This is a genomic window from Candidatus Nitrosopumilus sp. (assembly GCF_028278985.1).
Taxonomy (GTDB): domain Archaea; phylum Thermoproteota; class Nitrososphaeria; order Nitrososphaerales; family Nitrosopumilaceae; genus Nitrosopumilus.
Genome location: NZ_JANQTA010000023.1, coordinates 1 through 47,747, shown reverse-complemented (window position 1 = coordinate 47,747; position 47,747 = coordinate 1). Strand labels below are relative to the sequence as shown.

General features: G+C 34.4%; 69 protein-coding genes and 1 pseudogene. 30 read left to right on the top strand and 40 right to left on the bottom strand.

Annotated elements, in window-relative coordinates; all coding sequences use genetic code 11:
• From Q0941_RS08465 to Q0941_RS08430, 8 genes are all read right to left on the bottom strand, one after another.
• The coding region (locus Q0941_RS08465; protein ID WP_299292974.1) for a hypothetical protein at positions 1 to 322 on the bottom strand (322 nt) is incomplete at its 3' end.
• Position 323: 1 nt separating this feature from the next.
• On the bottom strand, positions 324 to 995 hold the full coding sequence (locus tag Q0941_RS08460) for a hypothetical protein (protein WP_299292972.1): 672 nt from the start codon (positions 993 to 995) through the stop codon (positions 324 to 326).
• Positions 996 to 1,117: 122 nt separating this feature from the next.
• Positions 1,118 to 1,570 carry a winged helix-turn-helix transcriptional regulator gene (locus Q0941_RS08455; protein ID WP_299292970.1) on the bottom strand — a complete coding sequence of 151 codons (453 nt, stop codon included), beginning with the start codon at positions 1,568 to 1,570 and terminating at the stop codon, positions 1,118 to 1,120.
• 150 nt (positions 1,571 to 1,720) lie between these two features.
• On the bottom strand, positions 1,721 to 1,939 hold the full coding sequence (locus Q0941_RS08450) for a hypothetical protein (RefSeq protein WP_299292968.1): 219 nt from the start codon (positions 1,937 to 1,939) through the stop codon (positions 1,721 to 1,723).
• Between the two features lie 46 nt (positions 1,940 to 1,985).
• A complete protein-coding gene (locus Q0941_RS08445; RefSeq protein WP_299292966.1) occupies positions 1,986 to 2,147 on the bottom strand; it encodes a DUF1059 domain-containing protein in 162 nt (53 codons plus the stop codon).
• Positions 2,148 to 2,220: 73 nt separating this feature from the next.
• Positions 2,221 to 2,700, bottom strand: a complete 480-nt coding sequence (locus Q0941_RS08440) for a PleD family two-component system response regulator (protein WP_299292964.1) — start codon at positions 2,698 to 2,700, stop codon at positions 2,221 to 2,223.
• A 24-nt stretch (positions 2,701 to 2,724) separates the two neighbouring features.
• Positions 2,725 to 2,952 carry a hypothetical protein gene (locus Q0941_RS08435; RefSeq protein ID WP_299292962.1) on the bottom strand — a complete coding sequence of 76 codons (228 nt, stop codon included), beginning with the start codon at positions 2,950 to 2,952 and terminating at the stop codon, positions 2,725 to 2,727.
• A 62-nt stretch (positions 2,953 to 3,014) separates the two neighbouring features.
• A complete protein-coding gene (locus tag Q0941_RS08430; protein WP_299292960.1) occupies positions 3,015 to 3,425 on the bottom strand; it encodes a hypothetical protein in 411 nt (136 codons plus the stop codon).
• 102 nt (positions 3,426 to 3,527) lie between these two features.
• On the opposite strand from Q0941_RS08430, the gene Q0941_RS08425 reads away from it, so the two are divergent.
• The gene (locus Q0941_RS08425) at positions 3,528 to 4,391 is read left to right on the top strand and encodes a prohibitin family protein (RefSeq protein WP_299292958.1); all 864 of its coding nucleotides are present in this window, start codon (positions 3,528 to 3,530) and stop codon (positions 4,389 to 4,391) included.
• A 1-nt stretch (position 4,392) separates the two neighbouring features.
• Here Q0941_RS08425 and Q0941_RS08420 read toward each other — a convergent pair whose 3' ends face one another.
• A complete protein-coding gene (locus Q0941_RS08420; protein WP_299292956.1) occupies positions 4,393 to 4,689 on the bottom strand; it encodes a hypothetical protein in 297 nt (98 codons plus the stop codon).
• A 145-nt stretch (positions 4,690 to 4,834) separates the two neighbouring features.
• On the opposite strand from Q0941_RS08420, the gene Q0941_RS08415 reads away from it, so the two are divergent.
• A complete protein-coding gene (locus tag Q0941_RS08415; RefSeq protein ID WP_299292954.1) occupies positions 4,835 to 5,233 on the top strand; it encodes a PPOX class F420-dependent oxidoreductase in 399 nt (132 codons plus the stop codon).
• Between the two features lie 12 nt (positions 5,234 to 5,245).
• Here the strand turns inward: Q0941_RS08415 and Q0941_RS08410 are convergent, their stop codons facing one another.
• Positions 5,246 to 5,398 carry a hypothetical protein gene (locus Q0941_RS08410; RefSeq protein ID WP_299292952.1) on the bottom strand — a complete coding sequence of 51 codons (153 nt, stop codon included), beginning with the start codon at positions 5,396 to 5,398 and terminating at the stop codon, positions 5,246 to 5,248.
• A 144-nt stretch (positions 5,399 to 5,542) separates the two neighbouring features.
• Between Q0941_RS08410 and Q0941_RS08405 the strand changes: the two genes are divergently transcribed.
• A complete protein-coding gene (locus Q0941_RS08405; RefSeq protein ID WP_299292950.1) occupies positions 5,543 to 5,899 on the top strand; it encodes a DUF6659 family protein in 357 nt (118 codons plus the stop codon).
• 15 nt (positions 5,900 to 5,914) lie between these two features.
• Positions 5,915 to 6,283, top strand: coding sequence for a DUF6659 family protein (locus Q0941_RS08400; protein WP_299292948.1), 369 nt, complete (start codon positions 5,915 to 5,917; stop codon positions 6,281 to 6,283).
• Between the two features lie 24 nt (positions 6,284 to 6,307).
• Here Q0941_RS08400 and Q0941_RS08395 read toward each other — a convergent pair whose 3' ends face one another.
• The 6 genes from Q0941_RS08395 to Q0941_RS08370 all read right to left on the bottom strand — a co-directional run bounded on the left by Q0941_RS08395 (position 6,308) and on the right by Q0941_RS08370 (position 8,300).
• Positions 6,308 to 6,499, bottom strand: a complete 192-nt coding sequence (locus Q0941_RS08395) for a hypothetical protein (protein WP_299292947.1) — start codon at positions 6,497 to 6,499, stop codon at positions 6,308 to 6,310.
• Between the two features lie 113 nt (positions 6,500 to 6,612).
• Positions 6,613 to 6,849 (bottom strand): hypothetical protein, encoded by a 237-nt coding sequence (locus tag Q0941_RS08390; protein ID WP_299292945.1) that lies wholly within the window; start codon positions 6,847 to 6,849, stop codon positions 6,613 to 6,615.
• Positions 6,850 to 6,941: 92 nt separating this feature from the next.
• The gene (locus Q0941_RS08385) at positions 6,942 to 7,271 is read right to left on the bottom strand and encodes a pyrimidine dimer DNA glycosylase/endonuclease V (protein ID WP_299292943.1); all 330 of its coding nucleotides are present in this window, start codon (positions 7,269 to 7,271) and stop codon (positions 6,942 to 6,944) included.
• 105 nt (positions 7,272 to 7,376) lie between these two features.
• Positions 7,377 to 7,625, bottom strand: coding sequence for a hypothetical protein (locus Q0941_RS08380; protein ID WP_299292941.1), 249 nt, complete (start codon positions 7,623 to 7,625; stop codon positions 7,377 to 7,379).
• Position 7,626: 1 nt separating this feature from the next.
• Entirely contained in the window at positions 7,627 to 8,064 is a 438-nt protein-coding gene (locus tag Q0941_RS08375) for a universal stress protein (RefSeq protein WP_299292939.1), read from the bottom strand.
• A gap of 2 nt (positions 8,065 to 8,066) precedes the next feature.
• Positions 8,067 to 8,300, bottom strand: coding sequence for a hypothetical protein (locus Q0941_RS08370; protein ID WP_299292937.1), 234 nt, complete (start codon positions 8,298 to 8,300; stop codon positions 8,067 to 8,069).
• Positions 8,301 to 8,554: 254 nt separating this feature from the next.
• Here Q0941_RS08370 and Q0941_RS08365 point away from each other — a divergent pair, with 254 nt between their 5' ends.
• Genes Q0941_RS08365 through Q0941_RS08355 form a run of 3 tightly spaced genes read left to right on the top strand, consistent with a single transcriptional unit; the run spans position 8,555 to position 10,043 of the window.
• Positions 8,555 to 9,589, top strand: coding sequence for an alcohol dehydrogenase catalytic domain-containing protein (locus tag Q0941_RS08365; protein ID WP_299292935.1), 1,035 nt, complete (start codon positions 8,555 to 8,557; stop codon positions 9,587 to 9,589).
• A 35-nt stretch (positions 9,590 to 9,624) separates the two neighbouring features.
• A complete protein-coding gene (locus Q0941_RS08360; RefSeq protein ID WP_299292933.1) occupies positions 9,625 to 9,777 on the top strand; it encodes a hypothetical protein in 153 nt (50 codons plus the stop codon).
• A gap of 32 nt (positions 9,778 to 9,809) precedes the next feature.
• Positions 9,810 to 10,043, top strand: coding sequence for a hypothetical protein (locus Q0941_RS08355; protein ID WP_299292931.1), 234 nt, complete (start codon positions 9,810 to 9,812; stop codon positions 10,041 to 10,043).
• On the opposite strand, the gene Q0941_RS08350 is transcribed toward Q0941_RS08355, so the two are convergent.
• The gene (locus Q0941_RS08350) at positions 10,033 to 10,527 is read right to left on the bottom strand and encodes a hypothetical protein (protein WP_299292929.1); all 495 of its coding nucleotides are present in this window, start codon (positions 10,525 to 10,527) and stop codon (positions 10,033 to 10,035) included. The two genes, Q0941_RS08355 and Q0941_RS08350, sit on opposite strands and share 11 nt — an antisense overlap.
• A 118-nt stretch (positions 10,528 to 10,645) precedes the next feature.
• Here Q0941_RS08350 and Q0941_RS08345 point away from each other — a divergent pair, with 118 nt between their 5' ends.
• Positions 10,646 to 10,894 carry a hypothetical protein gene (locus Q0941_RS08345; RefSeq protein ID WP_299292926.1) on the top strand — a complete coding sequence of 83 codons (249 nt, stop codon included), beginning with the start codon at positions 10,646 to 10,648 and terminating at the stop codon, positions 10,892 to 10,894.
• A gap of 2 nt (positions 10,895 to 10,896) precedes the next feature.
• Here Q0941_RS08345 and Q0941_RS08340 read toward each other — a convergent pair whose 3' ends face one another.
• Positions 10,897 to 11,583: a hypothetical protein gene (locus Q0941_RS08340; protein WP_299292925.1), complete on the bottom strand. Its 687-nt coding sequence runs from the start codon at positions 11,581 to 11,583 to the stop codon at positions 10,897 to 10,899.
• A gap of 103 nt (positions 11,584 to 11,686) precedes the next feature.
• On the opposite strand from Q0941_RS08340, the gene Q0941_RS08335 reads away from it, so the two are divergent.
• A complete protein-coding gene (locus Q0941_RS08335) occupies positions 11,687 to 11,896 on the top strand; it encodes a hypothetical protein (protein ID WP_299292923.1) in 210 nt (69 codons plus the stop codon).
• Here Q0941_RS08335 and Q0941_RS08330 read toward each other — a convergent pair.
• Genes Q0941_RS08330 through pth2 form a run of 4 tightly spaced genes read right to left on the bottom strand, consistent with a single transcriptional unit; the run spans position 11,893 to position 15,375 of the window.
• A complete protein-coding gene (locus tag Q0941_RS08330; RefSeq protein WP_299292921.1) occupies positions 11,893 to 12,123 on the bottom strand; it encodes an Lrp/AsnC ligand binding domain-containing protein in 231 nt (76 codons plus the stop codon). The genes Q0941_RS08335 and Q0941_RS08330 overlap by 4 nt on opposite strands.
• Before the next feature lie 53 nt (positions 12,124 to 12,176).
• Positions 12,177 to 13,373 (bottom strand): tRNA pseudouridine(13) synthase TruD, encoded by a 1,197-nt coding sequence (gene truD, locus Q0941_RS08325; RefSeq protein ID WP_299292919.1) that lies wholly within the window; start codon positions 13,371 to 13,373, stop codon positions 12,177 to 12,179.
• Positions 13,370 to 14,977, bottom strand: coding sequence for a lyase (locus tag Q0941_RS08320; RefSeq protein WP_299292917.1), 1,608 nt, complete (start codon positions 14,975 to 14,977; stop codon positions 13,370 to 13,372). The genes truD and Q0941_RS08320 overlap by 4 nt, the downstream gene beginning before the upstream one ends.
• A 44-nt stretch (positions 14,978 to 15,021) precedes the next feature.
• Entirely contained in the window at positions 15,022 to 15,375 is a 354-nt protein-coding gene (gene pth2 / locus Q0941_RS08315; RefSeq protein ID WP_299292915.1) for a peptidyl-tRNA hydrolase Pth2, read from the bottom strand.
• 66 nt (positions 15,376 to 15,441) lie between these two features.
• On the opposite strand from pth2, the gene Q0941_RS08310 reads away from it, so the two are divergent.
• The 5 genes from Q0941_RS08310 to Q0941_RS08290 are packed head-to-tail and all read left to right on the top strand — an operon-like array spanning position 15,442 to position 19,578.
• The gene (locus Q0941_RS08310) at positions 15,442 to 16,578 is read left to right on the top strand and encodes an NAD(P)/FAD-dependent oxidoreductase (RefSeq protein ID WP_299292913.1); all 1,137 of its coding nucleotides are present in this window, start codon (positions 15,442 to 15,444) and stop codon (positions 16,576 to 16,578) included.
• 52 nt (positions 16,579 to 16,630) lie between these two features.
• Positions 16,631 to 16,813, top strand: coding sequence for a zinc finger domain-containing protein (locus Q0941_RS08305; protein WP_299292911.1), 183 nt, complete (start codon positions 16,631 to 16,633; stop codon positions 16,811 to 16,813).
• Positions 16,814 to 16,818: 5 nt separating this feature from the next.
• Positions 16,819 to 17,100: an elongation factor 1-beta gene (locus tag Q0941_RS08300; protein WP_299292909.1), complete on the top strand. Its 282-nt coding sequence runs from the start codon at positions 16,819 to 16,821 to the stop codon at positions 17,098 to 17,100.
• A gap of 8 nt (positions 17,101 to 17,108) precedes the next feature.
• Positions 17,109 to 19,277: a CDC48 family AAA ATPase gene (locus Q0941_RS08295; protein WP_299292907.1), complete on the top strand. Its 2,169-nt coding sequence runs from the start codon at positions 17,109 to 17,111 to the stop codon at positions 19,275 to 19,277.
• Between the two features lie 4 nt (positions 19,278 to 19,281).
• The gene (locus Q0941_RS08290; RefSeq protein WP_299292905.1) at positions 19,282 to 19,578 is read left to right on the top strand and encodes a hypothetical protein; all 297 of its coding nucleotides are present in this window, start codon (positions 19,282 to 19,284) and stop codon (positions 19,576 to 19,578) included.
• On the opposite strand, the gene Q0941_RS08285 is transcribed toward Q0941_RS08290, so the two are convergent.
• The gene (locus tag Q0941_RS08285) at positions 19,579 to 20,466 is read right to left on the bottom strand and encodes a heme o synthase (protein ID WP_299292903.1); all 888 of its coding nucleotides are present in this window, start codon (positions 20,464 to 20,466) and stop codon (positions 19,579 to 19,581) included.
• A gap of 98 nt (positions 20,467 to 20,564) precedes the next feature.
• Between Q0941_RS08285 and Q0941_RS08280 the strand changes: the two genes are divergently transcribed.
• Both Q0941_RS08280 and Q0941_RS08275 read left to right on the top strand, forming a co-directional pair.
• Entirely contained in the window at positions 20,565 to 21,665 is a 1,101-nt protein-coding gene (locus Q0941_RS08280) for a plastocyanin/azurin family copper-binding protein (protein WP_299292901.1), read from the top strand.
• Positions 21,666 to 21,667: 2 nt separating this feature from the next.
• Positions 21,668 to 22,060, top strand: a complete 393-nt coding sequence (locus tag Q0941_RS08275; protein WP_299292899.1) for a M67 family metallopeptidase — start codon at positions 21,668 to 21,670, stop codon at positions 22,058 to 22,060.
• On the opposite strand, the gene Q0941_RS08270 is transcribed toward Q0941_RS08275, so the two are convergent.
• Positions 22,057 to 22,443, bottom strand: a complete 387-nt coding sequence (locus Q0941_RS08270; protein ID WP_299292897.1) for a cyclophilin-like fold protein — start codon at positions 22,441 to 22,443, stop codon at positions 22,057 to 22,059. The two genes, Q0941_RS08275 and Q0941_RS08270, sit on opposite strands and share 4 nt — an antisense overlap.
• A gap of 106 nt (positions 22,444 to 22,549) precedes the next feature.
• Here Q0941_RS08270 and Q0941_RS08265 point away from each other — a divergent pair, with 106 nt between their 5' ends.
• The 3 genes from Q0941_RS08265 to Q0941_RS08255 are packed head-to-tail and all read left to right on the top strand — an operon-like array spanning position 22,550 to position 24,434.
• A complete protein-coding gene (locus Q0941_RS08265) occupies positions 22,550 to 23,905 on the top strand; it encodes an FAD-dependent oxidoreductase (RefSeq protein ID WP_299292895.1) in 1,356 nt (451 codons plus the stop codon).
• Positions 23,906 to 23,929: 24 nt separating this feature from the next.
• Positions 23,930 to 24,187: a DUF2024 family protein gene (locus Q0941_RS08260; RefSeq protein ID WP_299292893.1), complete on the top strand. Its 258-nt coding sequence runs from the start codon at positions 23,930 to 23,932 to the stop codon at positions 24,185 to 24,187.
• A gap of 58 nt (positions 24,188 to 24,245) precedes the next feature.
• Positions 24,246 to 24,434: a hypothetical protein gene (locus Q0941_RS08255; protein WP_299292892.1), complete on the top strand. Its 189-nt coding sequence runs from the start codon at positions 24,246 to 24,248 to the stop codon at positions 24,432 to 24,434.
• On the opposite strand, the gene Q0941_RS08250 is transcribed toward Q0941_RS08255, so the two are convergent.
• The 4 genes from Q0941_RS08250 to Q0941_RS08235 form a co-directional block, all read right to left on the bottom strand.
• Entirely contained in the window at positions 24,431 to 26,470 is a 2,040-nt protein-coding gene (locus Q0941_RS08250; protein WP_299292890.1) for a sodium-translocating pyrophosphatase, read from the bottom strand. The two genes, Q0941_RS08255 and Q0941_RS08250, sit on opposite strands and share 4 nt — an antisense overlap.
• Before the next feature lie 35 nt (positions 26,471 to 26,505).
• The gene (locus Q0941_RS08245; protein ID WP_299292888.1) at positions 26,506 to 26,883 is read right to left on the bottom strand and encodes a hypothetical protein; all 378 of its coding nucleotides are present in this window, start codon (positions 26,881 to 26,883) and stop codon (positions 26,506 to 26,508) included.
• 152 nt (positions 26,884 to 27,035) lie between these two features.
• Positions 27,036 to 27,503 (bottom strand): GTP-dependent dephospho-CoA kinase family protein, encoded by a 468-nt coding sequence (locus Q0941_RS08240; protein ID WP_299292980.1) that lies wholly within the window; start codon positions 27,501 to 27,503, stop codon positions 27,036 to 27,038.
• 41 nt (positions 27,504 to 27,544) lie between these two features.
• Positions 27,545 to 28,684, bottom strand: coding sequence for an Mrp/NBP35 family ATP-binding protein (locus tag Q0941_RS08235; protein WP_299292886.1), 1,140 nt, complete (start codon positions 28,682 to 28,684; stop codon positions 27,545 to 27,547).
• Positions 28,685 to 28,934: 250 nt separating this feature from the next.
• Here Q0941_RS08235 and Q0941_RS08230 point away from each other — a divergent pair, with 250 nt between their 5' ends.
• From Q0941_RS08230 to nadC, 3 genes are read left to right on the top strand one after another with little or no spacing between them, the layout of a single operon-like run.
• On the top strand, positions 28,935 to 29,531 hold the full coding sequence (locus Q0941_RS08230; protein ID WP_299292884.1) for a DNA-directed RNA polymerase: 597 nt from the start codon (positions 28,935 to 28,937) through the stop codon (positions 29,529 to 29,531).
• Between the two features lies 1 nt (position 29,532).
• The gene (gene spt4 / locus Q0941_RS08225; RefSeq protein WP_299292882.1) at positions 29,533 to 29,721 is read left to right on the top strand and encodes a transcription elongation factor subunit Spt4; all 189 of its coding nucleotides are present in this window, start codon (positions 29,533 to 29,535) and stop codon (positions 29,719 to 29,721) included.
• Positions 29,722 to 29,763: 42 nt separating this feature from the next.
• Positions 29,764 to 30,582 (top strand): carboxylating nicotinate-nucleotide diphosphorylase, encoded by an 819-nt coding sequence (gene nadC / locus Q0941_RS08220; RefSeq protein ID WP_299292880.1) that lies wholly within the window; start codon positions 29,764 to 29,766, stop codon positions 30,580 to 30,582.
• Here nadC and Q0941_RS08215 read toward each other — a convergent pair.
• The 3 genes from Q0941_RS08215 to Q0941_RS08205 form a co-directional block, all read right to left on the bottom strand.
• Positions 30,579 to 30,977 (bottom strand): tetratricopeptide repeat protein, encoded by a 399-nt coding sequence (locus Q0941_RS08215; RefSeq protein WP_299292878.1) that lies wholly within the window; start codon positions 30,975 to 30,977, stop codon positions 30,579 to 30,581. The genes nadC and Q0941_RS08215 overlap by 4 nt on opposite strands.
• A gap of 4 nt (positions 30,978 to 30,981) precedes the next feature.
• Positions 30,982 to 31,938: a quinolinate synthase NadA gene (nadA, locus tag Q0941_RS08210; RefSeq protein ID WP_299292876.1), complete on the bottom strand. Its 957-nt coding sequence runs from the start codon at positions 31,936 to 31,938 to the stop codon at positions 30,982 to 30,984.
• A 93-nt stretch (positions 31,939 to 32,031) separates the two neighbouring features.
• Complete coding sequence (locus Q0941_RS08205) at positions 32,032 to 32,850, bottom strand: aspartate dehydrogenase (RefSeq protein ID WP_299292874.1); 819 nt, start codon at positions 32,848 to 32,850, stop codon at positions 32,032 to 32,034.
• 126 nt (positions 32,851 to 32,976) lie between these two features.
• Between Q0941_RS08205 and Q0941_RS08200 the strand changes: the two genes are divergently transcribed.
• The 5 genes from Q0941_RS08200 to Q0941_RS08180 all read left to right on the top strand — a co-directional run bounded on the left by Q0941_RS08200 (position 32,977) and on the right by Q0941_RS08180 (position 39,546).
• Complete coding sequence (locus tag Q0941_RS08200; RefSeq protein WP_299292978.1) at positions 32,977 to 33,900, top strand: hypothetical protein; 924 nt, start codon at positions 32,977 to 32,979, stop codon at positions 33,898 to 33,900.
• Between the two features lie 118 nt (positions 33,901 to 34,018).
• Positions 34,019 to 34,810 carry a DNA double-strand break repair nuclease NurA gene (locus Q0941_RS08195; protein WP_367277486.1) on the top strand — a complete coding sequence of 264 codons (792 nt, stop codon included), beginning with the start codon at positions 34,019 to 34,021 and terminating at the stop codon, positions 34,808 to 34,810.
• Positions 34,807 to 36,339, top strand: a complete 1,533-nt coding sequence (locus tag Q0941_RS08190; protein WP_299292870.1) for an ATP-binding protein — start codon at positions 34,807 to 34,809, stop codon at positions 36,337 to 36,339. The genes Q0941_RS08195 and Q0941_RS08190 overlap by 4 nt, the downstream gene beginning before the upstream one ends.
• Position 36,340: 1 nt before the next feature.
• Entirely contained in the window at positions 36,341 to 37,480 is a 1,140-nt protein-coding gene (locus Q0941_RS08185) for an exonuclease SbcCD subunit D (RefSeq protein ID WP_299292868.1), read from the top strand.
• Positions 37,477 to 39,546, top strand: coding sequence for an SMC family ATPase (locus Q0941_RS08180; protein ID WP_299292867.1), 2,070 nt, complete (start codon positions 37,477 to 37,479; stop codon positions 39,544 to 39,546). Before Q0941_RS08185 ends, Q0941_RS08180 begins: the two co-directional genes overlap by 4 nt.
• Here Q0941_RS08180 and Q0941_RS08175 read toward each other — a convergent pair.
• A complete protein-coding gene (locus Q0941_RS08175; protein WP_299292865.1) occupies positions 39,543 to 40,583 on the bottom strand; it encodes a plastocyanin/azurin family copper-binding protein in 1,041 nt (346 codons plus the stop codon). The two genes, Q0941_RS08180 and Q0941_RS08175, sit on opposite strands and share 4 nt — an antisense overlap.
• Position 40,584: 1 nt before the next feature.
• Positions 40,585 to 41,073, bottom strand: a complete 489-nt coding sequence (locus tag Q0941_RS08170; protein WP_299292863.1) for a HEAT repeat domain-containing protein — start codon at positions 41,071 to 41,073, stop codon at positions 40,585 to 40,587.
• 98 nt (positions 41,074 to 41,171) lie between these two features.
• On the opposite strand from Q0941_RS08170, the gene Q0941_RS08165 reads away from it, so the two are divergent.
• The gene (locus Q0941_RS08165; RefSeq protein ID WP_299292861.1) at positions 41,172 to 41,837 is read left to right on the top strand and encodes a peroxiredoxin; all 666 of its coding nucleotides are present in this window, start codon (positions 41,172 to 41,174) and stop codon (positions 41,835 to 41,837) included.
• Positions 41,838 to 41,968: 131 nt separating this feature from the next.
• Here Q0941_RS08165 and Q0941_RS08160 read toward each other — a convergent pair whose 3' ends face one another.
• The 4 genes from Q0941_RS08160 to Q0941_RS08145 all read right to left on the bottom strand — a co-directional run bounded on the left by Q0941_RS08160 (position 41,969) and on the right by Q0941_RS08145 (position 44,068).
• Positions 41,969 to 42,289 (bottom strand): hypothetical protein, encoded by a 321-nt coding sequence (locus Q0941_RS08160; RefSeq protein ID WP_299292859.1) that lies wholly within the window; start codon positions 42,287 to 42,289, stop codon positions 41,969 to 41,971.
• A gap of 73 nt (positions 42,290 to 42,362) precedes the next feature.
• On the bottom strand, positions 42,363 to 42,626 hold the full coding sequence (locus Q0941_RS08155) for a hypothetical protein (protein ID WP_299292857.1): 264 nt from the start codon (positions 42,624 to 42,626) through the stop codon (positions 42,363 to 42,365).
• Between the two features lie 148 nt (positions 42,627 to 42,774).
• Positions 42,775 to 43,611: a CFI-box-CTERM domain-containing protein gene (locus tag Q0941_RS08150; RefSeq protein ID WP_299292855.1), complete on the bottom strand. Its 837-nt coding sequence runs from the start codon at positions 43,609 to 43,611 to the stop codon at positions 42,775 to 42,777.
• Between the two features lies 1 nt (position 43,612).
• Positions 43,613 to 44,068 carry a 50S ribosomal protein L15e gene (locus tag Q0941_RS08145; protein WP_299292853.1) on the bottom strand — a complete coding sequence of 152 codons (456 nt, stop codon included), beginning with the start codon at positions 44,066 to 44,068 and terminating at the stop codon, positions 43,613 to 43,615.
• Positions 44,069 to 44,278: 210 nt separating this feature from the next.
• Here Q0941_RS08145 and Q0941_RS08140 point away from each other — a divergent pair, with 210 nt between their 5' ends.
• Both Q0941_RS08140 and Q0941_RS08135 read left to right on the top strand, forming a co-directional pair.
• On the top strand, positions 44,279 to 44,929 hold the full coding sequence (locus Q0941_RS08140) for a hypothetical protein (protein WP_299292851.1): 651 nt from the start codon (positions 44,279 to 44,281) through the stop codon (positions 44,927 to 44,929).
• Positions 44,926 to 45,441, top strand: a complete 516-nt coding sequence (locus Q0941_RS08135; protein WP_299292849.1) for a thr operon leader peptide — start codon at positions 44,926 to 44,928, stop codon at positions 45,439 to 45,441. The genes Q0941_RS08140 and Q0941_RS08135 overlap by 4 nt, the downstream gene beginning before the upstream one ends.
• Here Q0941_RS08135 and Q0941_RS08130 read toward each other — a convergent pair.
• From Q0941_RS08130 to Q0941_RS08120, 3 genes and pseudogenes are all read right to left on the bottom strand, one after another.
• Entirely contained in the window at positions 45,438 to 46,274 is an 837-nt protein-coding gene (locus Q0941_RS08130) for a hypothetical protein (RefSeq protein WP_367277485.1), read from the bottom strand. The genes Q0941_RS08135 and Q0941_RS08130 overlap by 4 nt on opposite strands.
• 79 nt (positions 46,275 to 46,353) lie before the next feature.
• Positions 46,354 to 47,286 (bottom strand): D-2-hydroxyacid dehydrogenase, encoded by a 933-nt coding sequence (locus Q0941_RS08125; RefSeq protein WP_299292847.1) that lies wholly within the window; start codon positions 47,284 to 47,286, stop codon positions 46,354 to 46,356.
• 67 nt (positions 47,287 to 47,353) lie between these two features.
• Positions 47,354 to 47,747: pseudogene (locus Q0941_RS08120) on the bottom strand (copper oxidase); the annotation flags it as partial.

The following is a 47,747-nucleotide window of genomic DNA, read 5'->3' as shown; positions in this document are numbered from 1 at the left end:
CTGCTTTGTTGTATTTTTTATCATTTTTGTAAAAGTACTTGTCAACTTTCAAATCAGCTTCTGCAAGATTCAAGCCAGTTCTAGTGTCACGAATGAATAACTCCATGTTGTGTTCACCATCCCACTTTCCTTGTTCTGCTGCTCTTGTTGGTTCATTGCTATGTCCCATGATGACAGTAATCAAACGATGTTCACCGTTTGGCAAAGTAAATGAAAATACTTGTCCACCGTGTGCAAAGGCTTGCTCAGATAAGCCAACTGAAAGCAACATTACTGTTGCAACTGAAGCAATCATGAGCATTGAAATATTCTTTGAGAACATTTTAGCTGTGACCTCCGCTATGGCCTAAACCATCGTTTGTAGTGTCGTCATCATTTAGATCGAAGATTGGATTCTCGTCCAAGATAACAACTGGTCCACCCTCATAAGGATCATCACCAATGCTTCCTAGTACGCTTTGAATATTGATGTCAATAACATGTTGACCAGAGAATGTAACATCAGATTCACCTAGATTTGCAATTGCAATATCAGTGACTCTTGGTGCTCCACCATTTAGTGGGTCTGGAATATGTGCATGCCATACGCATCTATTATCTTGGTTTGATACAAGATTGATGTAGAATAATGGCATTGGCTCGATGTGAGTTGCTGCATTAAATTCATCAATATGTCCGGCAATAACTGCTACTCTAGGTTGGTAAGTGTCATTTTCTGCGTCGTCACCTGCTTCACCGTCAACTAGTACACATTCATCAGTTAGCAAGAAATGGCCTGATACATAGTTTGGACTTGCATCATACACTGGCATGACCTCACCGGGTCCCAATGTAATGCCATTCAAGGTGATGTGTGTGTTATCAGGGATATTGTCACCTGTTACACCAGCTTCAAAGCTGTGACTTGCAAATGAATAACCGCCAAATGTTAGAGCAATAGTTAGAATTGCTGTACCTGCGATCATAGACAATTTGTTTTGTCTTAGAAAAGTCATTGAATATGATTTTGAGAATTTATTAAAAACAAAATTGGTACATTAGAAAATTGTACTGGTAGGAACATCGATGTTGTTTTCAAATTATAGAATTTTGAAAAAAATAAAAATTATTAAATAAATTATTGAAAACTGTATTTTTTAATTAAATCTAACATTAATTGATTTTTTATTAGAAAATATTTTTTTTCATTGTCTTCAAGCTTTAATTCTATTAGACCAGATTTCAGTAATTTTGTAAGATTTTGAGAAACAGTAGGAGGGGATTTGCCAACTATTTTTACAATTTTCTTAAAATTCAGTCCATTTTCATTTTTTAATGACAGTAAAATGGATTTAGGAGTTGATTTTCTCAAGTAGATTACAATCGGAATAAAATCAAGGCTAATTTCTGGGCTAAAAAAATATGAACGATTGTTTTCTTTGTGAATTCGTAATTTTCCATCAGATTCTAATTTTTTTGCATAATGTGCCAATACCCCATTTTTCATCCCCGTTATTTCCAAAATTTTACTAAAATGTAATCCAGGGTTTTCATTGACTAAATCAACTAGCATAGATGCCCTATCTTTCACAATCCAAATCAAAATAATCTAATGAAAAGATGTCTGGTCCATTTGTGAAATGTACTGGTTTGAACAGAAAATAGGCATAAATTCTAAAAATGTTTGTTCATTTGAACACACATTTTCTATGTTTGTGCATATGAACATACATTTCTGATTTTACAAGTATGATGAATCCTTTTTTCGATATCCAACATACAGTAATACAAACCCAAAACCAATTACTCCAATTGATAGTTTTTCAGCAGTAATCTCATTTGAGATGTAAAATCCATAAACAAAATCAGGTCCCCAAACCACTAGATTTTGAATTGGAATTATTGCAGCGCTAATGAAAAAAATTACTGCAAATGCGGTAAAGACATTTTTTGGGAACATGCTCTAATCAGATTCAAAAAGAAATCGAGATTGGAAATTCTCCAATTCAGGATTTTCTAAGAATGATTTGTTCTATGGCTTCAAATGAATATTCAATACCGTGTACACTTTCGTAATGTTGACCAAACTGTTTTGCTGCTTTCTTGGGTTCTCCGGATGCAACAAAATCGCATTCAAATCCATAATCTGAACATTTTAGATTTGTCATTAATGCAAATTCTCATTTGTAGTATTTAATGGACGAATGAATTTTTTTCTAGTGGTAAAGAATTTCAATAGTACTAAAATCGTACTTTTTTGTTTTCTTTTTCCCATTTTTTAAGTAATTTATCAGCATTTAATTTTAATTCAAAATTAATTTCCTGCATTGTATCCTTATAGAGACGAGCAGAATCATTTGTAGATTTTTGCGAATCTTCTATTGCATGTAAAATCGAAGTAATATCATATGGTTTGTGAATAACATCAGTAACATTGAGTTTTCTCAGAATACTCTCTGTTTCACCAGTAGTATCTGCAGTCACCATGATAATTTTTGTAGTTTGATCGATTTTTCTTATTTGTTCTAATGCAAAGAGTCCATCAAATTCAGGCATCATAACATCTAAGAAGATAAAATCGGGTTTCTTATCCTCATACATTGAGACAGCTTCTTTTCCATTTACACAAGTTCCAAGAATTTCAAGTCCATTAAGTTCAAGTAATTCAGATAGTGTTTTTAGATTTGCACTATCATCATCAACTACAATTGCAGTAACCACATAAAGTTTAGAAAAAAATTGCTTTTAATCATTTCTGATGATTAGTTTTGTTTTTGGTTTATTGAAAATATCAGATATTTCTTTTTCATGTTCCTCATAACGAGTCAGCATATTTTCAAGACTAGTGATTACTTTGGAGTACTCTTTTTCTTCAACATCATATAGTCCAGTCAGGTCTATCTTATCAAAAACATCAATGTCCTCTTTGATCTTTTTCATTACATCCAGAAATCGTTCTTTTTCTTCACTCATCAAATGAAAATTCAGAGTTTTGGATTAAAAGCAGGATTTTATTCAAAATGAACGATCATCGATTAAGAGTAATACTCTTTGAATCCCTTGTCTGTTGAATACAATTCTACTTTGGGGCCAAACATACCCTGTTTTTCTACTACTTTCATCAAACCCTTTTTTTCCAAATCCTCCAAAATTGAATTTAACATAGGAGTATCAAATCCCGTGTTTTTTTGAAGTTTATCAAAGGAATTCACTCCTCCATGTAATTCTCCTAGAACTTGTTTCTCTCTTGTGAGAGGCTGTGAAGGCTCTTTTTTTGTAAATGATCGAACAGGTTCAGGTTGACCAAATTCATCAAAACGTCTCGTATACTCATCTGAAGATGGCTGTTCTCCCCTATACTTTGCTAGAAGTCTAGGAATTATTCTAGCTAATGGAATTGCAAGAAAGATTACCAAATAAATCCAAGAAAAATTGGGATCTGCCATACATTACGTATGCCATCACAAGATAAATCTCTTCAGGAAATCAAAAGCTAATCCCTAAGCATTGCACATGGTATAATAGTAATGAGTGTAAAATAGATACACTTGTCAAAATATCAATCACCTAAAGTTAGCGTAAACATGAATGCAGCAAAAGGAGTTGCAATAGGAATTATAATTTTAATCATCATAGGAGTTGTTGCCTTTGCATCTGTAAAAATTGTAGATTCAGGTCACAGAGGTGTGTTGCTTCATTGGAATGCAGTCGATTTGTCTCAACCTCCACTTGAAGAGGGTCTGCATTTTGTAGTGCCATTCCAGGATGAAGTAGTAGACATTGAAGTTCGTACTCTGAAATATGAAAAGAATACTAGAAGTGCATCTAAAGACTTGCAAACAGTAGAGACAACTGTGACAGTTAACTATCATCCGGATAAAGAAGCAGTACACAGATTATACAAGAATCTTGGTTTAGATTATGAGAACAGAGTCATACAACCAGCAATTGAAGAGACAGTAAAACAAGTTACTGCAAACTATAACGCAGAAGAGCTCATCACTAAAAGACCACTGGTAAAACAAGATATTGAATCATCAATTCGTGAAAGACTAAATCAATTTGAGGTAGTAACAGAAGTAATTTCAATTACGGATTTTGAATTCTCACCATTGTTTGCACAAGCAATTGAGTCCAAGGTCGAGGCTGAGCAAAAGGCACTCAAAGCAGAGAATGACTTGTTAAGAATTGAAGTTGAAGCCAAACAGAGAGAAGCAAATGCAATAGGTGTTGCTAATGCCAATATTGCTGAGGCAAAAGGTGAGGCAGAAGCTATTGCCATCATTAACCAAGCACTTGCAGAGAATCCAAATTATCTTGAATGGTTAAAGACACAAGCATGGGATGGAAAACTTCCACTAGTAGTTGGTGAAGGCGGAACTCCATTTATTCAGATTCCAGTAAACCCATAGACTAGTTTTTGTGTTCTGAATCACGTATTGCATCATACATGCTAAGAAATTCATCTGGGCCATTTTGTCGATATGTTTTTTCTAGATTCTTTACTTCATCATGAGAAATTGATTCACCCTTACTTTGATGATATTCTCTGATGATTTCAGCAGGAGATTTTTTGATATTGTATTTTTTTAATGCTTGATTTACTGCTTTTTTACACATCATATCATAAATTACAAATTTGTAAACCAAATATCCAGTCAATCCTGCAATTACAACAATTACAATTGGAATAACTAACGGGGATGCCATACCTATACTAGAACGCTTTGATATTTCTTCTTTATCAATCTAAGAAATTGACATATCTTCAAAGTGGTTTTTTACAGTAATCACATTCAGAAACGAACGTATGGATGTATGAAACAGATTTTAATTAAAACATCCAGATAAAAACATGAGCAAGTTTGAAGCAGGATTAATTAAATTGCTAGAAGGAAAAAATTTTGCATCGTTTGTAACGCTGTTAAAAGATGGCTCTCCTCATGCCGCACCAACTTGGATTGATCATGGAGACATCATTTTGGTAAATACTGCACTTGGGAGACTAAAAGAAAAAAATGTTAGAAACGACCCACGAGTTGCTCTTTCAATTTATGACAATGAGAACCCATACCACATGGCGGCAATACGAGGCAAAGTAATTGAAATCACTACAGATGGGGCAGAAGACCACGTTGACAAATTGGCAAAGAGGTATATCGGAATGGACAAGTATCCAAGACGTTCAGCAGATGAAAAGCGTGTTCTAATAAAAATTCAGGCAGAAAAAATTCATCATCAAGACTATTCTTGAAAATTTAAGAAGTCAAACCCAAGGTTCTTCATCAATTCTAAATGAAATTGGGATTTCAGACAAAGATTCTGCCTCAGAAACAATCTCAAAAAGACATGCATCCGAACAATAAGTCATGGAAGAATCAATTAGCTTCTTTCCACAACCCTTGCATCTGTCAGACATGAACAAGTAAATGACAAATTTTCTAATAAAGAGAATCCAAAATTATCAAAAGTTGGGATTATTTTCATGTCTGATTCTCAGAGTTGAATTTACTGAATCAATCTTTCATAAAAAATTCTAATACATGAAGATCCCAAACTATACATGGATTATGAAAAATTTTGTAATAAAATCCTAGAGGCAGATTCTAAAATTAGATTTGCAGCTGTATACGATGAATGGTCAAATAGAATTGCAGGAGGATTAAGAGAAGGAATAGAAAGTCTTCTTCCTGAAAGACAAGAAAAAGAGTTAGTTAATCTATCTGTATTTGATTGGAAGGCAAGAAAAGACATGTCAAAAGCATTAGGAATTGTCAGCTATACAATGGCGGAATATGAAAAAGTCAAACGTTTTTCATTTTATCTTGGTCAAGAACACTTGCTATTGGTAAGTTCAGAAAAGGATAATGATACAAGTAAAGTTGCAGATGAAATCATAAAATTATATCATGAAAATTAAGGTGATTCAAAAATTATGAGTAATGAAATAATGAATTATCTTAACATTTGTAAAAAAATCCAAGAATTAGATTCCAAAATACGATTTGCAGGAGTAATCAATGAGAGAGGAAGACTAGTTGCAGGGGGAATGAGAGAAGGAATCTCATCGTTAGAGCAGCAAAGAGATTCAGAGATGATATTCATGGAACTAGCATTACGTGTCAAAATGAGAAGGGAGTTTGATAAACAGTTGGGCAAAGTGAATTTTGCCATGGCTCACAGAAAATTTGTAATCGATATGAGTTTCCCCATAAATGAGGACATCTTGTATGTTGCAACAGAAGCAGATGCAAATTACTCTGGATTAATCCCAAAGATTTTCAAAATTCTTAAAGAAAACTGAATCCAGAGGGCTGAATTCTTTTTTCTAATTAATTATTCCGCTTCTACGTAATGCTTGTACGTAATGTTGGGTCTGAACTTTAGATTTTTTTGAATAGTTGTTTTGAGCTAACCATTTTTCCAAAGTATTAAACTTGAATTCCAAAGTTGTTTTAAGCATTGATTTTCTAGTTGTTTGCCAATTTTCATCCTTCACAGATTGTAATCTTACAATCATTGGGATCCAATCATAAAAATGGAATTTTGACCAATCCAATCTAGTTCTGATTAATAATCAGTAAATAAAAAGAATGATTCTGTTAAGGCTTGAACCAATTAGAAAAGTAATTCCTATTTTCCACATTCTTTGAAATCATAGATTCCTTTTGCAGTAGTCTGGTATTTCTCCAATGTTCCTTTTCTCTCATTTATCCATTCTAAAAGTTCGTCACATTCAGCCTGATTTAGCCATGCAATTGTTTCAGGATTATGTGGTTGAGACAATGGAATTACAACAAATACTATGATTCCAATAATTATTGCAATTGCTACTGCAACAGCAATTCCAATTATCAAAAGTCGATTCACAATATTTCATCTCAAATGATTCGATTATACCATAAATAGATAATGAGTCTAGTAAGATTCATCTACTCTTTTGGGTTTCAAAATGGACGCTATTAGACATCACAGGAACATCTTTTTTTCTTCAAGATGATAATTTGTTGTTTAATTGAATCAACATATTCATTTTGTTTTGCATTGCCTGTTGCTTTTCTCTTATCTAGAGGGCTTTTGTGATTATACCCACGTATGGTCATTTCAGATACCAGTTGTTCATGTCTTAGATACATTGCTTTGAGTTTTCCTTTCCATCGTAAAGTTTCAGGATGCAAAGAATACCCTTTCTTGTTTTCTGTAATTACTACCCACATGGCATGAAGTTCTCTATGTTCACCTAAAAGATGGTTCCTGCAAAGTTTCGATGGAGGTATATCCCAGATTCTCATATCATTTGTCTAAAAAAATTAAGATATTTTACTGTAGAATGACGAAAAACATAGTGCCAACACGGTTCAGATTCGATCCCAAAGAGATTTGAGTTAGAAACAGAGTTAAGAATTCAACATATTGTTAATGTCATCTAGTGTTTTAGAATTAATCATTGATTTTGCAAAATCCACAGTGACTTTTGGTAGACATTTTTTGTGATAAAAAAATCCACCTTTTTGTTCTTCAATTGGCATCTGGATATTTTGAATCTCTAAATCATCTACAGGTTGTTTTTCACCACAAATAACACATTGACCATCTCTAATTCTTTGTGCAAATTGCATTTTCACATTTTGAGTGAATTCAGACATTCTACAAAATTAGAATTGGACAAGGGGCAAGTCTAAACATATTCTCTACAGTACTATGGTAGGAATGTTTTTCATATGAAGAAGTCATTTTGGTTCTTTTTGTAATGATTAGATCAATATTGTGTTTTTTTGCATAATCAACAATTCTTTCAGAAGCAAGTCCATTTTTTGTAATTGCAGAACCAAATGGAATGTCTTTGTCTTTGCAAATTTTTTCTAGTATGAGATGCTGTTTTTCAACTAGTTTACGTTCCTTTTCATATTCCTGCTTGCTTGTTTTTGTTTTGAAAAATCCAAAAGTTTGACGTTCCTCAATGCATGTTAAAACAGTTATTTTGGAATTCGTTGATGATGCCATAGAAATTGCTTTTTTGAATGCTTTTTCACTACCAGATGTGCCATTATAAGGAACCAAAATGTGTTCAAAAACTTTAGCCATATCTAATTCCAGATTCCTTTTCCTTCTTCTAGTTCATAAATTCTAACGTTGATTTTTCCTAATAGTTTTACTTTGGATTTGTGAGCTTTTTTGTCGTGACTGTAATCTTTCTTTTCAACTAGTTCTTGAAGACGCTTGAGTTGGGCAACAGTCATTTTTTTGAATTCATGTTTTGAACTGGATACCTGAGTAAGCAGTTTGACACGTTCCTTATCTTCATCAGAGATTTTAGTCATGATTAGAATTAGAGATGCTCCTTTATTTTTCTAGTGAGTAGGAATTATCACTAGGTGCAAATTAAGATCATAATTAAATATGATTTTGACGTATATAGTATGACGAGAAGCAGTCATTCTGCGTAGTAGATGACTAGTTTGGAAAACACGTCATGTTAGTTGAGCGTCCTAGAGTTCAAGTGTTTTCCATGTATCTCGTTGATTTTAAAATTCATTTAACATATCTTAAAATTCCCTGCAAATTCTACCATATTATGGAGAAAATGAAAGCTATGGTTCTTGGAAATTGTGCTCCAATTGAATCAAATCCACTTAAACTTACAGAAATTGATAAACATGAAATTCAAAGACCAAATGAAATTCTTATTCAGATAGAAGCTTGTGGTGTTTGTCACTCACAGTTGCATGGAATAGAAGGAGATTGGAAAGATATTGGAATTCCCCCATCATTACCAACTGTCCCAGGTCATGAAGTAGTTGGAAAAGTAGTACAAGTTGGAGACAATGTAACTAAATTCAAAGTAGGAGACAGAGCAGGAATCACTCCGCTATTGGAGGCATGTAAAGAATGTCAATATTGCAAAGAAGGAAAAGAGTATCTTTGTGAATCATCTACAATCACAGGAGAATCTTTCAAGGGAGGATACACAGAATACATTACTGTTGTTGAAGATTTTGCAACCAAAGTTCCCGATACAATGAAACCAGAATATGCAGCACCATTATTTTGTGCAGGAATCACTGCATACAAGGCAGTAAAAGCAGCTGAGCCTCAATCAGGAAAAAAAATTGGAATCTTTGGAATTGGAGGAGTAGGACATATGGCAGTGCAGTTTGCCAAAGTAGAAGATTGCAAGGTAATTGCGTTTTCAAGAGCTCAAAAGCATCTAGAGGTTGCAAAAAGACTAGGTGCAATTGATGCAATGACATTTTCAGAAAATCAGGAGGAATTTCTAGAGCAACTCAAAGAAAAGCACGGGTTGTTAGATGCTGCAATTGTATTTGCTCCAGCAGACATTGTGACTGATACTGCAGTAAAATCAGTAAAGAAAGGAGGACTGATTGTAATTGCGACAGTTGGAGAAAATCCACAGTTTATGGCTTTTGAAGAAAAAACAATCAGAGGAACGTTGATTGGTTCAACAAAAGACATGGAGCAAGTAATCAAAATTTGTGATGAGAAAAATCTCGAAGTTGTATCTCAAGCATTTCCATTAGAGCAAGCAAACGAAGTTCTAAAGAAACTAAAAGATTCAGAAATTGAAGCTAGAGCAGTTTTGATGCCTTAATCTTGGCTTAAATAATAGACAGGCAAGTTTGAAACATGAATTGCAAAAGATGCCACCATACGGATGAGGCACACATGAAAAATCCTGAAAGCAATTCGTTAATCAAGGTCGGAAAATGCCAAATTCCTACATGTACTTGTCAGCAATTTCTTGACCCAATTCAAGAAATTGACGAGGATTTGTTGTAACGATTCATATATCAAAATAGTTTTTAAAAAATATGGACAAGCACAAGCCTTCTGATGAAATGATTAAAGATCTTGATAATCTATTATCAAAAATCAATGCAATGGAAATTGTTGCATCAGATGATTTTCAAAAAAATTCTATCAAAATTATGAGAGCATTGGTAGAAGGACAAATTCACTCAATTAATGAATTCCAACATTTGAAAAAAGCAATTGATTTGCTAACTTTACAATTGTTTGATGTTCAAAATAAAGTCAAGAATTAAGTCGAGTATCACTCATTCCACAACTTTTACATCTATACACTGTAGATTTTTCTAAAATTTGTTCAGGATGCATTTCTGCACCGCAACAAGGACAATTAAATTTCTCAGTTTCAGGAGTCTCAGTTTTTCTTACAGTATAGCTAGGTTTTTCTTCTTTGATTTCTGATGCATTGCATTTTGGTTTGTAATGAGTCATAATTTTTTGCAAAACATTTTTTCTGTATTCGGGTGTTGATTCAAACATAGGCAATATTGCCAAATGTAATGATTTTTCAGAGCCTGTTTGATCTGCCCAGCATTTGAACTGAGGATGTTGAACAAAGTATGCCTTGTCTTCAGTTTTCTCGCAGTCACCAACATAGACAATACTAAATTTGTCCTTCTCTCGTGCCAAAATCAAATAGACTAGTTTTTCCATAGGAGGACCCCATTCATCCAAAGGTATAGGTCCCATGAACTCGTATGAAAGAATTTGAATGCTCATAGGACTATTGTCAGCCTCTGACTTTTCTTTTTTTCTCAAAAAATGGCCTAGTGCCAGTTTTTGATCGCAGTATTTTCACTTGAAAAGATTAAATTCAAGGGTAATGGATTCCACGTAAATGAAAGACCCTCGCAATCATGCACAAGTAGGTTATTCAATGATTGTAGTTGCAGGAAGTCTTGCTGCAATTGGAATTCTTGCAATATTCTTAGCAGACGATGTGCTATATGCAGATAACTTGCAAAGAGATGCAACAATTCACTTTAACGAGTGTAAAGCAAATGATTTCAAACTAGATGGTTGTGAAAAATACTGGGATAGAATCAACAATGACATCTCAGGAATTTATGTAGACCTGGATGAATAGTGTTAGTATCCATTTGAAAAGTCTTCAAGCATATTTTGGTTTTTAGTTAGTCGATTCATTGCAAAGAATGCACCACCAACAATTCCTGCCTGATAAAATGTGTACAAAAAGACTCCTGATGAAGTAGGATCTGATTTTGTAAAACTCAAAACAAGCATTGTGAAGAATACAAAAGTTCCAACAAATGTAACCATTCTATTTAGAAATCCAGAATTCATTCCAACGATTCTTTTGGTGGCTGCTGCCATCAATGTAATACTAGTAATTATCAAAAATGTTGCACCGCCGTTTGCAGTTACAAAGGAAGTTAACCAAGGAATTAAACCATCATCAAGAATGGTAAGTTCTGGCATTATACTTCCACCATTTATTGCAAAGTTTACTGCACTAAACATTCCACCAATTACAAAAAAGAACAAGAAAATCTTCACAATGGAACGTTTGAAAGGACTTCGAATTTCTGATGGTTTTACAGCTCGCTCTGTAATTCTAACCCCATAAAGAAATCCTACTGCCATAGCAGGTATGAACATGATGTTAATCAAAATTGGAGATTCTTTGTTAATCTCCTCAATCTGAGGATGGAAAACTAGGAATAAAATTACAGCAAGGGATGCAGCGGCTCCAAATAGCATCAAGCCTAGGTATCTGTGGCCTTGTGGCTCAGATAGTTGATCCCAATTGTACATTTTATACGCTCATAAGAAAATCATTAAAGAACAAATCGAAAAATCATTTGGTCAAATAATCAATTCTGGTTACCCTTTTTAATAGAAACACCCAATCAGACACATGAAAGGAGCAAAACCGACAATTATTGTTGGAATTATCGTGATGATTTTAGGAAATGTCTTTAATTTTCAAGGACAGTCAGTCATTGGACCTGAGACATCATTCATGTATTCAAATCCAGATTGGATAACATATGGTATCCAGATTGTAATTATTGGTGGAGTAATTTTTGGTGCAGGGGTTGCAATGGCAATGATAAAACGAAATTAGTTTATTGCTCGAAGAGTAATTGTGCTACGAATATTTGACAAATGTCTAATCTTGGATGTAATTACCTGATTCATATCTCCAGAATTTTCAGTTTCAAATTCAGCCACAATATCGTAACTTCCATAGGTAATCAAGCAATTTTTTATTTCAGGAATTTCTTTTAGTTGAGAATAAAGGGTTTGTTCTTCTCCGATCTCACAACTGATTAGCATGAATGCTTTTTCCATGAAATTCAATTTGTTTAGAAGAGAGGCTAACTTAAAGACATCTGATTCAATATTTAGAAACCAGCAGACATTGGATCACAAGGTTTCATGATCTCTCGTAACAAAATTGTTGCAAAAGAACCACGAGATAAGGTAAATTCAACAGAATTATTTTGAGAGGTATAATCAGTACAATGGATTGCTGCTTGTCTAAATCCACCTTCACTGCTGACTTCTTGCATTTCTTTAATGAAAAAATCTTTCGGAGAAATTTCTTCTTGTGCCAATATTTTTGAAATGTAAAAATCAAATCTAGTTTTTTTGTAGTAAGAGTATCCAACAAAAGGTAATGCAAGATTCTGATCCAAACCTTTAACAAATTTTCCAATTTTTCCATGAAAATCAAAACAAACATCCCCGGATTCAGCCTCAAAAAGATTTTCACCTTCAGAAAATGCACTACTCAAAGAACAATTAAACAGATATGATTGGTATGCTTGAACATAGAATCTTCGCAATGATAAAGGAATTGACTTTACTGCTTTGAAATAATCATCATGTTCGATCATTTCTTTTAGAACAATTCTTTCAATATCCATCTGATATGGAACATCTTCAACATATTTTGAATAATTTGCCTTGTCTGCTAGTTTTTCTCTAATCTCAGTATTTTCTTTAGAATCATAAATCGAAGTAAATGAAAGAATCAAGTCAACTGCTTTTTTGAAATTTTTCTGAACAATTGCCTTACCAATTAGGTGTGTTACAGGTCTTTTTGAGCCAAATCTTTGGTATCCATAAAAATTCAAAATTTTGTCATGCTCTGTAAATGAGGATATACCATCTTTGCAGTTTTGAATAACTATTTTGAAATGATTTCCTATCATATCTTTTTTTGAGAGAGGTTTTTTGACAAATCCAATGTGAGATAATGAGTATTTTTCAGAAGAAAAATCTTCAATCTGTTTTCCTTTGTTTCCTGCGCAAACATACTGCTGAGTTACTGCTGATGCATCTTTGAGGCCTAATGATTTTACACGTAGACCCTTTTTTCTAAAAATATCAGATAATGCATGATTAGTGTCAATTTTTCTTTTTTGTAATTTGTAAACAGCATAATCGCCTTCAGAATTAATTGAATTTTTTATTTTTTCTGAAATTACTTCAGATACTTCAAAATCTTCTGGAGAATTTCTAATTTTTCCACCTATCCCATCAAAACTAGTACTGTAAACATTGATTCCAATTTGAGAATCTAGGTCAGGTATCACTCTATTGTCACTGTAACAAATTTACTAATTGCAACATCAGCTGTTTGAAGTCCAATCAGAACCTTGTAGGTTCCAGGAATTGCATCTTCAGAGGCAGAGATATCTGTATGGATTGGTCTTGAAGTATCGCTATCTAACTGAAAAGCAGAGGGAGAATCATGAGTCAATTCTACATCAATGAAATCATGAGTTGGTGAAAGAAGTATCTCAACACCCATCAAATTTTGTTGAAATTGAGGAGTGACTATAAAGTTGAAATGTTTTGAATCACCGCGTTCCAAAACAATAGAGGTAGATTCTAAATCAATGTCTGCAGGTAATGGGACTGTAGTATCAACAACTCCAATATTATTTTCTACCCATTCAGTAAACCAAATTTTTGAGCCATCAATTGTAAAGTCAAACACTTGTGCAATTCCACATTCAGCAAGCATAAATCCAGTTCCAGGATCACAATCAGACCAATATGGATTTTTTGAAGGTACATGATATTCTACAAGTGAATCAGAACGAGGATCCATTACAGAGATATTGTTTGATGTCTGAGAGTTGAAGACAATTTTTCCAGTATCATCTGCTGCCATCCAGTATGGTCTTGAAATAGGTGTCTTTACAATTCCAGTTTGATTTCCATATGTGCTTAGCATAGGTTCTGCAGTAACATATTGAGTATAGGTTTCAGTCATAGGATCAAATCTAAAGAAGAAGGAAGTAGTGGTATCTGCTAACCAAATGTTCCCTTCATTATCAATTTCAATTCCATTAGGAGTTAATAGTTCAGGAGGTAATTCAAAAATCTCAATGTAGTCCATTAAAGGTAAAAATTGTTCTCCACCAGTTGCAACATTTTCAAGATAACCAGTGTGATCAAATTTTACTAAAACACCACCTTGTTGGAAGAGCCAATTAGTATACCAAACATTTGCATTATTGTCTACTGCAAAGTCGGCAGTAACTGAATTCTCAATAGGAGAAGGTAAACTGACATAGTTCACATCTTCGCCAGATTGATTAGGATCTAAAAAGGTAATTTTGTTTCCAGTAAAATCATTAATGATTATTTGAGAGCCATCAATTAGTAATTTTTGAGGTAATGAATTTCCTTCAGAGGGATATGATAATCTATTGTATTCTTCATCAAAAGTGGAAAATCGCCAAACAGAATCATGAGCTTCATCAGTAAACCAAACTGAACCATCAGGAGCATAATCTATTCCCCACATCATAGAGCGTGCACCATCTGGCCATCCAGGATTATCATATTCAGTAAAAGTTTCAGTAGTAGGATCAAACTTTCCTACACCACCAGTATTTGTTTCAGTAAACCAAACATTGCCATCATAATCAGTAACAATAGCTAATGGATTCGTACATTCAGTAGGAATTTCAAATTCCCGAACATAGGCTGTTGACTTTGGTTCATTGATTCCGCAAAATTGTGGACGATCAACATCAGGATAGTTATCTGCAGGAGTTCCAGTCATTGTCATCCTTTCACTTTCTTCTTCAGGAATAATTCCAGGAATAGCAATGGTAACTCCAGAAGTAACCATAATTCCGCCTAAAAATGCAAAAGCAAGAATTCCCTTTGTTTTCTTTTTCACAAATTAAAAACCAGTAATGCCTTGTTATATTTTATTCCCAATATTTACAATAGTTTAAGGTCGCCTGTAACTTTGTCAATCAAATTTTCAGGTGCAGGTCCAATGGAGATACAAGTTGTGGTTCCAGGAGCAATTTGCGTATGGCCAGCATCAGTTACTTCAGACCAAGGTAAATTCAAATCAATTGCATGTATTTTCACTTCTTGTAAATCTTTGATAGAGGAGACTTTGACAACAACTTTTTCTTGTCCACCCCACCATTGCTCGTACCATTCAGGATGAGATTTTCTAACATGTTCTGCACCTAGAACACAAGCATGACCAACCTGAGCAGCAATTTTCCCCTTGCCCATTTCAAGATCGGTTCTAACTACAATGACTTGCTTAATGTCTCCCATGAAAATACCAAACAAAGGCTTAATGAAAAACTTTTGAATTAAATAATTGACAAAGAAACAAAATCTGTGTACTCTGATGTTGTCGTAGCTGGTGGAAGTGTAGCAGGATTACTTTGTGCAAGAGAAATTGCATCTAAAGGATACTCGGTAACGGTTATTGAAGAAGATTATGAAATTGGCACACCAGAACACTGCGGAGGGTTAGTTAGTCTATCAGGTTTAGAAGAACTTGGAATAATTCCATTTAGAAATACTTTTGATCATTTCATTGAATCAGCAAATATCAAATCACCTAACGGAAATAACTTTACAATTGATTCAAAGAAGCAAAAAGTAATTGAGATTAGTAGAAGAGAATTAGACAAGCAAATTGCATTTCAAGCTCAAAAAAACGGCGCAACAATCAAAGTAAAAACTAGTTTTCAAGAAATCAATGATAAAGGAGTAAGAACTAATGATGAACAAATTGATTGTAAGATTTTTGTAGATGCACGAGGAGTTTCATCGCTAATTCATAAAGATAGAACAGGAATTTTATCATCAGCTCAATACGAGATTTACGCAGATTGGATAAAGAAAGGAAAAGTAGAAGTATTTTTTGATCAAGAGAAATATCCAGGATTTTTTGCATGGGTTATTCCATCAGGGGAGAGTAAAGGAAAAGTTGGAATTGCAGGTAAAGGAATCAATGTTGCTCAAGTGATGGAAGAATTACTAAAGGACAAGGGAGATTTTTCAGTGATTAGAAAGATTTTTGCTCCAATTTGGATTAAGGGTCCAATTGAAAATTTTGTAGAAGGAAAAACTGTGATAATAGGAGATGCTGCAGGACAAGCTAAACCAACTACTGCAGGAGGAATTTACACAAGTGGAATGGGAGGAGTTTTTGCAGGACAAGCAATTGCTAAGTTTTTGAAAACAGGTAATGAAAAAGATTTGGAACAATATCAGAAAAGATGGAACGAAAGATTTGGAAAAGAATTTGAAAAACAATTGCTTGCAAGAAAAATTCTTGAAAGATTAGACAACAATACAATTAACAAATTATTTGAATCTGTTACTCCAGAAATCATAAATGAAATTTCTGAAAAAGATGATTTTGATTTTCATACAGGTTCCATCATTAAATTATTAGGAGTTAAAGGATCTATCAAAACCGTTCAGACTTTGATAGGTGGAGAATTAAAAAAACTTCTAAACTAAACGTGCCCAATTTCTAAGGAAGGTATAAATGATGTTTGCCGAATTTTCAGGTATGTCATCATCTACAATCGTATTACCAAAATGTAATGGTTGCAACCGACATATTATGCCTAATGATAAATGTGTAAAATTCAACTGTCCAGAATGCGGTAATGAATTGATATGGAGATGTTCAAGTTGCAGAGAAGCAGCAAAAAGTTATACTTGTGCAACATGTGGATTTACAGGACCTTAAAGAAAATGGCACAATTACTATTTATCACAAAAATTCTCCCTGAAGGAACTGAAGTAGACTTAGACAAACTTGCTGAAACTCTGAAGTCATCATTACCAGAAGGTATCAACATGAAGAGACATGCAAAAGAACCATTGGCATTTGGATTAGAATTTTTGAAAGCCGAATTCGTTTTAGAAGACAAAGAAGGTCAAAGTGACGCACTTGAAAATGCTGTAAAAGGTACAGAAGGCGTCAGTGAATTCGAAGTACTCAACATGAGTAGAATGTCAGTAGACATGAAATAGGTGGTTTTTTGGCTCGCAAAGAAGAACCTTTGCAAATGAGAATTGGAGAAGCAAAGCAACGAGACGTAGGCAAAAAGCGTGCTAGAATCGGTCCAGAAGCAATGGACTTTCTCAAAGTAACTCCTGGAGATATTATTGAAGTGATGGGTTCAAGATCAAGTTGTGCAGTAGTATGGCCAGTTGATGAAGATGAAAAGTTTCCAGATATTATCAGAGTTGATGGGCAAACAAGAAAAAATGTTGGAGCATCACTAAATGATATCGTAAAGATTAGAAAAGTAACTTCTAAAATTGCAAAGACAATTGCATTAACTCCAGTAAATGATTCAGTAACTGTAGATAAAGAATTTACAGATTTTGTAAAAAACAGATTGAAAGGATTGCCAATTACTCACGGTGATGAAATTTCTGTGATGATTTTAGGAAATTCAATGGACTTTAAAATTACAAAAACAACTCCTAAGGGCGTAGTAAAGATTGACCGCTCTACAAACTTGAACATATCAACTGAAACTGCAGTGGATAGAAAAGTTAGAGTAACATATGAGGAAGTTGGTGGCCTCAGACACGAAGTAAAAGCAATGAGAGAGATTGTAGAACTACCACTAAAACATCCAGAATTATTTGCAAGATTGGGAATTGAACCACATAGTGGAATTTTGCTTTATGGTCCTCCTGGCTGTGGAAAGACATTGCTTGCAAAAGTTATGGCAAGTGAATCAGAAGCAAACATGTTTTCAATTAATGGACCAGAAATTATGAACAAGTATTACGGTGAAACAGAAGCTAAGCTTAGAGATATTTTCAAAGAAGCAAAAGATAATTCTCCTAGCATAATTTTCATTGATGAAATTGATGCAATTGCTCCAAAAAGAGAAGAAGCATATGGTGATGTAGAAAAAAGAGTTGTTGCACAACTACTTGCTTTGATGGACGGATTAAATGACAGAGGAAACGTCATTGTTCTTGGTGCAACTAACAGACCAGATAGTGTTGATCCTGCATTAAGAAGGCCAGGTAGATTCGATAGAGAGTTTGAGATTTCAGTACCAAATGAAGATGGAAGACTGGAAATTCTGTTAATCCATACTAGAGGAATGCCAGTTAGTGATGACATTGATTTGAAAGATTTAGCTTCAGAATTGCACGGATATACTGGTGCAGATATCAAATCATTGTGCAGAGAAGCTGCAATGAAATCAATTCGCAGATATTTACCAGAAATTGATCTTGAAACTGAAAAAATTCCTTCCGAGGTATTGCAATCAATGCAAATCAAGTTAATTGACTTCTACGATGCAATGCATGAAGTCGTTCCAACTGCAATGAGAGAGTTTTACGTAGAAAGACCAAAAGTTTGGTGGCAAGATGTTGGAGGTCTTGAAGAGATCAAAAATGCACTTACAGATAATTTGATAATGGCAATGAAAGAACCAAGTAAATTTACCAAGATGGGAATTAAACCTCCAAGAGGTGCATTGATTTACGGTCCTCCTGGCTGTGGAAAAACACTCCTTGGTAGAGCTTTGGCCACAGAGACAGGTGCAAACATGATTCTTGTTAGAGGTCCCGAAATTCTTTCAAAATGGATAGGTGAATCTGAAAAAGCAATTAGAGAGATTTTCAGAAAAGCAAAGGCCTCATCACCATGTGTTGTAATCTTTGATGAACTAGACTCACTTGCAAGAAGTAAATCAGGAGAAAGTGGGGTTGGAGAAACAATACTTAGTCAATTACTTACTGAAATTGAAGAAGGAATTACATCAAGAGTCGTAGTAATTGGAATTACAAATAGACCAGACGTACTAGACAACTCATTACTTAGAACTGGTCGCTTAGATTTAGTTCTGTATGTATCACCACCAGATGAGAAAGGAAGATTAGAAATTATTGAAATTCTTACAAGAAAAATGCCATTAAGCAAAGATGTAAAATTACAAGAAATTGCTGTTGCAACACAAAACTATACTGGTGCAGATTTAGCAGCATTATGTAGAGAGGCTGCAGTTCATGCAATGAGAAATAAATCTGCAAAAATTACTAGTCAAGATTTTGCAAATAGTTTGAAGCAAGTAAGACCATCAATTACTAATGAAGTTGATCAGTGGTATAATTCTGTGAAGGAAAGTATATCTAATGTGGTACCAAAATCAGGAGATAAGACGTTTTACGGATAATATCATGGCAATTCCAATCAGAAATAGAGTATTTGATAAGATAAAAGAAGCAGGTTCGCTAACAGATGTTGAGCTTTACAAAAGTCTAACAAAAGATGATACGGCTTTAGCTGAAGATAGATTCAACAAAATTCTTCTTGATTTAGAAATTCTTGGTTTGATCAAAGTCTCTTGGATTACAAAAGACGAAAAAAGAATAGAAGTATTTGTCGTTAAAGAAGAAAAAGATGCTGTGGATGAAGAAAACAAGAAAGTAATGGAAAAAGATTACGAAGCAAGTTTTCCTGGTTTTGACAAATAATTAGAATAAAGGAATGTGGAAGGCAGCATCTAATGCTACAGCCACGAAAATAATTGTTAGATAAGGAGCAGTAACTTTGTATGCCTTCCATGCAAATTCAGATGTTGGATTCTTTGTTAACTTGTAATGGTATGCAAGCATTAAGCCTCCAGAAACTGCTGCAATAGCAGTATAGACAACACCCATTCCATCTGGAATAAATGAAAGAATCAAAGAATATGGAAGTAAAATTAGGGTATTACCTAAAATATACTTTGAAGTTTTTTGCATTCCAATAACAACAGGTAGCATAGGAACTTCAGCTTGTGCATATTCATCTTTAATCTTCATTGCAAGACACCAAAAGTGTGATGGAGTCCAAACAAATACCAAAAAGCCAACTAAGAATCCTAAAAGATCCATACTACCAGTTGCAGCTGCCCATCCAGCCCATGCAGCAGCACTGCCAGCAATTCCACCAATGACAATGTTTGAAGTGTTAAGACGCTTCAACCAAACAGTGTAGATGATGACATAAGAGAATATACCTACTGCAATAAAGAAAGCAGAAACTGGGTTTAACAAAAAGAAACCATAGATTACAGAAATACAACTAACAACTAATCCATAAATTAAGACATGTGATGCTGCCATTCTTCCAGACGGAATAGGTCTTGAACTTGTTCTGGTCATTTTTGGATCAATGTCTTTATCATAATAATGATTCAAGGCACTAGAACCAGCTGATGCTAAAGCTCCGGCAACAATAATGTGCAAATATGCCCAATAATCAAGCTCAGGTGCCCCTGGAACTAGTTTACTTGCTGCAAACATCGAAGTCACAGCAGTGATTACTAAGAGAACTACAATTCGGGGTTTGGATATCTCCATTACTTCATTAAATCCCAACTCACTGTATCCTCTTCCAAAGCCATTTAATTTCTTCGTCTGCCAGATCTATCAGATTTCAAAAGGAATAAGTATCTCAGTCCTACCAGCTACCTTAAATGAGTAATTGGGACCTCATGATGCCAGGAATGGGACTTACAGCCATAGGTTTGGCTGGATTGACCTTATCTTATGCAGGTTTAGCACATACATTCATCGATGGTATGCACGCTCTTACAGGTTTGACCATGTTTGTAGGTTTAATCTTCTTAGCAACAGGTATTCTTGATGGAGGAGTCTCAACAAGCAACAGAGCCAAAGCAACTGTTTTGGTAATTGCATCAATTTCACTTGGATTTGGTATGTTTGCACTTACTTGGAATACATCAGATTACACAATTACATTAGCAGGAATTTTAATGGCAATTGCATTCCCATCAATTATCATTGCATACTTGGCAATGAAACATCCAAAATTACTAAAGCCAGTTGGTTCAATTGTTGGAATGGCAGGTGCAACGGGAATTATCATGTGGTTTGCGTTTGGATTTGTAAGTCCTGATCAATACATGATACCACAATCTACAGAAGTAGAAGAACCATCTGAAGAAGATGTTGCACCAAAAGGACCAGTATTTGCAATTGAAATTCTAGAAGGTTCTGCAACTCAAGGCAATCCAGACTATGATCCAGATGTTGCGACAGTGTCACAAGGATACATTGTGGAATGGACTAATGCAGATTCTGTAGCACATACAGTTACAAGTTTTGAAGATCAAGGTGAAACATTTGATTCAGGGTTGATGGATGCAGCTGCAGTTTACTCTTTAGATACAACAGATATTGCTCCAGGTGAATACGAATACTTTTGTATTGTTCATCCATGGATGGTTTCAACATTAATCATTGAAGAAGCTAAAGAACCAGTAATTACTGAAGTTATAATTCCAGAAGGAGCAGCACTACCAGAAGACGGACAAATCTACTATGATCCTGAAGTCATTGATGTTCAAGTTGGAACAACAGTAGTATGGGACAATATTGATAACACGGTACACACCGTAACATCAGGTGCACCACCAGCTGAATTAACTGAGATATTTGATTCAGAAACAATGATGGCAGGAGACAAATTCGAATTTACATTTACTGAAGCAGGAAGTTATGATTACTTCTGTGTATTCCATCCATGGATGGTTGGAACTGTTAACGTAGAATAGATTTGCAGAAGATAATTTTATCTCAATCAATTTTAGAAAATTTAAGAAAACATGCAGAAAATGAACAACCAAATGAATCCTGTGCTATACTATTTGGGAAAGAAAACACGGTTTCAGACACGTTTCTAACAGAAAATGTGGAAGAATCACCTGTAAATTTTACAATTTCAAATGAACAATTAATTGAAGGCTACAAAATGGCTGAAGAGAAAAGTCTCGAAGTAGTAGGGATTTTTCACTCACATCCAAACTCAGAAGCATTTCCATCAAATACTGATAGAAAATTCATGGAGACAAACCCAGTAGTATGGATAATCTATTCAGGAGTTAACAAAGATTTCAGAGCTTTTGTTTTGGAACAAGAAATCAAAGAAATAGAAATTTCAGAAAACTAATTCTGCAATGTAAAGGTAGCAGTTTCCCCTTCTGCTTTTTCTAGAATTTGTTTGTCAGGAAAAACAATTTTCCCAATGATATTAACAGGTGATGCAGGAGTAATTTCACCAGGTTTTCCTATTGGGGTTGGACCATAAAACAAACAGATTGCTTTTCCAGTAGGCCAATATGCAACATCATTTAGTTCAACTGGAGACTGTGCATTTTCTTCTGGTTGAGTTATGGGAGATTTAGACGAATAGATTTCATCACCCCACACATTTAGATCCACAGTAAAAGGAAGTTTCTCAACAAATTCTTTTACAGTTTTTGGGGAATTGGAATCATCTAGTTCAATATCAATTGAAGAATCATGTAATTTGATTTCTACCCTGTATTTCACGATTTAATCAAAGGCATAGAGGATAAAAATTTTGAATTGAATTATAGTGCTAACTGTCTTACAACTACTCTTTCTTTAAAACAAATGAAGTAAAAAATTAGATAATTTGAAAGAAGTTGTAATTATCGGGGCAGGAGTTAGTGGTTTATCCACAGGGGCACTATTATCAAATGAAGGAATATCTGTAAAGATTTTTGAAAAATCATCCAAAGTAGGAGGCAGAACTACATCAATGGCATATAGAAATCATATTTTGGATAATGGCTTTCACATAATGCCATTTTACAAAACATCAGCTGTATACCAAGTGCTTGAGAAAATAGGAATCACTTCAAGGCTCAAACTGGCTTTGGTAAGCGATATTTCATTCTTTAAAGACAAAAAATTCTTCAAATATCCAAAAGGAATAGCAGATATTCTAAAGCTATCAATAGTTCCCTTCTCAAGTAGGATCAAACTTCTTCGAATACTTGCTCCCATGGCTTTTTCATCAATGAAAAAAGCAGAAGAACTAGATGACAAATCACTTACGGAAATTACAAACAAGTTAGACAGTAATACAAAATCATTTTTTGATGCAGTGTGTATGTTAGCATTTGCGGATACACCTGAGCATGTGTCATTAGGAGAATTTGTGAGAACCATGATTAGAGCAAATCCATTCAAAGGAGGAACAAGTGAATTTGCATATCCAGATGAAGGAGGATATGATAAAATTTGCGAAAAATTATCAGATTTCATTATTGAAAAAAATAACCAAGTCAAATTGAATTCATCAATTAAAAAAATTGTTATTAAAGATAACAAAGTTAAGGGTGTTCTAAACAATCAAGGGGAATTCATCAAAGCAGACAGTGTAGTTGTAACATATCCTGCATACATTGCTGTGAAACAACTTTTTGACGAAAATGTATTTGATCAAGAGTTCTTGAGCAAAGTTGAAAAATTAAACAAAACAACTTCAGTTGTTGAAACTCACTTTTGTACATCAGAAAAAATTGATGACAAACAAATTGTATTTCCAATGAGTGAAAAATATACTTCAAAAGGAATCTTTTTCATTTCTAATATGACTGACAAAGTTTCACCACCAGGAGAACATCTACTAATGGCAGGAACTCCTGTTCCATCAGAGTACACAGAAAATCCTGAAAAGATCAAAGAAATTAGCAAAAAAATGAGAGAAGAGATTGCAGAAATTTATCCAAACTTTGAGAAATCACTCTTGTGGGAACGCCCAATGGCTTGGAAATTAGTAGAAGCAGTTGTAAAAGAGCCAGGAATGGTTTGGAAACAAAAAATGCCACATGAGATTAAAAATATCAAAGGATTGTATTTTGTGGGAGATTCCACTGTAAGTTATGGAATTGGTACTGATTCTGCTGCCCATAGTTCATTACTGTGTCATCCAAAAATAATGAAGCAGATGGAAACAGAGCAAGAGAATTTCATTTTGAATTAAATATCCCTTTTTTTGATTACAATTATGGAAATTCACGTATACGACACTTATGTCAAAGCAGCAGATGGTCATACCATGCACTTTGATGTAATTACTGGTGAAAAAGACCATGACAAAGCCATTTCATATGGTAAAGAATGGTTATCATCTATCGGTGAAGCTGACGCAACAATGACAACAAATGAATGTCAATTTTGTCACTCACAAGGTGCACCAGAGCCTGTAGAACAGGCAATTAAGGAAAAAGGCTACTTTATCCAAAAGATGGAAGGCTGTCCTTAAACATTTTTTTCCTTTTTCAAAAGAATTAGTTTTTTTATTATCAAGTTTTTGATTTTGTATGGTTGAACACAAATATTCAAAATGGACAGTAGAAGGAGATAAAAAAACTGAATGGATATGCGGATGCTTTCAAACTGCAGATAATTTCTTTAAATTTTGTGATAAACATGAAGAGACTTTGAAAAAAGCTATTCAAGCACAAGTCGACGAGTTAGATATGACACAAGTTGTTGAAGAAAAATCTTAGATAGCAAGAATTGCAACAAATGCAGATACAAATACGATTGCAATTGTGTTTAGTAACTTGATTACTGTGTTTAGGGCAGGACCTGCAGTATCTTTGTAAGGATCACCAATGATATCACCTACAACTGCAACTTTGTGAACTTCTGAACCTTTTTCACCTTTCATCTCAACTAATTTCTTTGCGTTATCCCATGCACCACCAGTGTTAGCCAAGTGATAAGCAAGTAGAATACCAGTTACAACTGAACCCATAAGTAATCCAGCCACTGCAGTTGGGCCTAAAATGATACCAAGAATAATCGGAGCAATAATTGCAACAATTGCTGGTTTCCAAAGTTCACGGATAGAAGCTACAGTTGCAATATCTACACACTTTGCATAATCAGGTTTTGATTTACCAGTTAAAATTTCAGGATCAGATTTGAATTGACGTCTTACCTCATCTACCATCTTGCCAGCAGCACGAGATACACCGTTAATGAGCTGACCAGTAATGATGAATGGAATTAATCCACCTACCAAAAGACCAACAATGATTGCAGGATTTGTTAAACTATAATCTAATTCTAATACACCTTCAAAGATGTGTGCTGCTTCAAATTGGAATGCTTGAATCATTGCCAATGCAGCTAATGCGGCACTAGCAATTGCAAATCCTTTGGTTACGGCTTTTGTTGTATTTCCAACTGCATCAATCTCATCAGTAACTTTACGATTTTCTTCTCCCATTCCAGTCATCTCAACAATACCACCAGCATTATCTGCAATTGGACCAAATGCATCGATACTTAGAACAATTCCTGCAAGACTCAACATTGCCATAGCAGTTAGAGAAGTTCCAAAGATACCATACAATACTGGGTCTGCACCTTCAGGAGCTGCTGCAGCTGCAATACTATAAGATATGATAATTGCTACAACTAATGCAATCATAAATGGTCCAGTTGATTGCATGCCTTTGATAATTCCCATCAATGTTAATGATGCATAACCCCATTTTGCAGAGTCTGCAATCTCATTTACAGGACCATGTTGATAACTTGTGTACCTGTCAGTAATCTTTTGAATTACAGGAACTAAAATAACTCCAATGACTGTTGTTCCAAACAAAGCATATGCTGCTTGGTTTTGCTCAATGAATTGAGTGATAAATACATAGTTTAATGCAATTGCAATTGCTGCTGAAACATAAAATGAACGATTAAGCGGTTTCATGACATCCGTAACTCCTTTAGAACCTACAATAACAACACCAATGATTGATGCAATCATTCCAGATGAGCCAACTAAGATTGGATAAAGGAAATAGTTTGGTGCACCGATTAATGCTGCAATTAGTAATGCTGCTAAAATTGTAACAATGTATGATTCGTAAACATCAGAACCCATTCCTGCTGCATCTCCAACGTTGTCTCCTACGTTATCAGCAATTGTTGCAGGGTTTCTAGGATCATCTTCAGGAATATTTGCTTCAACTTTTCCTACCAAGTCTGCACCCATATCTGCTGCTTTTGTGAAGATACCTCCACCAATTCTAATGAATAAAGCAATGAGACTTGCACCAATTCCAACACCTGCAATTGTGATTGGGTCTGGATAAACAAGGTACAATCCTGCAATTGCCATTAATGCCATTGCAGGTACTGCAAGACCAACTGTTGCACCGCCTCTAAAGGCCATAGCAAATGTTTTTCCTAATCCGTCATTACTTAGATGTGCAGCTCTTACTGCAGCTTTTACTGTAATTTTTAATGAGATAATTCCTGCTACTGCAGATAATGCAGCACCAACTGCAAATGCAAGACCGTTTGAAGGAGTAAGGAATGCTCCAATGATTACAGTTAATGCAATTGCAACAGGGACAATAATTTTCATTTCTCTTTTCAAAAATGCCGCAGCCCCAACTTTGACAGCATTTGAGATATCCATCATCTCTTTTGTTCCAGAAGGTTGTTTTGAAATCCATGCAACCAAACCTCCGGCTACTAAAAATGATGCAATTCCTGCGATAAATGGCAGAATCTCAGAGATTTCCATGTTATATCAGCTTGCCCTAGTCTGGGAAATATAAATCAAATAGCGTGGACTTTGGATCTTTTTCGATATGGCAAAAATGATTTGCCTTTCAGTCCTTGCCTAACGAGTTTGTTGAATCTCTTTCCATGGGCAAGATATGGAAATCTCATATGGATTAGTTCATGTACAATAGTATTTTCAAGAGTTTTCTCATCAGGAATTTTTCGCACGTTGATGAAGACTAGATTATGCTGAAGGTAAGCAACACCATAGTATTTGTATGCAGAAGTTCGTCTTCCTTCAGTCATTTCCTTTGGTGCGTCAAGAACCTCTTTTGTTGTAAGTAAAATTGTAGGTTCAGGAATAGAAAAACGGTTTGAGTAAATTCCAACTTTTTCTAAAATTTGTAATTTAAGATCAGGATCAAGTTTCACATAAGTACATCTTTCAATCCGTGTTTATCTTGAAATGTCAATTCTTGTGCAAATTTTGGTTTATTTTGATTCTTCTAATTATGAATTAATAGGGTCAGAGGTTTTAGTAGTGTAATCATTAATCATACAGCCACCGTCTCATCACACCCCGATTATTCCATTAGATCAAGTAAGGATTGTGTTTTATTTCTAATTTCTGGAGTAACCGTGACTATGACTAGACCTTCATTGGGCTGACCATACATTACAATTGCATTGTCAGGAGCATGAATACATACTGGAAGCACTAAAAGATCCTCTTCACCATTAACTGTCAGTCGTACAGGAGAAGGCATAGAAAGGGATTTTTTAATAACCTCAATACTTTGATTTGTAATTTCTGCTGGAGGATTATCAACGGATAACTCTGTAGTTTCAGAAGTTATTTTTGGATGAATTCTTTTTTCACGTTTTTCAATACCGTCAACAATTTGTAAAGATGGAATTAACCCAAAATCAATCATTTTTTCAGTAGTTCTATCCCCTACTGTGATTAGATAGTAATCGCTTCCAAGATGTTCTAAGATAGTTTGCTTGTCAGTCTTATCTTCAGGAACAAGTATTCCTAAAGGAATTTTCATTTGTTCTCTTAATGATTCAGGAAGTTTCACAGAAATCAGAATTAGTTTGAAGTTTGCGTTTCAGGAGTAGATTCAGTGGAAGATTCTTTTGTAGAGTCATCAGTATTTCCCTCTGACTCCATTTCTTGTTGTAATTTTGCTGCAAGAATACTACATTGTGCTGCAATATTTTTTGCAGATGCTCTAAATGCAATTGCACTTGGAGAATCAGGATCTGTCATCATAATTGGTTTTCCTGAATCAGAACCAGACATAATTCCAGAGTTTAATGGAATCTCACCTAAGAAAGGCATTTTGTATTGTTCGCTAATCTTTTTTCCTCCTCCTTGTCCAAAGATGTAATGTTTCTCATCTCCGCCAGGACATACAAAGTGACTCATGTTTTCTACAACACCAATAATTGGAACGTTGAGCTTTTCAAACATACCAATTGCTTTTACTGCAACATTGCTTGCAACATCTTGAGGAGTAGTAACTACAAGAATTCCAGTGATAGGAATAGTTTGTGCAAGTGTTAATGGGATATCTCCTGTACCAGGAGGTAAATCAACTATCAAGTAATCAAGATCAGACCAGTTAGTATCTACCAAAAATTGTTTTAAGATTCCAGAGATAATTGGGCCACGATAAATTGCTGCTTGATGGGATTGCTCAGCAAAGAAACCAAAAGAAACAACTTTCAATCCGTTTGATTCAGCTGGTTGAAGTTTATTTTCTTCAACTTCCATGTAACCATCTTTCATTCCAAGCATTAATGGAATACTTGGACCATAGATATCTGCATCAAGTAGTCCGACTTTAGCTCCAGATTGAGATAATGCTATTGCTAAGTTAAGTGAAACAGTTGATTTTCCTACACCACCTTTACCACTTGCAACGCCAATGATGTTCTTGACAGTGGCCATTCCAGTGTCTTCATCTAAGGAACGACCTTCCATTACTTTGGCAGTGACATTCATATCAAAACTCTTTAGTTCAGTCAGTTCACCAATTACTTTTCTCACATCATCTTCGATTTCCACATTGAATGGACATGCAGGAGTGGTTAGTTCTAAAGTAAATTTCAGGTTGTTATCATTTAATTCTAAATCTTTGATCATTCCCATAGAAACAATATCTTGTTTCAAGTCAGGATCAATCACAGTACCGAGTTTTTCTAAAACTTGATCTACTCCAACCATTGCGTCAAAAAGTCCATTCACAGTATTTAAACCTAGAAATTCTTAGGCGTACCTTATCTATGCAAAACTAAATTTTCAAATAAAAATTTGATTTTTCTGAATAGAAAATTGATTTTGCATAGGATGCAATAATGAGCAATTTCAATATGGAAGAAATTAGGATTTTTTTAAAAAATTACATAATTCTTTAGAAAATTAGGCGTAAAACACCCAAAGATTCATAAATTGAAATTCAAGAAAAACAGCACAGTTGTTTTCTATATCTACCCTAGTTGATGTCGTTAGGATTCCTCCAAGCTTGTTTGGAACCACACTCAAAAAGGCAGCAGTAAACATTCTCAAGGAAAAATACGAGAGTATGATTAATGCAGACTTGGGTTACATCATTATGATTTTAGATGCTAAAGTTGACGAAATGGGAAAAATGATTGCTGGAGATGGAGGTACATTCCATAAAGTCGAATTTGAAGCATTAACATTTTATCCAAAATTACAAGAAATTGTTCAAGGAGAAATAGTTGACATTACAGACTTTGGTGCATTTGTAAGAATCGGTCCAACTGATGCACTACTTCACTTGTCACAAGTAATGGATGATTATCTAAAGAGTGATGTAAAATCTGGAATGATTTTAGCTAATCAAAGTGGTAGAACATTAAAAGTGGGTTCAACACTACGTGCAAGAATTACTGCAGTTTCATTAGGAAAAGCAGCTGCAATGGGTAAGATTGGAATTACATGTAGACAACCATTCCTTGGTGCAGACGATTGGATTGCAGAAGAAATAAAGAAAGCAGGTGGCGGTGCTGAAGAGCCAGCCAAAGAAGCAGAAGTAGAGGCTAGTTAAAATGGCAAGAGAAATGGCATGCAGAAAATGTAAATTTGTTACAACAGGAAAAGTTTGCCCAGTTTGCAAGTCAGCAGATTTAACACCAGATTGGAATGGTATTGTTTTAGTAGTTGATCCTACAAATTCTGAAATTTCTAAAACATTAGGTATCACTCAAAAAGGCAAGTATGCAATCAAAGTTACATAAAAAAATTCTAAATCTTTAAAATCATATTAACAATTACCCATAATGTTGTCATTTAATTCTAAAAAACAATTATTACAATTTTTAGCTGAAGATATTGGTAAAGGTGATGTCACATCAGCATTACTAACAAAGAAAAAAATTTCTGTAAAAATTATTTCAAGAGAAAAAGCTATCATTGCAGGCACAAAATACGCAAAAGAAATTTTCAAAATTAAAGGATGTACTGCCATTATTGAGAAAAAAGATGGAAGTAAAATTTTACCAAATCAAACCATAATGAGAATAACTGGAGATGCAGGAAAGATTCTCACATGTGAAAGAACAGTTCTTAATTTACTTACAAGAATGAGTGGAATCGCTACACAAACAAATGAATTAGTAAAAAAAATTCCTAGTAGAACAAAACTATATGCTACAAGAAAAACTGCTCCTGGTCTACGTTACTTTGACAAAGAAGCAGTTGAAATTGGAGGAGGAAAAAAACACAGACTAAGATTAGATGAAATGGTCATGATCAAAGACAACCATATTGCTGCAGAAAGCTCTCTGCTATCTTTAATTCAGAAAGCAAAGAAAAAACACAAGAAATTTGAAGTTGAAGTAGAAAATATGTCAGATGCGTTGCTTGCAGCAAGAGAAGGTGCAACAATTATCATGCTAGATAATTTCACACCTGGCCAAATTTCAAAAACAATTCAAGTATTAAAGAAAAACAAATTGAGAAAAAAGGTTCAACTAGAAGCTTCTGGAGGAATTACATCAAAAAATATTTCAAAATATGGAAAAACAGGAGTAGATATAATTTCAGTTGGAAGTATTACAAATTCAGTCAATGGTATTGACGTAAGTTTGGAAGTTTAAGATAATTCAGACAACAATTCAGTAACAGATTTGTTTTTGGGATCTACTTCTTTAATTTTTTCACAACATTCAATGGCTTTCTTTTTTTCACTTAGTTTTTGATGAGAATATGCTTTTAGTAGTAAAACATCAACATCATAGGAGCCAATCTCAAGTGCTTTATCAAAATAGGAGAGTGCAGTTTTGTACTTGTTTTTCATATAGTAAATTCCACCCATAGTAAACAACACATCATGATTGTTAGGCACCTTATGGAGATATTCTGTGCCTGATTTTATGGCCTGTTCATATTTTTTGTCTTTAACAAGTTTTTTGAATTCTTTAAGTTTTTCAACATTCTTTTTTTGTTGAGGATCTTTAGGAGCTCTACTAAATAATCCAACCAATAGAGTCACACAATTAACTTATTGCAAGCATTCTATCAATTGCTAAACGTGCTTTATCTGCAATATCTTTAGGAACTGTAACAACATTCTTTTCATTGATTAAAGTATCATAGACATTTTCCAAGTTAATCATTTTCATATATTGGCATTCAGCTTTTTCGGATGCTGGAACAAATGTTTTATCAGGATTTTGCTGTCTCATCCTATACAAAATTCCTGTTTCAGTTGCAACAACAAAATTTTTTGCAGAAGATTTTTTGACATGGTTAAGCATTCCTTCAGTTGAAAGAATAGAAACTTTCTGATCATCATAGCTGCCATCAGCTACATCATGCATCATAGGTGTAGTACAACTACATTCAGGATGAATAACAAATTCAGCATCTTTCATTGATTCTAATTTCTGTGTAACATCTTCTGGAGTAATTCCAGCATGAACATGACATTCACCTGCCCAAATATGGATATTTTTTCTTCCAGTCATTTTTGCCACATAAGAACCCAAGAACATGTCAGGCAAAAATAAAATTTGCTTATCTTCTGGAATTGCCTTTACAACATTTACAGCATTTGATGATGTACAACAGTAATCAAGTTCAGCTTTGATTTCAGCTGTTGTGTTGACATAACCTACTGCAATTGCACCTGGATGTTGTTTTTTCCAATTTCTTAATTCATCCACAGTGATTGAATCAGATAATGAACAGCCAGCTTCTAAATCTGGAAGCAGTACCTTTTTTTGAGGACTGATTATTGCAGCAGTCTCTGCCATGAAATTTACTCCACAAAACAAAATTGTTTTTTGAGGAACCTTTGCTGCTTGTCTTGAAAGACCAAGAGAATCTCCCGTAAAGTCAGCAATGTCTTGGACTTCTGGAATTTGATAATTATGAGCTAAAATTACAACGTCTTTTTCCTTTTTGAGTCTCAGAATCTCGTCTTTGAGTTTTGAGGCTTGTTGTACTAACATAGTCCTATGAAAATTGATTTCAAGGGAATTTAAAGAATGGGAAGTCGCCTATAATTCTCAAAAATCCCACCAAATGTGGCAATAATTGCCATATTACGTGCCAATTTGAATCTCATCTGTACAATATTTTCTCAGAGTTTCGATAGCTGACAAAATTGCCAACCTACTTGTTTTTGGGTTGTTTGGATCTGGAAAGTTTTCTATTGTAAATGACATTTTTCCAAATTTCCCGGATGCTTCTATATGATGAGTATTTTTGTCAGTATCAGGGTCTGCAACAATTTTCACTCTAGTTTTTTCGCTGCCTATTCCAGATAAAGAAAGTAAAGCTGCAACATTGATGTTTGCTGGGAATAGCGATACAGCCTCTTTTGCAGTTCCTTCAAAAATAATGGTTGGAGAAGAAACTTCTTCTAAATTAACTTCTGAAGTTTCAAAAAACTTTGCACCTTTAAGAGAGTGAGGATGTTTTGTAGTGGTAATTGAGAGAGATTCCAATTCATCTTTTACTGACTTGATTGCATCTAATCCTGCAATAGCACCTGAGGGAAGATAGATAGTTTTTTTGAAATCCTTGCATGCATCTGATAAAATATCATATATTGATTCATCAAGTAGTGCACCAACACTCATTATCATTAAATCACGTTTATTTTGTAAAACACTCAAACCTACATCTTTTACAGCATCTTGAGACGCAGCTTCTACAACAATATTTACTGGATGAGAAGATAGTAGATGAGAGTTTTCAACAATCTCTGGTTTATTGGTTAATTTAGAAACTAGAGTTTGAGCTACTTCTTTTGATTCGTCAAAAACATGTGTTAGTGTTCCATCAATTTTTCCTGAATCAATTGCCATTGCAATTTGAGTTCCTATTGCACCACATCCCAGAAGACCAATTTTTTTCAATAGTGATGATGAGATCTATCTATTAATTAATTCTAGGTCTAAAAGTAGAATTTATTCTGAATACTTTTAAGAAAAAATACCAATGTTGAGGTAGTGAATACAGCAACTAGAGGAATTTTTCTTGGAATATTTGCCATTTTGTTAATTTCATCTAGTATTCCAGTCGATGCACAGATAGAATCTCCAAAAAAGCAAGTCAAACAAGGCATTGCCCTTGAAGAAATCCAATGCAAAACGGGGTTAGAATTAGTCATTAGAAATAATGGAAATCCAGCCTGCGTAATTGAGAACACTGCTGAGAAAATGAAAATGCTAGGAATTGCCTTTAACCCAACTCCCGCTTCAAAATCTGAAAATCAAATCAAGTCAATTCCTGCATCAAGTGATTCCATAGTAAATTTCTACATAACAGATCATGATTTGAATTTAGCACATGGTGGAGTTGAAATAATTGAAACAGATGGACTTTTAGAATTTACAATTAATGGAGAGACAATTCCAGGACCGGAGACAATGATTGAGACGGGTCCTAACACAGGTCAATTTTATGTAAAGTTAGAATTACCAGACACAGTAAATGGCAAACAAATCAGTCAGGATGACATTATCCTGGTAAAGTATTTAGATCAATCAGATAGTGCAGGAGAACAAAGAGTTCTAGTAAAATCTGTAAAACTTTCAAAAACATTTGCCAAAGTCGAAACAGCGGGAGGAGGATCTAGAATAGGCCATGAATTCACTCTACGAATCTATGAGCCAGATGCAAACAGAGATTCAAAAGAAGTTGATAGAATTTCTCTTAATTTGTTTGAGTTTAGAGGGGAAGGAGGAATAAGAACAACATTGGCAAATCCAAAATTTGATGCAAATTCTGCATTTTTATTGGAAACAGGACCCAACTCAAACACGTTTGAAGTCAAAATAAAAATTCCCAGAGAAGTGGATGGAAAACCAATCCATATTGGGGATAAATATGAAATCAGGTATATTGATAGATCAACTCCATCCAATACCGATGAGAAAATCATTTTCAATGGCAGAATAGGATAATGATTTTGATGGATCAGGTTTGTCAATATTCAGTATAACCTAAAGATTTTATTCAAAACAACGAACTAGTTGTGTGCTCAATACTGTATACAAGGATGCTATTGTAAATAGAGACAAAATGCTCTCAATTCTCAAAGGCCCAAAATTTGAGGAAATTATCCAAAAAGCAAGAGAAAATTGGGTTGAATTTACGCCTGTAAAAGAGGAAGTGGTTACTGCAGGCATTGACAGTAGTTTTAACAATACAAAATTTCAAGGAATTGAGCTTTGGGCAACTACAGCTGTATCCATCAAAGCAGATGGAGAAATTTTAGTTGATTTACATGATTCAGGATTAGGTTCTGATACAGACTTGTCTAGAATTGCAAGCAAAATGGAGATTGAAGCATGTGAGAAAACAGTTGATATGGTAGATTTAGTTTTGATGGATGGTTCTTTGCACTCGCAGTTTATGACAAGACAATCAACACTTGATGCACTGGTTGTTAAAACAATGAAAAAAAGAAACAATGTAATATTTATTGCAAAAACATCAAACACAAAAAAACAATTTGAAAAATTAGGTTCACTTGCTGGAGATATTTTCTATTATAATCATGTAACAAATGAACCAGGATTTAGTAAAATCTTTGTAGAGAAAAAATATGGTGGAGATAAAGTAATTTCTTCAACATTTGTCAGATTAAGCAATTCCACTCCAATTATCAAATTGGAATTTTTAGGGGAGCAAATTGATGAGAAAGAAATTAAATCTGTAATGAATAGATTATACAAAACAAGCATTGGGGGTTATCCATATGCTCTCAAATTGGCACACAATAACTGTAAAATATCCGACAAGGAACTTGGAAAAATGGTAAGCTTGTTAGGATTAAGTAATGAAATTGGTTCAAGAGAGGTATTAGGTTGAGTCTTGGTTTTGTAATTGGGGAATCTAAACCAACTTTTGTAACTGCTATCACATCCAGAGCATTATCTGTTGGGGAATACATCAAAATTGGTTCAGATGAAGGAGAAATTCTAGGATTAGTAGAAAGATCTTCTGTTTCAAGTGCAGCATTTACTGATGTAAGAAATTTTGATGAAGCTGCAGAAAGTACTGAAATTGCAGAACTAAACAAACGCGATAAAACATTTACAGCTCATATCGGGATTTTGGGATTTCTCAATAATTTGAAGAAAGGACAGTCAATAATTCCAGCAATTCCACCTATTCCAGGCACGGAAATAGCACAACCAACAAAGCAAGACCTTGATGAGATATTTAGTCCTAAAGAGAACGGTTGGGTAAAAATTGGAAATTTGTTGAGAAACAAAACAATTGATGCACGTGTAAATTTAGACAAAATTGTTTCAAGACATTTAGGAATTCTTGCCATGACAGGAATGGGTAAAAGTAATTTAGTTTCATTAGTTACAAAACAAATTTCTAAACTAAAAGGGACAGTAATTATTTTTGATTATCACAACGATTACACTTCTCTTAACATTCCAAGGGTAAATGTCATTGATGCAAAAATTAATCCAAGGTTATTGGATGCAGATCAGCTTTCAGAAGTTTTAGAAATTAGAGATGGTGCAAATGTTCAGCAAAGAGTTCTAAGAATGGCATTTACAAAGCATGTAAAAGAATCAAAAGAGTTTTGGAGTAAATTAGAAACAGAGATTGATTTTATCGTAAACTCTGAAGATAAAAAATTAAAAGAAATCAGAACATCAGCTTATAGAGTTCAAGACATCATAGAAGAAGCACAAAAAAGATTTGAAGATATTTTAGATCCAGATATGGGTGATCCTATCAGTTTTATCAAAGAAGGCAGAACAAATGTCTTAAACATATCAGAATTATCTGAAAAGCAAGCAAATGTTGCTGTTGCTTTCTATTTGCAACAATTACTCAAAGATAGAAAAGATGCTAGTATTGCAAGACATGGAAAAACAAAGAGGCAAAGAAATTTCAGATTCAATTCACCAATTTTTGTTATTATTGAAGAAGCACATGTGTTCATTCCAAAAGATCATGACACCAGTGCAAAATACTGGGCCGCAAAAATTGCCAGAGAGGGAAGAAAATTCGGTCTCGGTTTAGGAGTAGTTTCTCAAAGACCTCGAAGTGTCGACCTTAACGTACTAAGCCAAATGGGTTCCTTTGCAATCATGAAAATTATACAAGAAGACGACCAGCGACAAATCGCCTCAGCCACAGAGTCTACTAGCCGTGAATTGATAGCACAATTGACATCTTTGAACGTAGGAGACGCAGTTTTGGTGGGTCAATGGACCAATCTGCCATCTTTAGTGCATGTTGAAGAAGTAAAAGAGAAGATCATGGGAGCAGATCAAAGTGCAGTAAATGCATGGGCCAATGCTGAGAAAATGAATGAAGTTGCTATAGAATCAACACAGGGCTTAGTACAGAAAGATTTGTTATTAGACTAAATTGTTATTTTCACATATTTCAGACACGCATTTAGGGCTAGTACAATATGGCTCAGAAGAAAGAGCACAAGATGTGTATGATGTTTTTAATCAAGCCATAGATACATCAATAAAAGATCATGTCAATTTTGTAATTTTTGCAGGAGATATTTTTCATGTTCCAAATCCAAACGGAACAGCAATTGTTCAAATGGCAAATGGATTAAAGAGACTAAAAGAAAACAATATTGATTCATTTTTTATTTTAGGGGAACACGATATCAGCAGGATTAGAACTACACCAATTCCATATGTATATCACAATCTTGGATTTTCAAAATACATTGGACAAGGAAAACCATTTGAATACAAAGGAGTATTGATTGGAGGTTTTGACAAGATAAGAAAAACAGAGATTCCACAATATGAAGAAAAATTTTCTGAAATAGATAATGCTGCAAAGAATCACAATGGACATAAAATTTTAGTTTTACATCAAGGAATTACAGAATTTAACAAGTTTGCAGGAGAGATTCAATCAACAGATCTTCCAAAAAATTTTTCATATTATGCAATGGGACACTTGCATGATAAAGACATTAAACAATTTAATCACCTAAATGGTCCAATAGTATATCCTGGTTCAATTGAATTAACAACTAGTGAAGGAATTAAAGAAAGTAAGAAAGGATTTTTTGAAGTTGACATATCAACTCAAGAAGCAAAACCTGATTGGATAGAATTAGGCACAAGGCCACAATTCTCATTTGAAACAGATTACAATGAACTGTCTCAATCAATTAATGAGATTTCTGCAAAGATTTCAGAATTTTCAAAAAAACCTATCGTAGAGGTGAAAATTAAAGGAGACAATATAGAAACAGATCATATTCAGACACAAATTTCACGCCTAAATGCATTAGTTTTAAGGTGTTTTTGGAGAATTAGTACAAAAAAGGTTTCAGATTCTTCAGTATTTTTGGATAGGCCAAATGTCATTGATGATGAAATGTTGCGATTGGCAACTGATGCTCTGGGTTCGGAAGAATCTGCTAATTTTGCAATAAAGGAATTACTTCCAGCTCTTTCAACTGGAGAAACGGAACATGCTACAGAGTTAATCTACGAGAATTTTGAAAAATTTAAGGAGAAGAAAAAATGATTACATCAATTGAATTAGGAGACTTTTTAGCGCATTCAAATACAAGGTTAGAATTTGAGAACGGAGTAACAGTCTTTGTTGGACATAATGGAGCAGGAAAATCAAGTATAATTGATGCCATTACATTTTCACTTTTTGGCCAGCACACTAGAAAATCCAATAAAGGATTAATCAAAAGAGGTGCAAATCAAGGATTTGCAAAAATAAATTTTTCAGTGAATGGAAAAAATTTTGAAGCAGCTAGAAAAGTAGACACTAAAGGAAGTTTATCAGCTAAATTATCTGAAATGAGAGATAATGATCAAATTGAATTAGCAGCTGGAGAAAGAAAACAATTTGGAGAATCTATGACTAGTGAAGTAGAAAAAATTATTGGTCTTGATTTTGAGAAACTAAAAATTGCTTCAATTGTTCAACAGGGAGAATTAAATGCAATTATCAAAGCAAAACCAAAAGAATTCAAAGAGTTACTTAATGCAATTATTGGAATTAACAAACTAGATGTTGCAATTGAATCTATGAAAATTGTAAACAAGGAGTTTCGTGAAAAGATTAAAGAAAAAATCGGATATGATGATACACATGTTGATATTTTAGCCAGAGATTTGGAAAGAAATCAAAATGAAATCAAACAGTCAATTCCTATGAAATCAAAACTAGAAGAAGAGCAAAAAAGTCTTCAAAAAGAAGTTGAAGAAATTAGAAATAGAATTGAGAGAGATGCACCTAAGATTGATAAAATCAATCAGCTTGAATCAAGAAAAAATGAATTGCGCTCGTATGCTAAAGAGGCCATACGAGAAATTCAAGAAGAAATATCAGAAAATGAGCGTAAAATCAGGGATTGTCAAGGTTGCTTTGAGCATGCAACGCAAAAAGAAGATCTAGAATCAAAAATCAAAAAAGTTGAAGAAGCCATTGAGGACACAATTAAAAAAATTCAAGAGATGACAAATCAGATTGCATCATTAAAAGAAAAATTAATTCTTGCAGGAAAATTACAATTAAAAGATAACAAATGTCCAGTGTGTGATTCAATTGTCGATAAGCTAAATCCACTTTTCCAAGAAGAACATCTTAAAGAAGAAATTAACTCATTACAAGATCAAATTTTCTCAAAAGGAAAAGAAAAAGAAATGTATAACAAAAAGAGATTAGAGTTCTCAGAAAAACTACATAGTGCAAGAGATGCTGAAGCAACATTGAGAGCTCATTCAATTAGCAATAAAGACGAATTATTAAAAATTCAAGAAGATGTAAAACTGAAAAAACAAAAAATTCCCCTTACTATCAATAGCAATTTAGTCGAAATTGCACAAATTGATTCTCACGCAAAAATGATTTTTGAAAATATCATCAAACTAGAGAAAGACACAGAAGGTTTTGATGAATCAGAATTTTTAGAACTAAAAAACACAGTAGAGATTAAGCAAAGAAGCCTTTCTCAAACAGATCAACAATTAGGAGTAATTATTGAAAGAATTTCTAAAAATGAAGAAGAGATTTCTAAAATAAAAAAGGCATCAGAAGAACTTTGGATTGTTAAAGACTATATGTCAGGTTTGGAACAAATTCAAACTAATGTATTTAGCAGAGACGGTCCAGTTGCAACAAGCCTAAGATCTTGGGCATTGAACACAATTTCTGCAAAGGCTTCAGAATATCTAGCATTACTAAATACAAAAATTCAAAGAATTCACCTAACTGAAAAAACTCGAGACATTTCCATCACATGTTATTCAAAAAATGAGACTTTGGATTTAGAATCACTTAGTGGAGGAGAGCAAGTTAGTGTGGCATTAGCCTTGAGGCTAGGCATGGCTAGTCTCCTAGGAGCCTCAAATCTCAATTTAATGATTCTAGACGAACCAACTACACATCTTGATGCCGAGAGAAAAAAATCCCTTGTTGGAGTGCTTTCACAATTATCAAATATTTCAAATTCAGAATCGCCTATGCAATTTTTGATCATCACACATGATGCAGAAATTTTTGAAGATTCAACTGTGGAAAGGATTTACAAATTTGAATCAAGTGAAAATGGAAGTAAAGTTATCGCACTTTAATTAACAATTACCATGCCGGTCATCCAAGGATGAACCATACAGAAATAATCGAAAGTTCCTGCAGTATCAAAAGTATGCTCAAAAGAACCACCTGCCATAAACAATCCAGAATCAAATACTCCTGTTGGGCCAGCTTCAACATTTCCACTTGTTACTGTGTGTGCTGCTGAATCATCGTTGCTCCAAGCAACAGTACTTCCCACAGAGATAGAAACTTCGTATGGAATGTAACATTCGTTAGTTTCCTCACATCCAGGAATTGCAGTACCAACAGGTAGTGATACAATTGTTGTTGTTACTTCAGCTGTTGATTCGGGTTCTGGTTCTGGAATTGGTTCGGGTTCTGGTTCCATTACAGTTTCAGAATCATGAACATTAACAATGCCAGTCATCCAAGGATGAACCATACAGAAATAATCGAAAGTTCCTGCAGTATCAAAAGTGTATTCATAAGTGGCTCCAGCCATAAACAAACTTGAATCAAATAAGCCATCGTGACCATCAGCAATGGTTCCACTTGTTACAGTGTGAGCTGCAGTGTCATCATTACTCCATGTAATCAAAGCTCCAACTGCTACGTCAACTTCATAAGGAATGTAACATTCGTTAGTTTCCTCACATCCTGGAATTCCAGAACCTTCAGGAAGTGAAATTGTTAATGATGTAGGATAAGATTCTGAACTAGATTCCATAGTTGGTTCTGGAACTGGTTCTGGTGTTGGTTCAGGTTCTGGTGTTGGTTCAGGTTCTGGTGTTGGTTCTGCCTCAAGTGGGGTTCTTGGTTTGACAATTGGATCATCAATACTACACTCACCCTTGTGAACAAATTTCACACCAGCTGCTTCTAGGGTACACATATTGCCATATGTTTCTCCATCAATTCCACAAACTGGAACATATTCCATAGTACAAATTTTTTCTTTTGCTTCAGAAACAGCACGAGGTTCTAATACTTGATCTGGAGACATTGAAATCAATCCAATTGAGATTGCTACTAAGACTCCAACTGCTGCAATAACACCATAAGAAAAGTTCATCTCATCCACCTGTTAATTTTGCAAACTTTTCGTTCTTACTTAACTTTTCCATAAATTGAATATTTGATAGGGCTACTACTGCTGATTCAACAACTGGTTTGTCTGGATCGTCTAAGGCCTTTTCCAGAGCGTCTTTGGCTTCTTTTGAACCAACAACACCTAAAGCAATTGCAGCCTCATGTCTAACAAACATACTTGGATCGTTTAGGGTAGCATCAGTTAATGGAGGAATTGAGCTTGAATAACACATTTGGCCAAGAGAAAAGGCAGCCTCATGTCTAACTAATTCATTATCATCATCTTTGAGAACTTTGGCAATGTGTCGAACTTTATCTTCACCACCAAAATCAACCAAAATACAAGTTGCTCTGGTTCTAACAACATAATCTGGATGATCTAATAATTTTACAAAATATTCAGTATCTTTTTGCTCATACTTTGATTCCATTTCAGCAAACAATGTCAATCGATCATCAGTAACTACTTGCAATTTGTTTTGAAATTTCTAGTGTCCTATATTAGGTTACGCAGATATTCAAACAAATTTGCAGAGGTATGTATTTAATGGAAAAAATATGATCATGGATAATGAGCGCAGTAGTAGGCGAAAAGGCACCAAATTTTGGAGTATCCGAATGGGTACAAGGAGCACCTACAAACTTTGATCAGGAAAAAGACAAAATTGTGATTTTAGAAGTTTTTCAAGTAAATTGTCCTGGTTGCTTTATGCATGCTTTACCTGAGGCAGTGAACATTTACAACAAATACAAAGATGAGGGCGTTAGAGTTTTAGGAATTGCAACAGCCTTTGAAGATTTTGACAAAAATACTTTGGATAATTTGAAAATGCTAGTTGAGACAGGAGAAGTAATTGGTGAGACTAAAAGTGCGCTTTCAATGTATGGTCAACTCCAAGAAGGTAGCAAATTATCTTATCAAATTCCATTTCCATTAGGAATGGATAACCTAACTAAAACAACTGCTGAAATCAGTCAAGAAAAGATTATGCAATTTATCTATCCTCAAATTCCTGAATTTGATTCCCAACCAGAAGATTACAGAAATCAAATAATTCAGAGAGTAAAAGACTACATGAAATCAAAAGAATACTCTGCTGAAACATTCGAGAAATTTGCTTTACAAGGGACTCCATCAACTATCATAGTAGATAGAAAAGGAATTCTTAGAGATGTTTCTTTTGGACAGACAAATCACATTGAGCCAATGATTCAAAAATTATTAAATGAAGACTAGTTAACGAATTATCACTACAGCAATAGATACAGCAACTGCAATTACAAATCCACCAATTAATGCGATTTTTGCATTATCCACAATTAATTTTTCAAAATACAAAATAAAAAGAAACCTTTCAAAAAGGAAGACTATGGTTGAACCATAGCCAATTTTGTTTCAATTCTATCATAGTATCCATTTTGTGCCATTGCTGGAACATTAAATGTTGCTGGTACTATGTCACCAACATCAGCAGCACATCCTTCAACTACAACACTATATCCCGATAGGGATTCTCCAACACAACCGTATTCTGTAACTGCAAGAACGGTAATGTCTTCAGTTACTTGTGTTGGTACGAGATTCCATGGCGTAAGTAGTAGAATTAGTACCACAGCTAACCCACCGGCCATCAAACCAATGACTGGAAGTACTGGTGATTTCTTTTCTGTTTGTATTTTTTGTTGCATGTTTCTCACCGTAAATACGCGTTTTTCACTTATAATGTACATGCATAATTCTCAATAGTGCTAATTTTGAGAGTTATTCGGAAACTGCGATAACTCTTGAAGGAGTTCCGCCAAAGCCAGGATCAATTTTTTGTTTTGGGTTCAAAGTTGTATCATGATGACATGGTTTGTTGCATACAGGACAAAATTTTCTATCAAGTGTAATGCATTGACAGATATGGTTTTCTACATAAGCTTGAGCAGCATGATTCCATTCACCAGTACCATTACAATAAACACACATGTTTGAGCCAAACACTCCTGCACCTTTACACAAATCACAATAATCCTCTCCCATGCCCAACAATTTTACAAAGGCGTACCATATATTCTAAGAGTTGTAATAATTTACATGAGCGAGGGAGAAATTATTGTTCCTGCATTAATTGTGTTAGCAGTTGGAATTTTTGTAGGAAGTAGAATTTGGATGATGTTTAGAAAATAATTTAGAGTTTCTTTCGCAAAGAAACAATCACAGATAATGGAATTCCCACATACATTCCAAGATTTAGCAAAATCAGACTTGAACCAAGGGCAATAGCATCAAGTTCTGAATTTATTTCAACGTAATTTAGAATTGATAATGAAGAGATCATCGGAGTGATTGATAGTTTGACAAATTCTTTGAAAACAGTATTCTCTCTTTCCAAATCTGCTATTGTAGGAGAAAATGAATAATAGAACTCATTAAATGAATTTACAAAATTAGTTCCTGAATCAGTAGATAGTAATTGATTGTCTCTAATTTCTCGTAATTGTTGTACTTGTGGAGCAAGTTCAGTTCCATATGTAGCAGTAGCAATTAGACATCCTCCTCCATTTGAATTTGAATCATTTTCAGGCACATTGATTACTATTTCATCTTGAGGCTTTTCTGTAACTCCTGATAATGCTTCTGTTGCAAATATTTTGAGTTGATTATCTCCAGAACCTGTAAAGTTCAAAGTGATAAAAGTAATTTTTTCATTAGAGTTGATTTTTGAAATATACTCTTGATCATTTAGTACAAGAGTAAAATTTCCACTAAGTAAATTTGTAGGAATAATCACTTCACCAAGATTATTCTCCAATCCACTTGAAATGTAAAGTGTTAGTAATTTTTCATCACGATTAAAATCATAATCATAAATATCAAAATTTGAGACAGTTTTCACTTCAAAAGTATGGCCTGCACTTTGTACATCCAATCTATTGACTAGACCTGTAGCATCAGACAAAAACTGACCGTATGCAGGAGATAAAATTACTGATAATGCAATTAAAGTTAGTAAAATTATTTTCAACTTATGCAGTTCTAGGAATTCGTTTGGTCAATTCTTTATCTTGAACAACTCGTGGATGTACAGGATCTGCTAAAATTACTTCAAACCAGTAGTGTTTACCGTCTTTGTAGATAAAGTAAGAACCTAAAATTTTCATGTTTGGATATCTTTCTGAAACTCTTCTCTCAGCAACAGTTTTCATATTATCATCGGCCTTGATTCTTGTTACACCAAGGTGTTTTGGTCTTCTACCACCAGTTGGTCTTTGTTTTCTCATACCACCAGTGCCGACTCTCATTCTAACAACAATGATTCCTTGTTTTGCTTTGTAGCCTAATCTTCTTGCTCTATCGATTCTACTTGGTTTCTCGATTCGAGTAACGGCATTTTGCTTACGCCATCCAACTACACGTTCACGTAGTTCTGGAGCATTCTCTTTCCATAACCTGATCCATATTTTGTCTTGATGACTAGGCATATCGGGCATTATTTTAGCCCCTTTAATAACTGTAAATCGACATTACTCAGCAACGCTAAGTGATTAAAACTGACTTGAGCAGAGAGACTTTTCTCATACTCAAGAGTTGCTTCCGCAGAAAACTCGATGTATAGAGTCGGTCAAAGTTGTTAAAAAGGCTTCCTCAGAATTGCTTTGAGATTTTTATTGAGTCATTCCTAGATTTCTTTAATGATGAAAATTATGCTCTTTGCAGGAATTCTATTATCCATTACATTTTTGCCTGCAGTTTATGCAGAGCCAACTGTTTCTATCAAATTAGAAAAAACAGTTTATGGTTATTGTGAAAAATTGTTTTACATTATTGAAGTTTCAGAAGTCACAGGAGATCCTGCAATAATTCACATCAGAGATGATGCAGGAAAAGGCAGTAGTGCAATTCCAATTCCAATTGTCGCATTAGAAAATCCCATTCCATCACTAGTTCCATTTGAAAAAGAAATTTTTCCATTAGGAAAGTATTACATTGATGTAGAATATTCAGGACAAAAGACTACTGCAGAATTTGAATTAGCTGATCTTGGGAAAAAATGCATTCCAAGTACCATGAATACAATTGTAGCTAACTGGCTTTCAGGAAACATATCTGATGGATTTTTAATTGATGCTTTTGATAAATTTGTAGACAAAGAAGTAATTGACATTCCTTTTGAAATTAATGAAGATAACGTTTACAACATTAGGGTTCCAGAGTGGGTAAAAAATACAGCTCATTGGTGGTTACAAGGATATATCTCAAATGATGAATTTGCAGATACAATAAACTATCTTGTTGAGAATAAGATAATTTCTGATGAAGTAAAAATAGGAAATGGAATATGAACAAATATTCTATAATTACTGCTATTGCAATTGCAATAATTGTAATTCCTTTCATCCATAGTGGATTAAGCATCTACGGAGTACAGCAACTAGAATACAGATGGCATGATCCAGTAAATTTTTCATTATTTGCAATGTTAAATCATGGTGAAGTTGAATTTTGTAATCCAATGCCTTTTTGGACAAGTTTTCAGAAATTAGAGATGGCTACATTTTATGAAGGGAATCATCTAGGGTCACTTGTAATAGACCCAGTAACAGTTAATCCGTTTACATCAACTATTCAAAACGGGGTTTTCATTTCTCAAGAACTTACTGCAGCACAACATGTTTTCATGACAATGGACTTTGAATTAGATGGAGGGGATATCAGGCTAGATCCTAATCAATTCATAATCATCACAAGTGCAGAAACACCTATTCTCGGATTGATTCCATATTCAACAACTAGTCAATATGATATAGTGGATTTTGATGATAAAATGAAATCTCTGGATTTGTCTTGTAACTAGTTGCTGCTTTTACTAGCCTTTGACATTAGTGCCAAAATAATTCCAACTGCTCCAGCAATAACAAATGCTGCAACAACTCCATAACCTAATTCCTTACCAAAACCTTTGATAAAGCCGGAGGATGCTGCGGGGGTTGAATCAAGAACACATACTCCATCTTCAAGAATAGTTCCAGGACCACATGTTTCATCTAAAGTACAAACTCCATCTTTGAGAACAGTTCTAGGACCACATTCGGTTCGTGGTGTTTCTTCAATTGGGGTTTCCTCTACAGGTGTTTCTTCAATTGGGGTTTCCTCTACAGGTGTTTCTTCAACTGGGGTTTCCTCTACATCTTGGCCAAAGACTGAACCAATAATTTCAATTTCTTCAGTTCCAGAAGGAAGTGTAATGCTTAGAGTTCTACTTTGAGATGTAGTACTTGTTTCAGTAAAATTTGGTTCATCACCATCTGCTAAAATAATAAAGTCATCATCTTCGTTCTGATAAACAGAATCAAAGAAAGATCTTTCAAAAGTAATATCTAAAGTTCCATCACCATCTGGAACGTCTACAGATAAAATCAGAGAAACAAAATCCAAATCAGTTTCAATTCCAGAAACACTCATTCCAGTTGCTGCATATTCAACATCATAAGAAGTTCCATCTACATCAACAGAAATTGTTTCTGCATAAACTAGTGCAGTTGAAATGACTGTAAACAGTACCAAGCCTAAAGATAATTTTAGAAGAGAATCAACATTAGGAGTCTTTACTTTTTGAGAGTAAGCCTTACTCTTGGCAATACCACTAATCATGATATTTTTGTCTCCTAAATTGACGTTAAAATCCATGAGCCGATAATTAATCATGTATGTGTCAAACTTTTTTGGTTATTTTTATAGTTCAGGCAGAATTTCTACTAATGAAATTCTAGATTACGCCTCGTAGAATCTGAATAATTTTCTCACCAATGACATTTGCTGCAAGAGATTGAGCCTCTTTTGTTTGAGCTCCAATGTGAGGAGTCAAGATAACATTATCAAGTTCTGCAAGTTTTGTTCCAATAGCTGGTTCTTTTTCAAACACATCTAATGCAGCACCACCAAGTGTTCCATTTTTCAATGCATCATATAATGCATCTTCATCAACAACTCCACCTCTTGAGGTATTGATGATTTTTGCAGTCTTTTTCATTGTTGACATTTTTTCTGCATCAAGTAAATGATATGTTGAATCTAATAGTGGAACATGAATGGAAATATAATCAGAGCTTTGCAATAAAGTATTCAAATCAGCTTTCATCAAACCAACTTCTTTAGAAAATTCCTCATCAATTGGAACTACATCATAACCAATAATATTCATGTTAAATGCACGAGCTAATCGTCCTAATCGTTTACCAATATTTCCCAATCCAATAATTCCCAAATATTTTCCGCGAAGTTCAGTTCCCTTTAACTCTTTTTTGAGCCATTGTTCATTTCTAATTCCCCTATCACCTCTTGCAGTTTGTCTTGCAAGAGAGAGCATTAATCCTAAAACTAATTCAGCAACTGCATTCATAGCTCCTTCAACTGCATTAATTACACGAATGTTTTTTGCTTTAGCTGCTTCTTGATCTACATTATCCAGACCAACACCAACTCTGGCAATAATTTTACAATTTTCAGCTTTGTCAATCATTTCCTTTGTGATAGTTGTTCTACTTCTAACAATTACAATATTGAAATTTGAAATTTTTTCAAGAATCTGCTCTTTTGTGATTTCTGGTTCATAGGAAACTTTGAGACCGTTATCCTCTAAGACTTTGTTTAGAATTGGATCTACTTCATCACAAATTAGTACAGAATCATCAAATCCCATAAAATATCAAAACGAGCTACGGAATATAATTCATGCAGAATAATAAAAAGAAAAAGATGTTAAGTGATCAAGAAGTAAGGATTTCTGCTACTACAGGAATTACTTCCCATAATGCGACATAATCGCCACTTGCTTGCATTTCAGAAGCTACGTCATCAGTCATTAAACCATGAATGTTGATTGCTGGGTGTGCAATACTGTTTGCTCCCATTGGTGGGACAGCGCTGCTTGGGTTACCCAAAGCGTATGCATAAGATGCTACTGGTGCTGGAATAACTCCTTTCTCAACTAGAACTGGGTTCAAGCCGAATGGGTCACCTGCTACAAAGACTGTAGCTGCGCCAGTGTAAATTGCTGCATAATCATGGTTTACTGCTGCATATGCACCTGGTTCATCAAATACCAAATCTACAATCATACCTTGTGAGCCACCGAGTAACCATGTCTCAGTTGCTGCAGAT

Coding starts and splice junctions, on each gene's coding strand:
- Q0941_RS08370 (WP_299292937.1), bottom strand. CDS start 8,300: ATGACTAAAATCTCTGATGAAGATAAGGAACGTGTCAAACTGCTTACT.
- Q0941_RS08415 (WP_299292954.1), top strand. CDS start 4,835: ATGAGCAAGTTTGAAGCAGGATTAATTAAATTGCTAGAAGGAAAAAAT.
- Q0941_RS08420 (WP_299292956.1), bottom strand. CDS start 4,689: ATGGCATCCCCGTTAGTTATTCCAATTGTAATTGTTGTAATTGCAGGA.
- Q0941_RS08260 (WP_299292893.1), top strand. CDS start 23,930: ATGGAAATTCACGTATACGACACTTATGTCAAAGCAGCAGATGGTCAT.
- Q0941_RS08450 (WP_299292968.1), bottom strand. CDS start 1,939: ATGTTCCCAAAAAATGTCTTTACCGCATTTGCAGTAATTTTTTTCATT.
- Q0941_RS08405 (WP_299292950.1), top strand. CDS start 5,543: ATGGATTATGAAAAATTTTGTAATAAAATCCTAGAGGCAGATTCTAAA.
- Q0941_RS08445 (WP_299292966.1), bottom strand. CDS start 2,147: ATGACAAATCTAAAATGTTCAGATTATGGATTTGAATGCGATTTTGTT.
- pth2 (WP_299292915.1), bottom strand. CDS start 15,375: ATGGGAGACATTAAGCAAGTCATTGTAGTTAGAACCGATCTTGAAATG.
- Q0941_RS08175 (WP_299292865.1), bottom strand. CDS start 40,583: ATGAACTTTTCTTATGGTGTTATTGCAGCAGTTGGAGTCTTAGTAGCA.
- Q0941_RS08195 (WP_367277486.1), top strand. CDS start 34,019: ATGCTCTCAATTCTCAAAGGCCCAAAATTTGAGGAAATTATCCAAAAA.
- Q0941_RS08235 (WP_299292886.1), bottom strand. CDS start 28,684: ATGGTTGGAGTAGATCAAGTTTTAGAAAAACTCGGTACTGTGATTGAT.
- Q0941_RS08280 (WP_299292901.1), top strand. CDS start 20,565: ATGAGTAATTGGGACCTCATGATGCCAGGAATGGGACTTACAGCCATA.
- Q0941_RS08360 (WP_299292933.1), top strand. CDS start 9,625: ATGAATTGCAAAAGATGCCACCATACGGATGAGGCACACATGAAAAAT.
- Q0941_RS08290 (WP_299292905.1), top strand. CDS start 19,282: ATGGCAATTCCAATCAGAAATAGAGTATTTGATAAGATAAAAGAAGCA.
- Q0941_RS08430 (WP_299292960.1), bottom strand. CDS start 3,425: ATGGCAGATCCCAATTTTTCTTGGATTTATTTGGTAATCTTTCTTGCA.
- Q0941_RS08395 (WP_299292947.1), bottom strand. CDS start 6,499: ATGATTGTAAGATTACAATCTGTGAAGGATGAAAATTGGCAAACAACT.
- Q0941_RS08125 (WP_299292847.1), bottom strand. CDS start 47,286: ATGGGATTTGATGATTCTGTACTAATTTGTGATGAAGTAGATCCAATT.
- Q0941_RS08365 (WP_299292935.1), top strand. CDS start 8,555: ATGGAGAAAATGAAAGCTATGGTTCTTGGAAATTGTGCTCCAATTGAA.
- Q0941_RS08155 (WP_299292857.1), bottom strand. CDS start 42,626: ATGGGAGAGGATTATTGTGATTTGTGTAAAGGTGCAGGAGTGTTTGGC.
- Q0941_RS08460 (WP_299292972.1), bottom strand. CDS start 995: ATGACTTTTCTAAGACAAAACAAATTGTCTATGATCGCAGGTACAGCA.
- Q0941_RS08180 (WP_299292867.1), top strand. CDS start 37,477: ATGATTACATCAATTGAATTAGGAGACTTTTTAGCGCATTCAAATACA.
- Q0941_RS08135 (WP_299292849.1), top strand. CDS start 44,926: ATGAACAAATATTCTATAATTACTGCTATTGCAATTGCAATAATTGTA.
- spt4 (WP_299292882.1), top strand. CDS start 29,533: ATGGCAAGAGAAATGGCATGCAGAAAATGTAAATTTGTTACAACAGGA.
- Q0941_RS08140 (WP_299292851.1), top strand. CDS start 44,279: ATGATGAAAATTATGCTCTTTGCAGGAATTCTATTATCCATTACATTT.
- nadA (WP_299292876.1), bottom strand. CDS start 31,938: ATGTTAGTACAACAAGCCTCAAAACTCAAAGACGAGATTCTGAGACTC.
- Q0941_RS08330 (WP_299292921.1), bottom strand. CDS start 12,123: ATGGAAAAAGCATTCATGCTAATCAGTTGTGAGATCGGAGAAGAACAA.
- Q0941_RS08355 (WP_299292931.1), top strand. CDS start 9,810: ATGGACAAGCACAAGCCTTCTGATGAAATGATTAAAGATCTTGATAAT.
- Q0941_RS08410 (WP_299292952.1), bottom strand. CDS start 5,398: ATGTCTGACAGATGCAAGGGTTGTGGAAAGAAGCTAATTGATTCTTCC.
- Q0941_RS08250 (WP_299292890.1), bottom strand. CDS start 26,470: ATGGAAATCTCTGAGATTCTGCCATTTATCGCAGGAATTGCATCATTT.
- Q0941_RS08305 (WP_299292911.1), top strand. CDS start 16,631: ATGTCATCATCTACAATCGTATTACCAAAATGTAATGGTTGCAACCGA.
- Q0941_RS08385 (WP_299292943.1), bottom strand. CDS start 7,271: ATGAGAATCTGGGATATACCTCCATCGAAACTTTGCAGGAACCATCTT.
- Q0941_RS08380 (WP_299292941.1), bottom strand. CDS start 7,625: ATGTCTGAATTCACTCAAAATGTGAAAATGCAATTTGCACAAAGAATT.
- Q0941_RS08255 (WP_299292892.1), top strand. CDS start 24,246: ATGGTTGAACACAAATATTCAAAATGGACAGTAGAAGGAGATAAAAAA.
- Q0941_RS08335 (WP_299292923.1), top strand. CDS start 11,687: ATGAAAGGAGCAAAACCGACAATTATTGTTGGAATTATCGTGATGATT.
- nadC (WP_299292880.1), top strand. CDS start 29,764: ATGTTGTCATTTAATTCTAAAAAACAATTATTACAATTTTTAGCTGAA.
- Q0941_RS08165 (WP_299292861.1), top strand. CDS start 41,172: ATGAGCGCAGTAGTAGGCGAAAAGGCACCAAATTTTGGAGTATCCGAA.
- Q0941_RS08345 (WP_299292926.1), top strand. CDS start 10,646: ATGAAAGACCCTCGCAATCATGCACAAGTAGGTTATTCAATGATTGTA.
- Q0941_RS08145 (WP_299292853.1), bottom strand. CDS start 44,068: ATGCCTAGTCATCAAGACAAAATATGGATCAGGTTATGGAAAGAGAAT.
- Q0941_RS08350 (WP_299292929.1), bottom strand. CDS start 10,527: ATGAGCATTCAAATTCTTTCATACGAGTTCATGGGACCTATACCTTTG.
- Q0941_RS08435 (WP_299292962.1), bottom strand. CDS start 2,952: ATGAGTGAAGAAAAAGAACGATTTCTGGATGTAATGAAAAAGATCAAA.
- Q0941_RS08375 (WP_299292939.1), bottom strand. CDS start 8,064: ATGGCTAAAGTTTTTGAACACATTTTGGTTCCTTATAATGGCACATCT.
- Q0941_RS08130 (WP_367277485.1), bottom strand. CDS start 46,274: ATGGATTTTAACGTCAATTTAGGAGACAAAAATATCATGATTAGTGGT.
- Q0941_RS08240 (WP_299292980.1), bottom strand. CDS start 27,503: ATGAAAATTCCTTTAGGAATACTTGTTCCTGAAGATAAGACTGACAAG.
- Q0941_RS08160 (WP_299292859.1), bottom strand. CDS start 42,289: ATGCAACAAAAAATACAAACAGAAAAGAAATCACCAGTACTTCCAGTC.
- Q0941_RS08400 (WP_299292948.1), top strand. CDS start 5,915: ATGAGTAATGAAATAATGAATTATCTTAACATTTGTAAAAAAATCCAA.
- Q0941_RS08340 (WP_299292925.1), bottom strand. CDS start 11,583: ATGTACAATTGGGATCAACTATCTGAGCCACAAGGCCACAGATACCTA.
- Q0941_RS08300 (WP_299292909.1), top strand. CDS start 16,819: ATGGCACAATTACTATTTATCACAAAAATTCTCCCTGAAGGAACTGAA.